Genomic DNA, 56,660 nt, shown 5'->3' with positions numbered 1-56,660 from the left:
CATAAAAAGAAAGAAAGAAATTGGTTCGTATCAAGGTATTAGGCATATGCGCGGTTTGCCGGTTCGTGGTCAACAGACAAAAACTAATAACAGAACACGAAGAGGCAACACCAGAAAGACGATGGGTTCGGGCAGAAAACCAACAGCGCAGAAGACATAAAATTAATTAATGTAGTCCTCCTTCGCTAAAGCTACGGAAGGACATCCTTCGCCACAAAAGGCTATTGGATTCCTTCAGTAAAAAAGATGGCTTGCCATCCGTAGCTCTGAGCGAAGCGAGGAGCGAAGGATGGGTAAAAAAAGAATTATAGAAAAAGAAGATAAAACAGGTGAGGCTTCTAGCGAAGCTAAAGTGGCTCCAGTACAGAGCCGTAAAGTTGGCGCTGTAGAAAAGGGTAGAGTTTATATTCAAGCTAGTTACAATAATACTTTAGTTAGTTTTACAGATGCCGGGGGAAATTTAATTGCTCAATCTTCGGCCGGTGCTTTGGGTTTTAAGGGTCCAAGAAAAGCTACACCATACGCTGCTAATAGAATAATCGAAACTTTGGGAGAAAAAATGAAAAAGGTTGGCTTAAAGGATGTGGTGGTTTTTGTTAAAGGCATTGGTTCGGGTAGGGAGTCCGCCGTTAGGGCTTTGGTGGGACAGGGCTTAAATGTTACTTCTATAAAAGACGTAACTCCGGTGCCACACAATGGTCCTAAACCGCCTAAACCGCGTAGAGTCTAGGATGTTAGTTTATTAGCTTTTTAGTTAAATCCTAAGAAGCTAGAAAGCTAAGAAGCTAGAAAGCTAAACATGTATCAATCAACTTGTAAAAAATGTAGACGCTTGGGCTATAAATTATGTGATTCCGCTAAATGCGGTATGGTTCGCAAACCTTATCCACCGGGACAGCACGGCAAAAATATTCGTCGCCGTCTTTCGGAATATGGTGTTCAGCAAGCCGAAAAACAAAAACTTAAGCTTATTTATGGCTTAAGAGAAAAACAATTTAGAAAATATTTTGATACAGCTTCTAAAAAAAGTGGCGTTACGCCTCAAATAATGATGGAACTTTTAGAACGCCGGCTAGACAACGTAGTTTTTAGATTGGGGTTGGCACCAACTAGGCGCGCTTCCAGACAGTTGGTTGGGCATGGCCATATTACAATAAATAGTAAGAAAGTTAGTTCACCATCTTATTCGGTTAGTCCCGGTGAATTAGTTGATATTAAAGAATCCAGCAAAGCCAAGAAAACTTTTTCTGAAACCAGAACCATTTTAAAGAAATTTAATCCACCCAGATGGTTAGAATTAGACAGAGAAAAGCTTTCCGGAAAAGTAATCAGCATACCCGATAAAGAATTTTTGGCTGGACTACCGGTAGAGGTTTCAAAAGTTTTGGAATATTATTCAAGATAAAATAATTAAATAATTCCGATCCAGCTTCGTCGAGCTAAACTAGACCAACCTGGACGGTTATAAATAAAAAGTATGCAAAAATTTTCACTGCCACAGTCACCAAAGATCGTAAAAAAAGAAGGAAATTTGGCGGTCATAGAAGTTGATTCGCTTTACCCTGGCTATGGCACTACTTTAGGTAATGCTTTGCGCAGGGTGCTTTTGTCTTCCATTCCAGGAGCTGCCATTACTACTGTAAAAATAACAGGGGTGGACCATGAATTTTCTACAATTCCCAATGTGATGGAAGATGTTATCCATATTCTTTTAAACTTAAAACAAGTAAGATTTAAGCTTTTTAAAGAAGAAGCTATAACAATAAAATTATCTGTTAAAGGCGAAAGGAAAGTTACGGCGGGAGACTTTCAAAAAGTTGGCGGTGAAGTGGAAATTGTAAATACCGAGGCTTACATAGCTACATTGACCGACAAAAAAGCTACCTTAGAAATCGAAGCCGAAATTACACCGGGCATAGGTTACGAGCCAATAGAACGACGCAAGAAAGATAAAATAGCCATCGGCAGTATTGCCCTTGATGCTATTTATACTCCGGTTAGAAGGGTTAAATTTAGTGCCGAGAATATGCGTGTAGGCGATAGAACTGATTTTAATAAATTAATTTTTGAAATTGAAACAGATGGCTCCATAAGGCCAGAAGAAGCTTTTAAGAAAGCTGTAGATATTTTGGATGAACATATTAAAATTTTGGGTGAGATAGAAATTACGGAAGAAGAGGTAACGAAGAAACCAGCTAAAAAGTCTAAGAAAGCAGAATAAGTCCGATTGGACTGATAGGTCTTATAAGATTTATGCGACACGTATCTAAGAAAGGTAGAAAATTTGGCAGGGTAAAGAAAGTAAGAAAGGCTTTGCTTAAAAGCCTGTGCTTAGCTTTAATTTTAAGAGGCAGAATAAAAACAACCGAAGCCAAAGCTAAAGAATTAGGCACAGTTATTTCTCCGTTTGTTACGAAAGCCAAAAAAGGTGGTTTGGCTAATATAAAACTTATTGCCAAGTTTTTGTCGGAACAGGCTGTTAATAAATTGGTTAAAGAAATTGGTCCAAAGTATAAAGATAGAAACGGTGGCTATACCAGAATAATCAAACTAGGAGAAGTTAGAAAAGATGGCGCTAGGATGTGCCTTATAGAATTCGTTTAACGCGACACCAATATACGAATGCACGCGAATACACGAATATGAATACAAATAAAGAATATAAATTTGATGCCAAAGGGGAAATACTCGGTCGGCTCGCGACTCAAGTGGCTGTGGTTTTGCGCGGCAAAGACAGTGCCGATTTTTCGCTTAATAGGCCAGATCTTAATCGCAAAGTAACTGTTTATAATACCGACAAGTTGAAATTTACTGGCAATAAATTAGAAGATAAAAAATATCATGTTTATTCTGGTTATCCCAGCGGCATAAGAACAAGAACCTTAGAGGAACAAATGGACAGAGATTCCAGAGAGGTTTTTAAAATGGCGGTTTATGGCATGTTGCCTAAAAATAGATTACGAAATAAGTTTATGGCTAACTTGAAGTTGTTAAAAGGAGGTTTAAAAGGCGAGTAAAATAATATGGCTACTAAAACTCAAATTAAAAAAAAGGAAGTGTTGTTACCAGTTCAAGAAGTAATTGCCGAAGAAAAAGAAGAGGCCACTGTTTTTAATACCGATAAAAAAGATTCTAAAAAATATTTTGAGGCAGTTGGGCGCAGGAAAAGATCTATCGCTAGAGTTAGAATTTTTACAACTAACCCTAAAGAATCCGCTGCGCAGGGTGGTTTTGTGGTTAATGGCAAAACATTAAAAGATTATTTTGGCAGCACGCCGGCTTTTGTAGAAATGGCTTTGGAATCTTTAAACCGTTTAAAAGCTGCCGATCATTTTAAGGTTTCGGTTAAAGTGAATGGTGGGGGCACAAATTCGCAGGCCGAGTCTATTCGTTTAGGTATTGCCCGAGCTCTGGTTAAATTTGATTTAAACTTTAGAAAGAAACTTAAAAAATCTGGAATGTTGCGCCGTGATCCACGCGAAAAAGAACGCCGCAAGTATGGTTTGAAAAAAGCAAGACGAGCTCCGCAATTCTCGAAGCGTTAATTTTCAGATACATCAAAAACAGCCACGTCAAACGTGGCTGTTTTTAGGTTGCCTTGACGTAAATTAAATATGCGTGTATACTCGTTCAGAGCAGATTTTTAACGGATTGTTCCTTAACTAAGGAGGGTTTAATTATGATGTTGCACCGAGTTCTTCCTAATGGCACTAAAATATGGTGCCCTGTGTTTCTCGCTCATGAGCGGGGAGTATGTTTTCACGAAGATCTGATAAGGTCAGAACTCAAAAAAGAAAAAGGCGGAGTTACTTTATTTTATGCAGTTTTTTCGCCTTGGTATTGGTCAAGTAAGTACTGGGTATCGGAGAAGAAATTAGGAGAAGAGCAATTTTCTTTTCCTTGTGTATGTAAGGGTTTAATACCAGAAAAGTGGACATATTTCAGAGTTATTGGAAAAGGGAGTGAGTTTTTGTTACCAGATTTCAGAATAGTAGAAGCATTTGCTGGTCCAGAAAGCGAGGTTGTTCGGAGGCACTACGACTATAATAGACTGCCTCATACCAAAATTCCGGAGATTTGATATATATTCCAGATCAAATTTTACAGAGTCCCACAGTAAAAAACTCAAAGAGCAACAGAGATGTTGCTCTTTTTAATTCCATATAGGAAACCCCGCACTCTGTGCGGGGAGGAGTTTAATTATTTATATTTATATTAGAGATTTATTATTAAAACTTCCCCTCAACAACTTTCACAGTAGAGTTTTCCAGAATATATAGCCTAGATTCTTTCGGTAGATAAACGGTTTTATTAATTTTATTTTCTGGCCAGGAGGCGATGTTTACATTGGAACGAGTGTCTATTTCGGCAGTTTTAAGAGACTCTACTTCGTTAAATAAAACATATTCGCCAAAGTGGTGCCAATAGATTTCATTATCGATATTTCCCGTATTCTCGTTATTTACATATATAACTTCTTGATTATTTGCCTTGCGGGGCTGTCCCTTGGTTGTTTCTTTTAACCAAATAACGCCTAAATTTTTTCCACCAAGATCTCTGTAAACCGCTTTATCACCTTCGGGTGAAAAATATATTGTGTTAGGGTTTTCAAATTTGGTTTCGCCCAAAGCCGAAATATTTTGCACAGCCGAATCCATTAGTAAAAGAATATTCGGGTTTTTAATGGCGATTATTTTATTTTCAAAAACGTCAAAATTTTCTATACCGCTAAAATTAAGATCGGTTACTGTTTCTTCTTTTATATCTAATAAAATTAGTTTGTCGTCTATTAAAGCGATTATGCCATTTTCACCAAACCATTTTAGTTTTGTGGCTGCAAATTTAGTAGGCAAGGGCGTGGGGCTGGGGTTTTTAAGCACAAGTTTTTTTTCGTATAAGGTAGTTAGATTGGTAAATGAATCATTAGAGGAATCGTAAATATACCAATTTTTAATAGCTTTGGCGGTTTCTCTCAAAATAATTAATTTTTGTGAATCTTTAGACCAGCCTTTATTATTTTCTAAAAAACTTACGCTTTTGTTTTTTAATTTATCGGGGAATTTTAATTCGGTTGAAGTGGCGTTTATATTGGTCAGGTCGCGCACCAAAACCTTAGCCGTATTTATTTTTACAGCAATATTTTTTTCGTTAACAGAAATTGTAAAGTCATTCAAACCTGATGTTTCTGGCCAAACTATTTGGTTTTGTAATTGTTTGGGGAAAAGTACTATATTTTCGGTATTTGTTACCAAGCCCGGAGTTACTTGAAATTCTTTTTCCCAAGTTTGAAAACTATCTTTAGAAACGCTGACTCTGTATTTTTTTGAAGGCAAAAGATTCTTTATTAAAGCCGATCCATTTTTATTGTAAACTTTGCCGTTATAGGTAATTTCTGTTTCTTTTGGGTAGACCGATTCAACATATATGGCGCCCGAAAGTACAAATTTGTTGCTGGAAAAATCCCAGCGGTAGCCCCGGGCATACATAAGCAAAACAGAGCCTGCGGCTAAGAATATAACCACGGCCATGCTAAGCAAAATTCGTCTGGTTTTTATAGTCATTTTAACGACTTTAAATTAGCATACTTTGATTAGTTTGAAAAATGGTTTTAGGATGTTAGTATAAAGTCGGCAGAAAATTATAAATACTAAGCACTAAATTCTAAACAAATCACAATGTTCAAAATTCCAAATTATAATTTAATATTTAGATATTGTTTCGAATTTAGATATTAGAATTTCGTAATTTATACTATTATGGCCATAAAAATAGGCATAGATTTAGGCACAGCCAATATTTTGGTATTTGTTCCGTCAAAAGGAGTGGTTATTAACGAGCCTTCAGTGGTAGCGGTTTCTTTAGATGAAAATAAAATTATGGCGGTGGGGCACGAAGCCAAAGAAATGATTGGCCGCACCCACGATAGTATTATGGCGGTGCGTCCGGTTAGAGATGGGGTTATAGCCGATTACCGCATAACCGAGGCGATGATTCGTCATTTTATTAAAAAAATAACAGGCAAGTTTAGTTTTTTTAGGCCAGAAGTTATGGTGGCGGTTCCGGCTGGTGTCACATCAACCGAAAGGCGCGCTGTTATAGAAGCTACCTTAAAAGCGGGCGCCAAAGCAGCTTACGTGGTTAAGGAACCGATTCTGGCCGCTTTAGGCGCTGGCATACCTATAAACGAGGCTTCGGGTAATATGATAATAGATATAGGCGGAGGCACTACGGAGGTGGCTGTAATATCTTTAGGCGGGATTGTGGCGTGGGCTTCGGCTCGGGTGGGTGGCAATGCCATAGATACAGCTATTCAAAATTATATTCATAAAGTACATAATTTAGCTGTGGGTGAGCGTACGGCCGAGCAGATTAAAATTGCTATTGGTTCGGCTGTGCCAAAAAAAGAAGAAGAAATATTAGAAATCCGCGGGCGCGATCTAGTGGCAGGCCTGCCTAAAACCATAGAACTTCATTCCAACGAAATTCCTAAAGCTATAAAAGATACATTGGCGGAAATTATAAAAACAGTAAAAATGGTTTTACAGGAAACTCCGCCCGAACTTTCGGCCGATATTATGGATAAAGGTATGATCATTTCCGGCGGTACAGCTTTATTGCGAAATTTAGATAGTTTAATAACTCAAGAAACGGGCGTGCCTTGTTATGTGGCGGATGATCCTATACTTTGTGTGGTTAAAGGTACGGGCATCGCTTTAGAAAACTTGGAATTATATAAAAGAGCGTTATTTGCAAAAAGATAGTTTTTGTTTTAGCAGAAACATTATCTCTCGCAGACGATGTGGAGCCTCTTTATTATATAAATAGTCTTCTCCACAATGCTGCTCAAGATAATATTTCTGCTGATGAATTTTATGTACTCGCGCCAATTAAAATATTTAGATTTAGTTTTAAAAAACAATACTATTCCCCACGCCTTGCTTTTGTATGGTTCTGATTTTGAATACCAAATAAATTTAGCCAAGAATTTTTTGGTTAAAATAAATAAAGCCGAAGATAAAAAACAAATAGAAAAAGAATTTCACCCCGATACTCTTTTTATAAGCAGGGAGGAAGGCAAGAAGGAAATAGGCATAGCTCAAATAAGAAAGCTTAAAGATTTTGCCTCGTTAACCTCTAGCCACTTTAAATATAAAGGCATCTTTATAAAAGAAGCCGAATATTTAAACGAAGAAGCTTGGAATGCGCTTTTAAAAACACTGGAAGAGCCAACGGGTAATACTATTTTTTTTATTCTGGCTAATAATATTAAAAATATACCAAAAACTATTATTTCTAGAGTAGTTAGCCTGCCTTTCTATAACGAGGATATTTTTAATAAAACCCGTAGCCCAAAAGATGATATAATTGTTAGCAAGCTTGGTAATGTTCAAAATCTTACTTTGGCAGAAAGAATTGATTTAGCCGAAGAAATAGCCAAAAAAGAAAATTTCTTTCCAGTGTTAGATATTTGGCTTATTAAATTAAGAGTTGAATTGTTAACTAACGCTAATAAAAAAGATAAAGCCGAATTTATAGAAAATCTGGCCCAGGCAAAAAGTCTTTTAATATCTACAAATGTTAACGCGCGGTTGGTTTTAGAGAATCTATTTTTTAAAATATAGTAAATGGCTGGTTTATTAAAATTTATAATTTTTATTGCCGTATTAGGCTCAATAGCTTTGTTTGTGGGGCAGGTTTATTTTGGCGAATTTTTAAACCCGCAAGGCGGTTTTTTTATTAGCGTGGATAGGGGCACTACCTGGAAAAAGATAGGTGCTTTGGCTACGGGCGGCAGTATAAACAGATTAAATATTTTAGAAATCAAATCTAACCCTAAAGATTCCAGAATTTTATACGCTGCCACTTTAGGCGCTGGAGTTTTAAAAAGTGTCGATGGCGGTGAGGTTTGGTATAAACTTGGAGATAAAAATAATATATTAGCTCCTCGGGCCAGTGTTTTTGCCTTAGCGGCCGATCCACGTTTTCCAAATTATAACAAAGACATTCCCGATAAATTTTATTTGGCGGTGTATCAAAATAAGTCGGGCAAGGTTTTAAAAACCGAAGATGGCGGACTTTCGTTTAAAGAAGTTTATTTGACTTCCCGCGCAAATTTCCCAGTTTTTGATGTGGCGGTGGATCCGCATAATCCCAATATTGTGTGGGTGGCCACGGGCGAGGGCAATTTATTAAAAAGCCAAGATGGCGGCGAAACTTGGAAGTTGCAACAAGAATTTGGCAAGGCCATAAATTATTTGCTTATTAACCCTAGTAGTTCTAGCCAAATGTTGGTTACCACTTTTTCTGGAAGCATATTTACCTCGCCAGATGGTGGCGCAAGTTGGACGGACGATACCGAAGGTCTAAGATCTTTTAAAAATGCTAAATTTATTGAAAAGGTTTTATATAATCCAGCCGATGGCGGAGTTTATTTAACTAGCAAGTTTGGTTTAATAAAGTCTTACGATTTTGGCATAAACTGGCAGGCGGCGGACATTGTTATTGCTAACGACATTTTGCCCGTAACCGATATAGCTTTTGGCGGCAGAAGTTCGCCGAATATTTTTGTTTCAGCTAGCAATTTTATTTATTCTAGCAAAGATGCCGGCAAATTTTGGCAGATACGAAAACTTGGCACTGCTAGGCAAATTAGGACTCTATGGGTTGATCCTAAAAACCCAGATAAAATAATTGCCGGAACCAGCGGTTCTGGCAAGAAATCTAACCAAAGTTCGCTTTTTATACTTCCAAAGTAAAAATCTATCGAAGAAATCTATCGAAGTTCCACTTCGATAGAAAAAAGCCTCTTAAAATGAGGTTTTTTGTATGGCTTTTTGCCCCGCCCTTGAGATTTCAAGAGCGGGGTTGACAAGCCATATTGGACTATGCTATGATAGAGACAGGCTAGAAAAGGATAGTACACTAACAAATACTCTTAACCCTTTAGAAGGGGAAAAAATGAGAAAGGTAATCATGTTTTTCGCGTCGATTCTGACGGCGGGTTTCAGCGTAATGGCGGTGCAGTTTGGTTTCCAGATCGGGAATGATATACGCATCGCCTTGGGGGCTTCATTCAATTCCCATCCAGACCCTGTGCCTATGGGGTTATGGATGATGGTGGGAGTGGGATCCGGTTTCGTTGGTCTGCTGACCGCCAAAGCCATGATGGGAAACAAGAAATAGGCTCTGTGAGCTGGTAACTTCGGCCGCCGCCTCTGGAGAAAACCAAGCGGCGTGTACGAAAGGAGGTGAGAGGAATGCGACGAAGTTGGTAACTTAAACCACACTACGAAAAGGTCTTTTGTCCCCGTTTTTGAACCGATTGAATCAAAAATGGAGAGCCATGGGGAAGCAGATCCTCACCGAGGCGTTCGACTTAATCGAACGCCTCTTTTTATTATCTCTCTGATCCAATTGTTCAACATTGAATGTTGAACAATTAATCTATATAGTAACCATCTAGTTTTTTAATTTTGTTTCGATTATTTTTGATGTAATTTAGATAATCATTTTTACCCCTAAACTGGTTTAGAATTATTTCCGGGTTTAGAAACTTATCCCATCGGTTTTTATTTACATAATCTGGCAGACTTGACCAAAAATATTCGTTTTCCAATTTTTTCCAATTATTTAGTTCTGTTAGATTATTGTGTATATAAGAAGATAAATGTTTGAGATATGTATTTTGAGTTATGTGAACCGTTTGAAATCTTCCACCAAATAAGTGTCCAGTGCGTTTATATTTAGTGTTGAAATATTTTGTATAACTGTTACCTAATCTTTGCCCAAAACTAGAAATTCCTCCATTTTTAATTTCTTTTAATATAAGGTGATAATGATTTGGCATCAGACAGAAACATATCAGTTCAACCTTTTTATTCAAAAGGATGTCGTCAAATGGTTCTTTGTTCAACATTGAATGTTGAACAAGTTTAACAATACGTTGCATATTATCAATATGACCCTTGCCTTGAAATATTAGTAAGAGGGTCATAAATCGCCACTTATCGTTATCGTTTAAAAATATGTTTCTTTTCTCTACACCACGATTATAGATATGATAATATTCGCCTTCGGCCAAAATTGTTTTTCTCATATATCAAAATTATAACATGTTCAACATTGAATGTTGAACATGTGGGGAATAAATCGAGAGGGTTTATAATCTAGACTTTTTTGTGTTATGCTGGTTTTATTGTTATGGAGACGCAAGATTTTAAAAATAAGCTAAAAGAAGCCACCACATTTTTGACGGGCGAACTATCAAAAATACGCAGTAACCGAGCCTCGCCGGCTTTGGTGGAAGATATTTTGGTTGATTATTTTGGCAATAAAACTCCAATAAAAGGTATGGCCAGCATAAGTTCGCTGGATGCCAGAACTTTGGTTGTAGAGCCTTGGGATAAAAGCGCTTTAGAACCGATAGCCAAAGCTATTACTAACGCTAATATTGGCGCTCAACCAATTGCCGACAGTAAAAGTATTAGAATAAGTTTGCCCCAGTTAACTCAAGAACGCAGGCAAGAACTTATAAAGCTTGTTTCTCAAAAATTGGAAGAAGCAAAAATAAGAACTCGTAGGTTGCGGGATGAGGCTGTAAAAAGCGCTCAGCAAGAAAAATCGGAAGATATTAAGTTTAGAAAAAAGGATGAAATAGAAAAGGCGATGAAAGAAAATAATCAGGCGTTGGAAGATTTAAAAAATAAAAAAGAAAAAGAGCTTATGAGTTAATTTCCAATTTCTAATACCTCCTTCGACAGGCTCAGGATCCCGAGCCCAATCGAGGGATAATTTCTAATCAAATCCCAATGTCTAATAACTAAATTCAAAATTAGGCATTTATAAATTAGTCATTGATTCGATATTAGTAATTGGATATTAGACATTTATGACTATCCTAGTATTTTTTATCGTATTATCTGCTTTGGTTTTGGTTCACGAATACGGTCATTACATAACCGCCAAAAAGGCCGGTGCCAAGGTGGAAGAATTTGGCTTTGGCTTTCCGCCAAAGGTTTTTTCTATAAAAAGAGGCGAGACGGTTTTTTCTTTTAATTTAATTCCGTTTGGTGGTTTTGTAAAAATATTTGGTGAATCGGGCGAACACAGAAACGAAGCCGGTAGTTTTTCTTCGCTTAAAATATCCAAAAGAGTTAAGATAGTTTGCGCTGGTGTTTTTATGAATTTAGTTTTGGCCTATGTGCTTTTAAGTTTTGGAAATTTAATGGGCCGGCCGATGGTTTTAGACGAAACCAATAGTGCCAAGGCCACAAATATTAAAATTCAAATTACGGCTCTGGCTGAAAATTCTCCCGCGTCAAACGCAGACATTAAAATGGGCGATGCTATTAGTGGCATAAAATTGTCAGATGGCACCTTAAAAACATTTTCCGAAATTTCGGAATTTAAATCTTTTGTAGAAGGCGAAGCTGGTCAAGAAATAAATTTAGTTTTATTAAGAGGCAAAGAAAATGTAGATATTAAAATAACCCCGCGTGTTAATCCTCCACAAAGTGAAGGCGCTTTGGGCGTGGCTCTGGCCAAAACAGGTTTAGTTAAATCGCCCTGGTATTTATTTTTATGGAGTGGTTTAAAAGATTTAGGTTTTATGGTTTGGGTGATTGGCTCGGCTTTGTTTTTGTTTTTTAAAACCTTACTTATTGAAGGCAGAGTTATGGGTGAAATTACTGGCCCCATTGGCATAGCTTCTTTGACGGGCGAAGCTTACAACATGGGCATGGTTTATTTATTAAATTTAGTAGCCATACTATCTGTTAATTTGGCCATACTAAATATTATGCCTTTTCCAGCGCTGGATGGCGGCAGATTAGTGTTTTTAATAGTAGAAAAAATTAAGGGTTCGCCCTTAAGCCAAAAATTTGAAAATACTGTAAATATAGGAGGGTTTCTTTTGTTGCTCGCGCTAATGTTTTTTGTAACTTGGAAAGATATAGTTAAATTTTTCTGATTTTAAAAAAAGAAGAAATATTCTTCTTTTTTTAAAAAATAGCATGAGTCATGCGATCGCATGGCTCATGCTAAATAAAATTCCGCACCTTTTTAATTAAAAAGGTGCGGGATCATTTTAGGAGTATAACTTATTCCGGAGTTTTGATTGAATCATTATGTTTGTTATCACGTCAGAACTCGGGGATCCTACCTCATTTGGCAAGAGTATATTTCCACCGATTACCGGCAGAACTATATCTATGCCGCCTATTTCCGAGCTGTGCACATGAGGCGCTTTTATTGTTACCTCACAAACATTCCAGATATTTCCAGTTTTACATAATTTACAGAAGATTTCCGATTCAACTGGCCAATTTTCGGGCAGAAGCTTAACTTTTAGGTCTTTGGTATGACTGCGTATCTTTTTTGGTCTTATATACTCTAATTCGATTCTAGTTATGGGCAACCATCCGTCCAGATTGCCTACAAACAGTCTGTCTAACTCAATCAAAAGCCGACACAACTCCAATGTCATTGAGCCTATTACATGCCTAGTGGTAAGCATAACCTCTCCTTTTTATAGGTTTAAAGAACTTTAATAAATTAACACCTAGATAGTTTTTTGTCAAAATAATTGTCAGACATTGAATGGGGTGTTAAAATCTATCAATACTTTTCGCGAATATGGCGAATTGAAAGCGAATATAGCTAATAAAAATTAATTCGCTATATTAGCGTCGATTAGCTATATTAGTGATAACTCTTATGCGTTACTCTCAATCGTTTATAAACACTCGCAGGGATGATCCAAAGGACGAAACAGCTACTAATGCTAGGTTGCTTTTGCGTGGGGGTTTTGTAGACAAGCTTATGGCGGGTTCATACACCTTTTTGCCTTTAGGTTGGCGGGTTTATCAAAAAATAGAACAAATCGTGCGTGAAGAAATGAATGCTATTGGCAGTGCCGAAGTTTTAATGCCATTACTTCATCCTCGCGATGTTTGGAATGAAACCGGCCGTTGGGCAGATCCAAATGTTAAACAGATAATGTATCAGTTTAAATCGGTAGACGAAAAAGAATATGGACTTTCTTTTACACACGAGGAAATATTTTTAGATGTAGTTAGGAAAAATTCTTTAAGCTATAAAAATTTACCGATTAAGCTTTATCACTTTTCTACCAAGTTTAGAAACGAGGCTCGGGCTAAGTCAGGCCTATTGCGCGGGCGGGAGTTTATGATGAAAGATTTATATAGTTTGCATACCACAGGGGAAGATCTAGACAAATTTTACTGGGAAGTTAAAGATGCTTATTTACGAGTGTTTAACAGGGTTGGATTAAAAGATGTTAAGGTGGTTGAAGCTTCGGGCGGTGTGTTTACTTCGGGTCATACACATGAATTTCAGTTAGTAAGCCCAGTAGGTGAAGATAATATTTATTTCTGCAATTCGCCGGCTGGCGAATGTGATTGGGCGCAAAACAAAGAAATTTATACTCACAAGATTGGGGATCCTTGTCCAAAATGCGGTGGACAAGTTGAAGAAGCTAGTTCCGTTGAAATTGGAAATATATTTAGATTTGGCACAGTTTATTCCGAAAAAATGGGGATTAATTTTAAAGATTCCGATGGTAAAGATAAACCGCCATACTTAGGCAGTTATGGTATAGGTATGAGCCGTTTAGTTGGAGTGCTGGCCGAAGTTTTTAACGATGAGGCTGGAATGAAGTGGCCAAAGAGCGTGGCTCCGTTTTTAATTCATTTAGTTTCATTGGGCGATACCAAGAAAGAAGCCGAGAAGCTGTATCAATCTTTAAAGACGTTTGACGTCTTATGGGATGATCGCGAAGAATCGGCCGGTGTAAAGTTGTCGGATGCTGATTTAATTGGTATTCCATATCGGATAATAGTTAGCGATAAAACTTTGGCGCAAGAAAGTGTGGAGGTCAAAAATCGCGCCAGCGAGAAAGTGGAGATGGTTAAACTAAAAGAGTTAGAAAAATTTCTAATCGAACTCCAAATCCTAAGCACTAAACTCTAAACAAATCTCAAATCACAATGCTCCAAATATATTCTGGAAAATTAGAATTTAGAAATTGTTTAGGATTTAGATATTGGAAATTAGAAATTCTGTGTTATGTATTTACTGAATAAATTTTTTGGTCATTTTGCTAAAGATATAGGTGTTGATCTGGGAACAGTCAACACCCTTATTTATGTTAAGGATCGTGGCATTGTGGTTAACGAACCTTCTTTAGTTGCGGTTAATAAAAAAACAGGGCAGGTTTTAGCTATTGGCCGAGAAGCCCAAAAAATGTTGGGCCGAACACCTAATCATATTGTAGCGATTAAACCTTTGGCTAATGGCGTTATTTCTGATTTTGAAGTGACCGAGCAGATGCTTAAGCATTTTTTCCAAAAAGTTCACGGTGAGTCTTTTTATATGGTGCCTCGGCCTCGGGTAGTTATTGGAATTCCATCGGGTGTAACCGAAGTAGAAAAAAGAGCGGTAGAAGAAGCGGCGCGCAATGCCGGCGCTAGAGAAGTTATGTTGATAGAAGAGCCTGTGGCGGCGGCTTTAGGCGCCAGATTGCCTGTTCAGGAAGCTTTGGGCAATATGATTGTAGATATCGGCGGTGGCACCACGGAGGTAGCGGTTATTTCTTTAGGTGGTTTAGTGGCGGGGCGAAGTTTAAGAATAGCGGGCGAAAAACTAAATGAAGATATTATTCAATTGGCGCGCGACGACCACAATTTACTTTTAGGACCTCGTTCGGCCGAAGAGGTAAAAATAGCAGTGGGTAGCGTTATAGATTTAAGTGAAAAACTTGAAACCACTATGCGCGGGCGCGATTTAATAACTGGCTTACCCAAGGAGGTTATTATAACTTCCAAAGACGTTAAAAAAGCTATATTACCATCCGTTAAAACTATTGTGGATATGGTTAGGGAAATTGTAGAAAAGACTCCGCCCGAACTTTTGGGTGATATTATGAAGCGGGGTATAGTTTTAGCGGGCGGCGGCAGTTTACTGCGCGGCATAGATGAATTAATAAACAAGGAAACAGGCATTGCGGTTAAAGTGGCCGATGATCCTTTAACCGCGGTGGCTCGTGGTACGGGTATAGTTTTAGAAGATACAGAAAAATATAGAGAACTTTTAGTCTCAAAGGACTACACTACTGCGCCGAAAGATTAATTATGTCTAGTTGGCAGAAAATTGTTATAACTCTTTTTACGGCGACCATCTTATTTTTTTTAGATAAAGCTGGTTTCTTTAGTTTTTCAGTAAACTTGCTAAACCGATTTGGCGTGGCGCCCATCACCAAATCAGTTTTTTATATAGGTGAAGAAAGCAGTTTTTTATTTAAAAATGTTTTTGGGGTAAGAAATTTAATAAAAGAAAATATTTTTTTAAAAAGTGAAAAGGATTTTTTCAGGGGAGAATATTTTAAAATTTTGCAGTTAAAAGAAGAAAATGATTTTTTGCGAAAAGCTTTAAGTTTGGGCCAGAAAGAATCTAAAAAAATAATCTTGGCCGATACCCTGTCTCTGGATCCGTTTCAAGCCGGAGATTCTTTATTAGTAAACAAAGGCGCTAAAGATGGTGTTAAGGTTGGCAACTCGGTTATTCTTTCGGGAAATATTTTGGTGGGGCGTGTTAAAGAAGCTCTGGCTAAAGAAAGTCGAATTATTTTAATAACATCGGCCCAAAGCAAGGTTACGGCTGTTTCGGAAGATGGTGGAGCCAAGGGTGTGATAACGGGTTCGGCCAGCGGAGCTCTCAATTTAGATTTAGTATTAAAAGAATCAGAATTAAGGAGCGGACAAGTTCTTTTGAGTTCCGGGCTTGATGGTTTTTTTGAAAGAGGTTTTTTAGTAGGAGAAGTTACCAAGGTCAGTAGCAGTGATTCTGCTCCTTTTAAAAAAGCTTTAGTGCGACCCTTTTTTAATACCAAGGATTTAAAACAGGTTTTTATAGTTATTTCCGAATAGTTGCTTATTTATATTTTTTCCTGCTAAGATTTCTAAATAATTAAAATATTTCATTAATATGGAACCACAACAAGAAACAAACAACACATCTCCTTTAAAAAGTTCTTTATCTATTCCCATATCTATTGTAGTAGCCGGTCTTTTGGTGGCTGGCGCGGTTTGGTTTAGGGGTACGGGTAATGTTGATACTACAGCCCAAATTGGCGCAAAACCGGTTAAAGTTGAATTAGGCAATTTGCCTGTATTGGGAGACGAAAAAGCCAAGATAACTATTATTGAATTTGCCGATTATCAGTGCCCTTTTTGCGGATTCTTTTTTAAGGATGTAGAACCCATATTACGCGAACAATATATAAAGAATGGCCAAGCCAAGATGCAATGGCGCGATTTCGCTTTTTTGGGTCCAGAATCTTTTTGGGCGGCTGAAGCGGCTAGATGCGCTAACGATCAAGGCAAGTTTTGGCAATATCACGACCTATTATTAAATAGGCAAAAAGGCGAAAACGAGGGCGCTTTTAGTAAAGAAAATTTAAAAAAATTTGCGAGCGAGTTAGGTTTTAACAGCGAGGAATTTGATTCTTGTTTGGATACTGGAAAATATACCCAAGCCGTTAAAGATGATACAGATTATGGTCGTTCAGTTGGTGTTTCTGGTACGCCAGCAACGTTTATAAATGGAGAGTTAGTTGTGGGGGTGGATAGATCAAACCCATTTGCTCAGTTTAAGGTTGCTATAGATAAATATTTAAAATAATTTAGTGAGCAGAAAAAGAATCACAATTTTAGTAATAGTTTTATTAACCGGCCTAGGTATTTTTTGGTTTATCAAATCACCTTCAGAAAAACCAGGCGAAGCTGTACCTATTCAACCTAACGAAGTTATAAAACCGGGCGAACCTTTACCGGGAATATATCTTACCAGCCCGCCTGTTTCTGGTTGGCATTATGCCGATAAAGCTAACTGGGGGGTTTATACCGAGGAATTGCCGGATCAAACTTTAATAGCTAACTTGGTGGCTGGCGGTGTTTGGATTTCTTATCACCCTGATGCCCCGCCAGAAATTATTGATAGTTTAAAAAATATTGTGGCCAAATACAAAACAGGTGTGGTTTTGACCCCAAGAACGAACAACGACAAGCTTATTGCTTTAACAGCTTGGGGTAGGTTAGATAAATTTGATTATTACGACGAAGCCAGAATTTTAAAGTTTATAAAAGTGTACAAATAATTTTGTTCTTTAAAACAAAAAGAAAGAAGGCAGGCCATGTCTCTATTGCTGGACATTTCTACTGTTACAAAAATATCTAGAGAATATACTGGCGTGATCATTATTAATTTTCCGGAGATGGATATAGTTAATAGGGTTTTTACTTTTATAGCAAATACTCCAGAAGATGCTCCGCCAGGAGCAGTTATTTTTAAAGACTCATTACCTCTTATTTTTTTTCAACTAAAAGAGAATGTCTTTGTTTGGGAATCTGAAGTTAATTATGGCGCACGCACCGATTTTATTTCTGGATTCTTTTTTGAAGCGATTAAGCTTGGTGTTATGAGTATAGTTGATTTTGTTAGACAGAATCAGACCCTACTTTTAGGTTATACGGCAAAGATAAATCTTCCAGTATCAAGATCTGTGATTTGGGAAGTAGAAAATCAATCAGAGGCTTTGCACGGAGTCATCTGCCTAGTTTGTGGTAAAGAAAAATGGTTAGAAAAAATATAAAATCCCGCTTGGCGTTTTTGCCTAAGCGGGATTTGTTTTTGGCTCCGCGGGTTGGATTCGAACCAACGACCTCCTAGTTATCAGCTAGGCACTCTAACCGGCCGGGGCTTGCGGCCCTTAAGTCAGCACTCTGAGTTACCGCGGAACACGATTGGTGGGCGTGACTGGATTTCCTGACACCAGCTTCAATCGGATTTCTCCAACTGTCCAGAGGAGTCCTTTCAGCCGCACGCCCATTAAATTTTGGTGCCGGGGAGCCGGGTTTGAACCGACACAGTCTGATCCACAGTCAGCCGCTCTGACCAATTGAGCTACCCCCGACACTTATTTATCATGAAGAACTTTATCATGAAGAACAGTAAAAATCAGTCTAAACCATAGCCAATCCTGTGTCAAACCCTAGGCCTAAAAAGGACCGCCCTTCCGATAAATACCCTAAGGAATTATAATTATTGAATGCAACGTAAATTCACTTTCTCTGTAGGGGAATATTATCATATCTACAATCGAGGTGTGGATAAGAGGACTATATTTGAATCTACAGGCGAATATAGACGTTTTTTGATGCTCCTTTATCTTTGTAATAACAATGACCGTGTAGATATCAATGAGCTTCTTTTGGAAGGGCGGTCCTTCCCAGATATTTTTGATGTAAATACTGGCGATGATATTACTGCTTTAGGCGCACATGTATTAATGCCGAATCATTTCCATTTACTTGCAAGAGAAACTGTAGAAGGTGGACTCTCTAAATTTATGGGAAAAGTATCCACCGGTTATTCCATGTATTTCAATAAAAGACATGATCGTAGCGGTTCTTTATTTCAGGGAAGGTTTCAAGCAAAACATATTGAAAGAGATGAATATCTGAAATATATTTTTGCCTATACACACTTAAATTCTATTAAGTTGATTGAACCTAACTGGAAAGAAACTGGTATTAAAAATAAATTAGCGGCCCAAAATTTTTTAAATGGTTATAATTATTCCAGTTATCTTGATTATGTAGGTGTTCAAAGATTAGAGCAAAAAATTATCAACAAAAAAGCTTTTCCAGATTATTTCGACGGTGTAAAGGACTTTGATGATTTTATTCTTGATTGGCTTTCCTATAAAGATTGCCAAAAATAGCAGGAAATCTATCGGAAGGACCGCCCTTCCTGAAAAACGTTGTTGTTATTTGGCTTTTTTGTATGTTATTATTTTCTAGTAATAGATTAAACCTAATGCCTGCTGAAAAAGAAAAGGAGGATATTAAAAATCTTAAAAAATCTCAAGTAAAAAAGCCAAAAAGAACAACTTCTTGGCTCCATTTAGAATCAAGCGTTAAAAGAAGCGTAGTGGGCGTTCTTTTGCTGGCTGTGGCTTTGGTAACTACCTTAGCTTTCTTTGGCTTGTCGGGATCTTTTTCCGAAGCCATTACAGCCGGTGCCGATTATATGTTTGGTTCCGGTAGTTTCTTTGTGCCTTTAACGATGTTTTTAATGTCGTTTTTTATTTTAACTTCCGACAAGAAAAAAATATTAGGTTCCACTATAATCGGGGGCAGTGTTCTAATTTTAAGTTTTTTGGGCTTGATGGAAATATTTTCGCAAAATCAGGCTGGCGGTAAAATGGGTTATTATTTTGGCTGGCCGTTTAGGCAGATGTTTGGTTTTTGGGGTTCTTTAATATTTTTTGTGGCGTTTTTCTTTTCGGCTATGTTGATTGTTTTTCGTTTGCCTTTGAAAGATCAAATAAAAGAAAAATTTGTTTTTAAGGCGGACGAAAATGGCGAAATGATTCCAGAAAAAAAATTAGTTTTAGAAAAAGGTTTAGTAACTAAAATTGCAACGTTAGCCAGCAAAGCTAAACTACCTCAAACCGCTAAAAAAGTTGAAGCGCCCAAACCGGCTGAAGACACTGTCACTATAAATTCTCCTCAAGGTACGTCAGTAATGGCCAAGTCAGATGAGGTTTCAAAAAAGAAACAAGAAAATATGGCGAGCGGATTTAGTGTGTTGCCACTTTCCGTTAACTATAAATTTCCACCATTAGATTTATTAGAAGACGAAGGCTCTATGCCGGTGACGGGCGACATTAAGGGCAATGCCATAATTATTCAGAAAACTTTAGAGAATTTTAATATTCCGGTAGAAATGTCGGAAGTTAATATTGGCCCTGCGGTAACCCAGTTTACTTTAAAACCAGCCACTGGAGTCAAACTGGCTAGCATATTAGCTTTGCAAAAAGATTTATCTTTAGCCCTAGGCGGAGAATCTTTAAGAATAGAAGCGCCGATTCCGGGAAAATCTTTAGTGGGCATAGAAATACCCAATCAAAAATCTATGGTGGTGCGTTTAAAAGCTTTGCTTCAGGGTTTTGAGGCTTCGGAGCATAAAAACTTTTTAAATATTGGTTTAGGCAAAGATGTTTCTGGCCGGTCGATGTGGTCGGCTTTAACCAGAATGCCTCATCTGCTTATTGCGGGCGCCACGGGTTCGGGTAAAAGCGTAGCCATAAATTCGTTAATTGTTAATTTGCTGTATCAACATTCGCCAGAAATTTTACGCTTTATAATGATTGATCCTAAAAGAGTTGAATTAACTTTGTATAATGGTATTCCGCATCTTTTAACCCCAGTTATAGTAGAGCCTAAAAAAGCGGTGTCGGCTTTAAAATGGGCGACTTCAGAAATGGAAAGAAGATATAGCCTGCTTTCCGAAAAAAAAGTTAGAGATATTGGCGGTTTTAATTCTCAAGTTGATGCTAAAAAAGGCGACGATTTAATGCCTTATTTGGTTATCATTATAGATGAACTGGCCGACTTAATGTCTACTTACGGGCGTGAAATAGAAGCTACAGTAGTGCGTTTAGCGCAGATGGCGCGGGCGGTGGGCATACATTTGGTTTTAGCCACACAGCGGCCCTCGGTAGAAGTTATTACGGGTTTAATTAAAGCTAACATTACCACGCGCATAGCTTTTGCGGTGGCTTCGCAAATAGATTCACGGACAATTATAGATTCGGCTGGCGCCGAAAAACTTTTAGGCATGGGCGATATGCTTTTTGTAACTTCTGATTCGCCCAAGCCCAAACGTATTCAAGGCACTTTTGTTTCGGAAAAAGAAGTTAAAAAAGTTGTTTCGTTTATAAGATCTAATCTACCCGAAGACGCGCCTGATGCTAATCCAGAAGAAGCGCTTGGTTTGGAAAAAGCTGTCTCAGATCATAGACCAATACTTACCGGTGTAAGTTTTGATAAAATGGATTCTAGTGACGAAGATGAACTTTTACTCCAAGCCAAAGAAGCTATTATGCAGGCTGGTAAAGCTTCGGCTTCTTTACTCCAGAGACGATTAAGAGTCGGCTACGCCCGCGCCGCAAGATTACTCGATATTCTAGAAGCTCAAGGCATGATTGGTCCCGGTGAAGGGGCTAAACCTAGAGAGGTTTTAGTAAAATCAGAAGTTCCACCAGAAGCTATAGATATACACACAGAAGAGGAAAACAAAGAAAATTTTTCCTAATAGTTTTTTAAAACCACTCTGAGTCTAATCGAAGAGTGGTTTTTTATTGTTAACAACCACCCCTCGATCGGGCAAAAAGTGTTAACAATATATTTGAAAAGTTTATAAGGTTTATCTTGATACTTAGTCTCTGTGATGCTAGTCTGATCTTATAGTTTCTCGATAATTTTTAATTTTTATATTTAAATTTTAATTTTGTAACGTGCCCATCGCTTATACCAAAGACAATCTTAAACTAAATGATTATCTTACAGAACGTAGGCTGTTTTTAAAAATTCGCTTTGGCGATTTAGTAGCCAGGACCGGTATTCCGGCCAAGCACTTAAAAAAAATTGAAAAAGGCGAGTGGTGCGATTTGCCTTCGGGAGTTTATGTAAAAGGTTTTTTAAAAAAATATGCTCAAGTGGTGGGTCTAGACGAAAACGAGCTAGCTTTGCGTTATGAAAACGAGTGGCAGCAAATTTGCTATGTTGATTTGCCTAAACCAAAAAATAAAATATTAAACCGCCTAAATTTCTTAAAACAAGTTTCTTTTAGATGGCTTGTTTTGGGTACTGTCGGTGTTTTTGTGCTATTTTATATTGGCTGGCAGTTTAAAGTTATTCTAGAAAAACCAGATTTAAATTTGAACTATCCTACTGAAAGCGATACTATTGTGGATAATCCCAAGCTAGAATTTAAGGGTAAGGTTTCGCGGGATTCGGTTTTAACAATAAATAATGAAACGATTTTTGCGGGTGAAGACGGCTCGTTCGTTAAAGAGATAGAGTTGCTCAATGGTATTAATACATTCGAAATAAAAGCAGTTAGCAGATTTGGAAAAGAAAATAAAGAAATTAAACGCGTAACTTATAATCCTTAAAAATAAAATTCGAAGCACGAAATCAGAAATTCGAAACCCGCCTCTGTTAAAACTACGGCGGGCAAGCAAATCCAAATAAGTGATATTGCTGTGCCCTACGAAGCTTTAGCGAAGTAGGGTTTCGGATTTCGATATTCGAATTTCGAAATTTAGTAAGTATGGCTAAAAAAATAACTCAAGAGGAAAATATTTCAGTAAAATCATCAATTAAAGGTTTGCAGGAAACAGTCAAAGAAATTAGAGAGCGTTTTGGCGAGGGTGCCATAATGGCTTTGGGCGACGCGCCTAAAGTAGATGTGGAAGCCATACCAACTGGTTCCATATCTTTAGATTTAGCATTAGGTGTAGGTGGCATACCCAAAGGCAGAATAGTAGAAATTTATGGCCCTGAAAGTTCTGGCAAAACAACTTTAACTTTGCACATAGTGGCCGAAGCCCAAAAGCGCGGCAGTTTAACAGCTTTCGTGGATGCGGAACATGCGCTTGATCCAGACTACGCCAAAAAAATTGGGGTTAATACAGATAACCTTTTGATTTCACAGCCGGATAATGGTGAGCAGGCTCTGGATATAGTAGAGGCTTTAGTAAAATCGGGCAGAGTAGGCGTGGTGGTGGTAGATTCGGTGGCGGCTTTAACGCCACAAGCCGAAATAGATGGCGAGATGGGCGATATGCAGATGGGTTTGCAAGCCAGGTTAATGTCTAAAGCACTACGCAAGCTTACGAACATTGCGGCTAAAAGCGGTACCACTGTTATATTTACAAACCAAATTCGTATGAAGCTTGGTGTTATGTTTGGCAACCCCGAAACCACGCCGGGCGGCAACGCTTTAAAGTTTTTTTCTTCTATAAGAATGGATATTCGCCGTATTGCTCAATTAAAAAGTAAAGAAGAAATTGTGGGCAACCGCGTGCGCGTGAAAGTAGTAAAAAATAAAGTGGCAGCGCCGTTTAGGCAGGCCGAATTTGACCTTATGTATAATCAAGGTATTGCTTCTTTAGCCGACATTTTGCATACCGGCGTTCGCTTGGGCGTTTTAGATAAATCTGGTTCGTGGTATCAATATGCTGGGCAAAAAATAGGGCAAGGCACCGAAGCCTCGGTAGCTTATTTAAAAGAAAATATTAAAATCTCGAGTGAAATAGTGGAAGAAATAAAAAAGAAGTCTATAGAAACTCAAATAGCCTAAAGCAAAAAAGCTCCGAGAATAATCAGGGCTTTTGACTATAGCTTGATTTTATTTTAAGATGCAGGCATTGTTTCCAAAGATAGTTCTTTAATAAAAGGAGGTTAATATGTCTCGTGGGGACGATCCAATTGAGGGTGTTTTTGATGGTAATTCTGATCTTCTTCATATATATTTTCGTGATATAGAAAACTCTGGAGGTCTTCCAGCGGAAAGGGAACAAGAACTTGCCAAGCTTATAAAGCTTGGAGATGAAGAGGCTTTAAACGAACTAATTAAGAATAATCTTCGTTTTGTGGTGGATGTGGCCAAGAAATATATTAACAAGGGTTTGCCTCTTAGCGATCTAATTCAAGCTGGTAATAGCGGTTTGATTACAGCTGCTCAAAGGTTTGACGGTAACAAAGGCTTTAAGTTTATTTCTTACGCAGTTTGGTGGATAAGGCAAGGAATTCTCCAAACTCTTGCGGAGCATGCGCGCATTGTTCGTTTGCCGTTAAATAAGATTGGTGAATTAGACAGATTAAATAAACTTGAAGCGAGTTTGGTTCAGGTATTAGGTCGGATTCCTAAAATAGAAGAAATTCTTTCGGAAAGCGAACTAAAAACTAAAGAAGATATAGATGACCTAAGAGAAATATCACAGAAACCCATTTCTCTAAATTACGAAGTAAATGATGATGGCAACATGACTTTTTTGGATAACCTGATAGATGATGACCCTTTGCCAGATGAAAGTATTGAAATTAAGGAGAGAAGCCATGCCATTCTTGTTGCTGTAAGAGAGTGTTTAAACGACAGAGAATATTATATAATAAAACGTTATCATGGTTTGGACGGCGCCGAGCCTCAAACTTTGGAAAAAATAGGCGAAAATATAAATCTGACAAGGGAAAGAATTCGGCAACTAAAAGAACGTGCTTTAGGTAAACTTCGATCTCATTTTGCTAGAAATAAATTAGAAGTTCTTTTTTAATCTCGTGTAAACAAATCCCGCACCTTTTTAACTAAAAAAGATGCGGGATTTTACTTATTAAGCTTACCTTTTATGTTGCGTAAACGGCAGTAAGCCGGCGATGCGAGCCCGCTTAATGGCATTAGCCACTCGGCGTTGGTGCTTAGAACAGTTGCCGGTACGAGTTCTAGAAGCGATTTTATATTGATGGGTTAAAAAACTTTTAAGCCCAGCCGCTTCTTTAAAATCCACAACGTCAATATCGTTGGTGCAAAAATAGCACTGTTTTTTTTCTACCTTTTGTTTTTTGGTATGTGGTTTATACATTTAGATTTTTAGAGTGTAGAAAGCAGATTATAGTCAGAGAAAATCTTTGACCCCCACATTCTCTACCTACCATCTTCTACTTTCCAGTATCCAGTTTAAAATGGTATATCCGAAATATCAACTTCTTCCGCATCCTGTTCTATTATAGGTATATTTTCTTCCCGCGCATTCTGCGAGGCGGCTTTTTGGTTTTGTCCTTGTGGTTTATTGGCTACGGGAGTATCTGGCCTATTAGATGTAAAACTTGCTCCGCTTGTTTCGCCAGCTGTTTTTGGCCCTAATTGAATGCCTTCGGCGACGATTTCGGTTCTATATTTTTTTGTGCCATCTGGCGCATCCCAACTGCGGTTTTGGATTCTGCCTTCCACCAAAACCATTTTGCCTTTGTTAAGATATTTAGCGCAGATGTCGGCCATTTTGCCAAATACAACAACATTATGAAATTGGGTGTCTTGTTGTTTTTGCCCGTTTTTATCATTCCAAACTCTATTGGTGGCTACCGCAAAACTGGCCACGCTTCCGCCCGATGGCAGAGAACGCACCTCGGGGTCTCGGGTTAAATTGCCCAGGACAAATATTTTGTTAAGATTCATTTTTAGCTTTTAGCTTTTAGCTTTTAGCTTTCTAGGAATTTTCTAGGAAGCTAACGATCTAATAAGCTAATCTTGCTATTTAAGTAATTCTTCTATTTTTTTATCAACTTCTTCTGTATTAATTTCTACCGGCGGTTCTTTTTGTACAACTATCGGAGCAGTTTCTAAAACAGGTAATTGTCTTCTTTCGGTTCTGTATGGGCGTGCTTCAAAAACAGGCAAGGGTTTTGTTTTCTTTAACATTTTTTCTGATTTAGCTAAAAGCAGGTAGCGCAAAATATTTTCGCTGTGGCGTAATTTAATTTCAATTTCTGGAGGAAAAACACTTTCTTCTGCGCCGGAAAGTTCCAGATCTACGGTATGACCTTGAATACAGTGCTTTATAGGGTACGGCAAATATTCTCCCAATTTTATTTTAGAAAATGTGATTCCAAAACCGCCTTTAGCCATGGCCTCGGTTGTTTCGGAAACAAATTTATTGAGACCATCTTCGTTTAAAGATGGTTTTAAAACAGTATATAGTTCGTATAGTTTCATTGACGAGAGTTTATCAGTTTTGTTGAGTATAGTCAATAAAAATGAGTGATTTCAACCCCACCCTTGAGATTTTAAGGGTGGCTCTTGACAAGAGTTATGATATAGACTATACTTATAAACATAATTGTTCTTAATATAGGCGGCGACGGCCTATGACGGTCGCGATTCAGGGGTTTTTCAATAAGGAGGTTTTTGCTATGAGTGCCAAGACGAACAAGATAGTTCGCCAGGCGGATGTTGCGAACGAGCGCAAGCAGTTCGTGCATATGCGCCAGACGGCCATCGGAAAAGAGGAGGTCATGGTCCTGAGAGACGAAGAGACTGGAGGGTACGGTGTTCTTTGTCCGGGAGATAAGATTTTGACTTTCCTCTACACTCAGGCGAAAGCCAGTGGAATGGTTCTCGCTCCCGGCCAGATCTTCCGCTACAAGGAAGGAAGTGGTGGTCACCAGCTCGAGTGCTGGATTACGTGCTACCTCGATCATAACGGCTGTGCGCGGTATAGCCGTGATGATGCCACGCAAAAAGCGCGGAGAGAGCGGATCCAAGACGAGAGCATGGAAATGGCGGGACTCAAGAGGCATGGTCTCGGCGACGACGCCATCAAGACGCTCAAGATGGCAACCCGCGTGGGGTTAATACTCCCCTCCGTCGTCTGGCTCGCGAATGCGCTCCAGATGCAGGGCGGAGGAAGTGTGGTGAGGAATCTTCTCACTTTCGTCTTCAAAGGCGCGGGGAAATTCGTGGAAGAGGACTTTCGCAGTGTTCTCGACCACATCGGTTTCGAGCCTCCGACCGAAACCGGTAGGGACTTCGTCTCCGTGTGTTTCGGAGTGAAAGCCCTGCTGGTGAACATCAACTTCGGTGGGATCGGGGTTGTCAAAGGCCTCGTCGACAGCAATACCACTGCCGAGGTGGTCGAAGACCTCGCTGAAGGCGAGATCGGGGTTGATGGTGATCCCGTCGGCAATGGCCATCTCGAAGCAGAAGAAGAGGCCGAGTTGGTCGGCACCAACTGAACAAGAAGTAAGTAGTACCTAGAGAGGTTTCTAAACAGGAGCCTCTCTTTTATTTATTCAACACTAAGTGTTGAATAAATACCCTGAACAGAGTCTGCGAGTTGAAAGGGATTATCATGTACCTCAATGTTAAACACTGGATGTTTAACATAAGAGAGTGCTTGATTAGCTATTTATGTCAAATTAGACTTCCTAATTCCCGATTTCTGATACATAATTCCAGCATGACCTCTCAAGTTGAAGACATAAAAAGTCGTTTAGATATTGCCGAAGTTATTCAGGGCTATTTAAAGTTGCAAAAAGCTGGTGCTAACTGGAAGGGCTCGTGTCCTTTTCATCACGAAAAGACACCTTCGTTTGTGGTAACGCCCGCTCGACAGATTTGGCATTGTTTTGGTTGCGGTGAAGGAGGAGACATTTTTTCTTTTGTGCAAAAAATGGAGGGTTTGGAATTTTACGATGTGTTAAAAATGCTGGCCGAGAAAGCCGGAGTTAAATTAATAAAACGCGATCAAGATGTGCAGTTAGGCTCGCAACGAAAAAGAATTTACGAAGTTTGCGAACTTGCTACAAAGTTTTTTGAACGCCAGTTATTATCTCGCCCAGGTTTAGGGGCAGTAGAATATTTAAAAGAAAGAGGAGTAACTAAAGAATCTTTAACTAACTTTAGAATTGGTTGGGCGCCTGATACTTGGCAATCGTTACATAATTTTTTAAGTTCCGAAGGTTATACCAACGATGAAATAGATAAATCGGGGCTGGCTGTAAAAAGCGAAACCACGCGTGAATATCACGATAGGTTTAGACACCGCATAATGTTTCCTATAGCCGATAGTCAAGGGCAGGTGATTGGCTTTACGGGCAGAATTTTCGAAAAAGTAAAAGGTAAGACTGTGCACGAAGATGCCGGAAAATATGTAAATACTCCAAGCACCATTTTATACGACAAATCGCAAGCGCTTTATGGTTTAGATAAATCTAGAACGTATATTAGAAACGAAGGTTGTATACTTCTCGAAGGCACAATGGATGTGCTTATGTCGCATCAGGCTGGTGTAAAAAATGTGGTGGCTACTTGTGGTACGGCTTTTGGCGGAAGCCACGCGCGCATAATAAAAAGATACACCGAAAAATTAATGTTGGCGTTTGATGCCGATGAAGCGGGGGATAGTGCTTTAAAAAAGGGCGTTAATATGGCGATAGCTTCGGGTTTAAATGTTTCGGTAGTTTCTATTCCTTCGGGCAAAGACACGGCCGATACTGTAAAGGAAAATCCAAAACTTTGGAGTGAATCGGTTTTAAAACCGGTGCCGTATTTAGCGCATATTATAAATAGATCTTTAAAAGATTTTTCTGGAACTTTGGAATCTAAGAAAAATGTTTTAGCCAATGTTTTGCCATTTATAAAAAGTATTATTTCGCCATTAGATAGGGATTATTGGTTGGAAGAACTTTCTCACAAGGCCGGTATAGCTAGAGACGTTTTAAATTTAGAGTTAAGACAGTTAGTTATTCAGGATTTTAATCAAAAACCGCAGGTTCCAAATATTGCTTTATCTAAAGCTATTATTTCTCCCAAAGATTTGCCGGGTTTACGTCAAGAAGAGTATCTGTTATCTTTAATACTAAGATATCCAGACTTAAAAGGCCGCCTTGGCAATGAGGAGCTAGAATTATTCTCCCAGCCAAATTTATTTTCGCTGGCCCAAAGTCTGCTGGCAAATAACGACGCTAAAATTCCGGACTCGGCTGATTCTCGCTTAATTGCTATGAGCGAGCTAATAGCCGATTTTAATATAGATCCGGCAGACGAATTTGCCAGAACTCTTGTTAGTTTAAAAAAACAAAGTTTGCAATCCAAGCTTAAAGTTATTCAAGCCGATATAAAAAAAGCTGAAGCCGATGGCGACAGCCAGGCTTTGAATCTTTTGCTTATAGAGTTTAGTGAACTTACTCAAAAATTATTAAATTTGTAGCTAACTTATGATGTCCGCCTTCGCTCCCTAGGAGCCCTGCCTGCCGGCAGGCAGGTTCGGCAGGTGTTCATATTTTTAGCTGAATTTGCATCCAAATTTAGAAAAATTTATGGCCCGCCTTCGCCCGCATTTATCAAGTAACGATAAAGAACCAAGCAAGGCTACTGCGGACACATATTTTTAACTATTCATTTAATTCATAGAAAAATATGGCAAAAAAAAATAAATCTAAAAAGTCCAAAAGAAAAGTCAAACCAAGAAAGATCTCTAAGAAACGAGTTAAGTTTAAAAAGCGCCGCTCAAAAACTAAAGTTAAGGTGCCAGTTGTGACCGAAGAAAAACTAGCCGATTTAGTTAGGCGTGGCAAAAGCCGGGGTTTTATTACCGAATCGGAAATTATTCAAACTTTTCCCAACATCGAGCAAGATATTTCTGGTTTGGAACATCTTTATCGCCACTTAGAATCTATAAACATAAAGATAATCAGTGCGCAAGAAAGGTTAAATTTGGTACCCGGCAAAGAAAAAACAAAAAAATCAGATTCTCATACAGGTTTAGGGCCATTATTTGATTCGGTTCAAATTTATTTACGCGAAATAGGCAGGGTTCCACTTTTACGCGGTCCAGAGGAAGTTGAACTTGCTAAAAGAATAGAAAAAGGCGATCAAGAAGCTAGGCAAAAATTAACCCAAGCGAATTTGCGCTTGGTGGTTTCGATTGCCAAAAAATACGTGGGTAGGAGTTCGCATTTAACCTTGCTTGATTTAATTCAAGAAGGAAATATTGGTTTAACTAAAGCCGTAGAAAAATTTGATTATACTAAGGGTTATAAATTTTCTACTTATGCTACATGGTGGATTCGCCAAGCAGTCACGAGAGCTCTGGCCGACCAAGCGCGCACTATTCGTATTCCGGTGCATATGGTGGAAACAATTTCTAAATATACTCAAGTTAAAAGAAGACTGCTTCAAGATTTGGGCCGTGAACCTTTAGCCGAAGAAATTGCTCAAGAAATGGATATGGACGTAACCAAAGTTAGGCATATTCAAAAAATTACGCAAGAAGCGGTTTCTTTGGAGTCGCCAGTGGGTGATAGCGATGAAGACAGCACTTTGGGCGAACTTATAGAAGACGAAAAAACTTTATTGCCTTCGCAAGTGGCAGCTCAACAGTTATTGCGCGATCAAATTAAATCTATAATAGACGATCTTTCGCCCCGCGAACAAAAAATATTACAAATGCGTTTTGGTTTGGAAGATGGGGCGACGCATACTTTAGAAGAAGTAGGCAAAGAATTTGGCGTAACTCGCGAACGCATACGTCAAATAGAAGCGAAAGCCTTAGACAAAATACGTGGCCACGAGAGGATTCATAAGTTGAGGGAGTATTAATTAAGAAACTAACTTTCTTAACTCGCAATATTCACAATCTTTTTCACCGCAGAGTTTGTTCCAAAATTTTAAGTTTAAAATTTCATTTGCGCATTTAGTGATAGTTTCTTTAAGTGCTTTTGTTTCTTCGTTAGAAATTTCAAAAACCTCTCTTTTAAAGGCAGGCTTGCCCCGAGCGGCTTGCCCCGAGCCTTGTCGAGCGGAGTCGAGGGGTTCAGTGAAGTCAATTGCACCAGCCAGCATATTATATTTTTTGTTGGGTAACATATCTAAAAGCAATTTGTAGAAAACAAGTTGTCTAAAATAATTACCATCGGCGTTTTTGGTGTTGCCTAAAATTTCGTTTCGGCTTTTGGCGGCTCCAGTTTTGTAATCTACTACTGTAACAGCTGGGCTATTTGGTTTTAGTTCTAAGCGATCTAGTTTTCCGCTTAGTTTTATTTCTTGCGCGCCTAAGTTAAAACTAACTCCTTTAATGTTGTATTCGTTTACTGTTTTTTCGGGCCAAGAATCTTTATAAAAATTATAATAGGCGGTTAAACTTTCTATTCCTTTTTTAAGCAAGGTTTCATGATCCTTCGGTATTAAAGGGTAATTTCGTAAATCTTCTATAAATTTTTCTATTATAAATTTAGAGCCTATTTTTTTATTTTTTTCTTTCTCATCAAAAAAAAGCTGTAAGGCCTTGTGCTTGGCGTTGCCATAAATTAAATAGTTGGCTTGGGCTTTGGGTATGCGAAGCAGATTGTTATAGAAAAAATTCCAGGGGCAGGTTAAATAATTATTTAGCGAGGTAGGCGAGAAGCCACGGCGCAAAAATATATCTACCACAAAAGTTTTTTCATTTGTTTTTGGTGCTTTGTTATTAGAAATTGAAGCTAGTACAATTTTTTTAATTTCTGGATTTTGCTCAATTATATGTTCTTCTTTTAAGGCGGGATCGATTTCGTTTATAAATTGGCTAGGCACTTGCTCTTTGCCGTCAAACGAAGAAGTGGAATAACTTATGTAAGCTTCTTTTTTGGCTCGAGTGATGGCCATATAAAACAATCTGCGCTCATCCTCGTTTTTTTCTATTTTATCAGCATCAAAGCTTGTTTTTATGGGGAGTTTTATATGGCTCATATTTCTTTTATTGCCCCAATGGCCATTGTAGGCGCCTATAATAAATACATAATCAAATTCTAGGCCTTTGGCTCGGTGAGCCGTCATTAAGCGAACATTTGCGGGTAATGTTTTTGTTTTAATTTGAATAGGCAAGTTATGTTCCCTTAAAATTTCTAAATGATTTAGATAGTTTGGTAAAGAAAAATTGTGGTTAGCAAAATTTATTTTTTTAACTTCGCTAAACAAAGCATGAAGTTTATTTAATCTTTCGTTGTAATTGGCCTCGGCCAGTATGTTTTTTAAAAAACCAGTATCGTTTATTACTTTTTCAAAAAATTTAACAAAAACATTATTACGGCTATATTTTTTAAGCTCACCTATTTTTTTAAATAGGTTAGACACATTAGGCGAACTATTAAAATCTTTTGATTCTATGGCTTTATAAGCTTCTAAGGGGTTTATATTTAAAAAATCTAGGTGTAAGGCTGGAGCTAAAAATTCTAAAGAAGGAAAGTTTTCTATGGCATCAAAAAGAATATTTAGTTTTTTAATATCCATATCTTCTAATATGTTTTCATCGGATTCTATGCCGTGTTTTATATTCTGTTTAGTTAAAAAGTCGGAAACAGAAAAAGCATCTTTATTTTCTCTATATAAGATTGCAATTTTGCTAGCTTCAACCTTTTGCCTTAGAAGTTCTTTTATTTTTTGAGTTATAAAAAGGTATTCTATTTCGGGTGTAGCGCAGGTTGCCACCTGCAGGACCGACCTTCTAGGAAGGTCGGTCCTGCCTTTTTGGGCTTGGAGTTTGGTTAAAGCCAAGACAGCTATATTTTTTTTTATTAAGCTATGTGAGGCATCCAATATTTTTTGGGTAGAGCGATAATTTTGTTTTAATTCTACTAATTTCGCTTTTTTAAACTTTTCTTTAAAATATAAAAAGTTTTCTAAACTAGCGCCTTGAAAACGGTAAATAGCTTGTTTTTCGTCGCCTACCACAAACAAGTTTGGGTTCTCATCATAATTGGTTAAAAGCTCTAAGGCTTTATTTTGGGCGCCGTTGGTGTCTTGGTGTTCGTCTACTAATATGTATTGGTATTTTTCTTGAAGGTCTAACAAAAAATCCTTATCTTTTTTGAGCGAATTTATGGTTTCCAAAATCATATCTTCAAAATCGTATAGCTTTCTTTTTGAAAGTTCGGCTTGATATTTTTTATATACCAAAGATAGTTCTTTTAAGCGTTCGGTATTTTTTTCCTCTTTGGGGTCTTCGAGATTTATTTTAGAAGTTATATTTTTAAATTCAACAGGACCAATACCTTCGCTTTTTAATTGGCGGATGTTTTTTAGTATTTCGGTAACGTAATAATACTTACTACCGAATGGCTTCAAATTCTTAAAACCATGCTCGTCTATAATCTTTCTAATAATTTGTATTTGATCTACTTGATTAGCATTGGTGGAGCCAATTATTTTTGGAAAGTTTTCTGGGTAATCTTGGATAAGCTTGTTACAAAAACCGTGAAAAGTATGGATATTAATGTAGTAGCTAGGCGTACCGATCAAACTGGTTAGACGACGCCTCATGTTGGCGGTAGCAGATTCAGTAAAAGTTAAAGCTAGAATATTTTCGGGGTTGGTGTCGGTTTTGTTTAAAATATTAGCAATCCGCAAAGTTAAAATTTGTGTTTTTCCCGTACCAGGGCCGGCTATAACCATAACCGGTCCCTCAATTGTCTCCACCGCTTGGCGTTGTTCGGGGTTTAAGGCGCCTAGTTCTTTTTTAAATCTAGAGAGATCCATATTGGTTACCATTTAATCATTTTTAGATGGTCGTTACAATCTATATATACGAAGTATTAAAAGATAAACTTAATTGTCCATAAAAAATGTGATAGCATTAAAAGTGGACAATGGCTTATACAATCACCAAAATTATTCTCAAAACCATATTTGGCAAATATTTTTTTGATCCGTTTTACATTCCAATGGTCAAGACCACTAGATCGGGTAGAGGTTTTAATTATAATATTAAGGTTAAAGGTGTTAGTTCCAGGAAAGTTTCAAAGGTGTTATGGCGGTTACGTCAAACCAAGGTTTTAGAATTTTTAGAGGAGGGTGATGATAAAGTCAAAATTATTCTTACCGAACAAGGCAAGAAAAAGATTTTAGAATATAGGTTTGATAGCCTGGTTATAAAAAAAGCTAAAAAATGGGATGGCGATTGGCATATTGTCGTTTTTGATATTCCAGAAAATAAAAAATCGGCTCGCAATGCTTTGGGAGAAAAAATGAAAAATTTGGGTTTAATACCTTTCCAGAAAAGTGTTTGGATTTATCCATACAATTGCCAAAACGAAGTTGATTTTATCGCTGAAGTTTTTGGAGTAGGTAAGTATGTTCATTATATTGTTACCAAAAGTATAACCAATGACAATTTTTTACGCAGTAGATTTGGTTTAAATTAGAAAATTAGAATAATAGTAAGTTGTCCATTTTTAATGTGATCGCCTGAAAAGTGGACAAGTAGTTGATCTGTCTGTTCTATGCGCACGTATTTGATATTTATATTTATTTATAGTATACTCTTGTCGTTCTTTAAATCATTCATTTTTTAAAAAAAGAAAGGGGTTTTGTATGAAAAAGGCTGTAGAATCAAAGAAGAGAGAATCTCTTCTTTCTTTGGAAAAGCCACCGCAGGTCATTGAGATGTATGTTGGGTTTGAAAAAGTTAAGTTGGGCAATGACCCAATATATTATACAGCTCACTTGGGACACTGGTTGAGGGAGTACGGAGTTACGAGTGCAGAAGAATCAAACAAATCATATAAAGATATTTCTTTGCCCAAGGAAGTAATAAGACTCTTGGGAGTATCAATAGCAGATATTTTTGGAAATTATGCGTTTTTATTTCCAGAAGTAAAAGTTGAAGATCTTGAAAGTATAGTCGAAGCTCTCAAGCAGGCTAGTTGTATTTTTTGGGATAGGCATGGAAAACATAGCGAAGATTTCCATGAAATGAGATTGGTAGAAAGTCTTGATAGTTACAGTTTACTTCGCGGCCGTCTTTTTGATTTATTAGATGGAGGAATGTCTTGCCCAAGGAAAAAAGAAGAAGTGGAAAAAATAGCAGAGTACTTTGTTCTTTTTTGTGAAGGCGATAGAAGTGTTTTAAAAGAACTTGCGATGCAGTATTTTTTTACAGGAAGTAGATTCGAAGATTATAGGCGTTCTACACCCTGTGATGACTGACTGATTTCAAGTCCTCAAAGTTATAAAAGCTCCCATTAAGGGAGCTTTTTCTTAAGATATCTTGCTGTGCTATTATAGATCTATTATGTCTAGTAAAACCATAATCGTTTTAGGCAGATCGGGGTCGGGTAAGGGCACGCAGGTTAAGCTTTTAAAAAAGCTTATAGAACCCTGTCTTTATATTTACGCCGGCGATCTTTTTCGTTTATTAGAAAAAGAAGAGACTTTAGCTGGTAAAAAAGTTAAAGAAGTTGTGGATTCTGGTGGTCTGCCCCCAGAGTGGATTGCCGCTTTTTTATGGCAGAAGGAACTAGTTTATAAATTAAAAGATGGAGAAAATATAATTTTTGACGGCTCACCTCGTCGTTTAGATGAAGCCAAAGAAATAGACGAAGTTTTAAGTTGGTTGGGTAGAGTAGATATTAAAGTTGTTTTAATAGATATTACAGAAGACGAAGCAGTAACAAGGCTTTTAAAACGCGGACGCAAAGATGATACCGAAGAATCAATTCGTCATCGTTTGGAATGGTTTAATACCGATGCAATGCCAGCTATAGAATATTACGAAAAATCGAATAGGTTGATTAAGGTTGATGGTATGGGTAGTATAGAGGAAATTCATTTGCGAATTAAACAGGTACTGGGGTTATAAAAAACATTATCCCTCGCAGACGATATAGAGCCTCTTTATTTTATAAAATAGTCTTCTCCATAATGCTGCTCGGGACAATGTTTTTTAAATTTTTTACCATTACCATGATACAAATCAAAACACCAGAAGAAATAGAAATCATGCGCCAAGGAGGAAAAATCCTGGCGCGTGTTTTACAAGAGCTTTCTTTAGAAGTAAAAGAAGGTGTTAGTTTAGGTTATTTGGATAATTTGGCCGAGAAGCTTATTTTGGGTTATGGAGCTAAATCTTCTTTTAAGGGTTACAAACCTGCTGGCGCTAAAAAAGCCTATCCGTCTGCTTTATGCGCTTCTTTAAATTATGAAGTTGTGCATGGCGTACCCGATGATAGGGTTTTAAAAAATGGAGATATTATTAGTTTAGACTTAGGAGTTTTTTATAACGGTTATCATACCGATAGCGCTGTAACTTTTGGCATGGGTGAAATTTCTGAAAAAGCTACACAACTTATATTGGTAACCGAAGGCGCTCTGGATTTAGCTATTAGTATGATAAAGCCCAATATTTATTGGGGTGATATCGCTTGGGAAATGCAACGCCATGTGGAAGCGGCCAAGTTTTCGGTGGTAAAAGATTTAACAGGGCATGGTGTAGGCAAAAATTTACAGGAAGATCCGTTTTTGCCTAACTATGGCAGTAAAGGCGATGAACCACTGTTAAAAGAAGGCATGGTTCTAGCAATTGAACCAATGGTAACAATTGGTAAATCTGCGGTAGAATTAGGCTTAGATGGTTTTGTTTATCAGACAAAAGACAAAAGTTTAGCTGCGCATTTTGAACACACAGTTGTTGTTACAAAAAAAGGTGCGGAAGTTTTAACAAAGTCGTAATGCCCCGTAATGCCTTTTGATATTGGAATTGGAATATTGATTTCTATTTTAGCCTCTCATATTTATGAGATTGATTTGTCGTTGAAGTTGACGATCATGAGCGTGTTGGCTAACCTAATTCCCGATTTAGATGTTTTTGTTGAACTCGCCAAAAGGGGCAGGATTGGTGGCAGAGTTCAAGGTCATCATCGCGAACTAACCCATTTTCCTTTAACTTTTACTCCTTTGGTTTGGGCAGTTTATTATTTCTTTGGTCAATTTTGGGCTTTTATTATCGGCCTTAATTTATTAGCCCATTTTTTGCATGATAGTGTTGGCATGGGTTGGGGCATAAAATGGTGGTGGCCGTTTTCTAACAGAGCTTATAAGTTTTTTTCCGACATCAACGGCAGTTTATTCGGTCATAGTTTTATGGTCTCATGGTCGCCTAACGAACTTAGAAATGTTGTCAGTAGATATGGCCATGATCATTGGTTTAGAAAATATTATCTTAAACTTCATCCTATAGCTATTTTTGAATTTATTGTTCTTGTGTTGGCACTGGTGGTTTTGATATATTTTATATAATTTTCCAATCGCATCACTCCTCGCAGACGATATGGAGCCTCTTTATTTATAATTTAGTCTTCTCCATAATGCTGCTCGGAATGATGCGATTGTATTTAGTTTATGATTTATTTAGGAATTGATTATGGTGAAAAAAGAATAGGTTTAGCCAAGGGGGATAGTTTATTAAAAATAGCGACACCTTTAAAAACTATTTTAAATAGCGAAGGCGTTTTAAACGAACTCGCCGATATTGTTAATACGGAAGCTGTAGAAAAAATAATTGTCGGAATTCCTGTAAGTTTTAACGGCGAAGTAAATGAGTTTGCCCAAAAAATTATTGAATTTTCCGAAGATCTAGAAGCCCGCACCGATGTTTCGGTGGAAACTATTAACGAAATATTTTCTTCTAAAATGGCTGCGGAAAATTCTACAAAAATAGACGAATCGTCCGCCGCGCTTATTTTACAGACCTATCTTGACCGCATAGCGTAATTCTGGTATTTTAGTTCAAGCTTTGTACCTTTAAAAAGGAGGTTATTTATGCAACTTTCCGATAGGCAGCATGCTTGTGTTGGGATTTTGATTTGGGGTCTTACCTCGTTTTGGTTCTTTCACCAATTTCAAAACGGATTAGTAAGCTGGCTTTCTTTACATTTTGGATCTATTTTTTCCTTGGCTTATATTTTTATCACAGACTACGTAAAGTATAAGGATTACTACACAGGAGAAATTTCGTTGCAAAAAATGTTAACTATGGCTAACTAAATCAAAAAGGAGGCAAAAATGGATAAAGTTTCTTTTAAGTGTGCGGTTTGTGGCAATAGAGATTATGAATCTATAGGTCATTCACAAGATCTTATAACTGATGACACTTTCAACAAGTCGCCACTTTACATATGTACAAAGTGCTCTATTGTTTTTACAAACCCGGCTAAGTTCACTTTGGTTGTTGGTACAATGCCTCTTTCAGATAAACAAGAAGAAGAAATGAAAGCATGCATAGCAGAAGATGTCCGTGAAGAGATCCAATTAAGTTTGTTAGTACAACAAACAGAAAAGCCAAGCGAACATGAAGATGAGCTAGCTGAGTTGACGCAAGAGCTTAAGCTCGAATTGGGTAAGATCGAATAGTGGTGTTATGGCTCCGTACAAAAAACGGAGCCGTTTTTTTATGTCCCGTTAGAAATCGCGCCCGCCACGGGCGGGCTGTTTCTAACGGGATTTGCTATAATTGAATCAAAACAATATGGATCCATATATATCTATAATAATTCCCTCTTATAACGAAGAAAAAAGAATCGCTAAAACCCTCCAAAGAGTCAAGGAATATTTATCTGCTCAAGATTATACATATGAAGTTTTGGTTGTGGTAGATGGCGCCAAAGATACCACGGCCGAGGTAGCTCAAAAATTGGCCAAAGATTGGCCCCAGTTAAAAGTAATCAGTAATAAGCAAAACCACGGCAAAGGTTTTGTGGTTAAGCAAGGCATGCTAGAAGCCAAGGGTGAGTACAGGGTTTTTACCGATGCCGATAATTCTACAGATATCAAGCATCTAGAAAAAATGATTTCCAAATTCAAAGAGGGCTTCCATGTTGTTATTGGCTCGCGTGATTATAAAGATGCCATCGGGGCTACGCAAGCCATACCGCAACCAGCCTTTAAGCGTTTGCTGGGCAATATGGGCAATATTTTTATTCAGGTGGTGGCTGTTTTTGGCATCTGGGATACGCAGAATGGCTTTAAGGGTTTTTCGGCTGAAGCTGCTAATAAAATATTTTCTAAGGCAACCATAAATCGTTGGGGTTTTGATGTAGAGGTGTTGGCTCTGGCTAGAAAATTCAAGTATAAAATTAGCATCATTCCTATTTATTGGGAAAACGATGCCGAGAGCCATGTAAAGTTATCAGGTTATTTAGGCGTGTTACGTGATACTATAAAAGTAAGATTAAATTTGTGGAGGGGAAAATATAATTAAGTGGTCGCAGAATCATTTCTCGCTCCTGCAAGGAGGAGCACTTACATCCTCCCTCTTTATAAATAAATTGAACCTCCTTGAAATCGCTCGAAACGATTCTGTTCTATTTAGTCAAAAATGGAGAATAAAAAAGAAACTTCAGAACTTCGCCAAGATCCGGTCAGTCGCGATTGGATAATAATTTCTTCTGGCAGATCCAAAAGGCCGGATTTTTTTGGGTTGAACAAAAATTTCCACGAAGAAACCCTAATTAATCTTTGTCCCTTCGAAGACCCCAAAGCTCACGGCAACGAAATTATAAAAAATTACTCTTCTGGCATAAAAGTTGTTAATAATAAGTTCCCCATAATAAAAGGCGAGGCTTGTAATTCAGAAAAAAGATATGGCCCATATTTAATAAAAGATTCGGCGGGGTATCACGAAGTTGTAATTTTTAAAGATCATAAAAAAAGTATAGCGGAATTAGATAACGAAAATGTTTGGCAAATTGTTTCGGCTTATCACGATAGATACAATAATCTTAAAAATAAAGAATGCGCTAATTATATTTTAATAATACATAATCACGGCCGTGAGGCTGGCGCCTCGGTGTCGCACCCGCATTCTCAAATATTGGCCATACCTTTTATACCATCGGATATTAGCCGAAGTTTATCGGGTTCGGCTATATATAAAATAGAAAGAAAACGCTGTGTCCATTGCGATATTATAGAATGGGAGCTTAAAGAACAGAAAAGAGTAATATTCGAAAACGATAATTTTGTGGTTCTAGTGCCTTACGTGCCAAGATTTTCTTACGAAATAAGAATTTTTCCTAAAAAACATCAAGTTTTTTTTGAAGAAGCAAATACTTTAGAATTAAAAGATTTGGCCGAAGCTTTAAAAGTTTCTTTAGCCAAAATTTTTCATGGTTTAAATAATCCCTCGTATAACTTTTTTATACATACTCCGCCCACCGATGCCGAACACGATTACAGTTTTTACCATTGGCATTTAGAAATAAACCCCAGAGTAGGTGTTTGGGGCGGTTTTGAATTAGGTACGGGTGGTGAAGTTATAAATACTGATCCCGACGAAGTGGCCGAGTATTTGAGAAGTATAAAAATTTAAGTGTTTATTGGCGTAAATATATCACCCCTCGCAGACGACATGGAGCCTCTTTATTTATATAAATAGTCTTCTCCATGATGCTACTCGGGATGATATATTTATTAATATATGAAGCTAATCGTAGGTAATTGGAAATTAAATCCAACCACTTTAAACGAAGCCATCACTTTGGCTGCTGGTTTGGTGCATTCAATGAAAGTGGAGGAATTTGAAAGGGTTGTTCTTTTGCCGCCATTTATTTTTTTAGAAGAATTGGTAAAACGTTTTAAGCACTTTAAATGGGGCGCCCAAGATGTTTTTTGGGAAAAAAGAGGGGCTTATACCGGCGAGGTTTCTTTGCCCATGCTAAAAGGCGTTGGAGTGGCATGGGTTTTGGTGGGTCATTCCGAGCGCCGTTTAATTTTTGGTGAAACCGACGAAGACATTAACAGAAAAATGAAAGCAGCTTTAGCAGCCGATTTTAATGTAATAGTTGCGGTGGGTGAACTTCAGAAAGATGATCGCTTGGATGAAGTTATAAAAAGTTTTAAAAAAAGTATTACAGGCGCCGACAAATCAAACTTAGAAAAATTAATTGTAGCTTACGAGCCCGTGTGGGCTATAAGTACCACACCCAACGCTAAGCCCGATAACCCAGCGCGCTCAAATCAAATAATAGGCGAACTCAAGCACGTGGCCTTTAAGATATTTGGCGAAGATTCTAAAAAGATAAAATTTTTATATGGCGGTTCTGTTAATGCCGAAAATGCAAGTAAGTTTTTAAGTGAACCATATATTGACGGTGCTTTGGTGGGAGGAACTTCTTTAAAAAGTAGTGAATTTTATGAAATAATAAAAAAATCATAACCAATGTTGCCTAGTTTAAAAAAAATAACCGATCTAAATGGAAAAAAAGTTATTTTAAGAGCCGACATTAATGTGCCTGTTGTTGACGGCGAAGTCGCAGTGGGGGCGGATTGGCGAATTCGCGCGATTTTGCCGACCCTAAATTATCTTTCGGACGCTGGAGCTAAAATAATATTGATTGCCCACTTGGGCCGACCCCAAGGACGAGACATGCATTTTAGCTTATACCCAGTTTTTTGCAGGTTAAAAGAGCTTTGGTCTAAGGACAAAATATTTTTTAGTACAGATGTTATTGGCCAAGAAACGGAAAATAAAATATCGCGCCTTAAAGCAGGCGAGGTTTTGTTGTTGGAAAATTTAAGGTTTCATCCCGAAGAAGAAGCTAACGAGGAAAATTTTTCTAAAAAATTGGCAAGTTACGGCGATATTTTTGTTAACGATGCCTTTGCGGATTCCCATCGCGCCCATGCTTCTATGGTGGGGCTGCCTAAATTTTTAAAATCTTACGCCGGTTTTCTTTTAGAGAAAGAAGTTTCTATGTTGGGTCTGGTTCGAGCTAAACCGCGCCAGCCTTTGGTTTTTATAATGGGCGGAGCTAAAGCCGATACAAAGTTAAAATTGATTAAGGAATTTTTAAATAAATCCGAAGCAATTTTGCTTGGCGGTATTTTAGCTAACACTATCCTTAACGCTAAAGGTTTAAGCGTGGGCAAATCTTTAGTAGAAGAAAAGTTATTAACCGAAGCCAAAAGAATTAGTTCTGTTTCCAATAATTTATTTTTACCAGCAGATGTTTGTGTTACAGAATCTTTAGCCAGAGCTAAGAATGTAGCTGTAAGAAAGATAAAAGATGTTAAACCCGAAGAATTTGTGGTTGATATTGGGCCAGAAACAATTTTTTCTTTTAAAGAAATAATTAAAACAGCTAAAATGATTGTTTGGAACGGTCCGGTAGGCTATATTGAACTGTCCGATTTTAGAAAGGGTTCGTTGGAAATAGCTAAAGCCGTAGCCGAAAACCAAGGCGAAAAAATAATAGGCGGGGGAGATTTAATTGGTTTTTTGGCTGAACAAAACTTAATTGAAAAAATGACGTATGTTTCTACTGGCGGTGGGGCAATGTTAGAATTTTTGGCGGGGGATGAACTGCCGGGTATAAAAGTGTTAGAATCACAGAATAAATAAAATTGGTATGAAATATAAATGGATTTTTAGTGATCAGGCCAGGCCTGATTTTTTAGCTAAGTTTTCGGAGTATCCGGCTATGGTCAGTCAAATGCTGTTTGAGCGCGGTTTGAATACGCTAGAAAAAATAGAAAGTTTTTTTAATCCAAAATATGATGGCGGTTTGCATGATCCTTTTTTGCTTAAAGATATGGATAAGGCTTGTGAGAGAATCAGGCGGGCAATAAATGGTAACCCTGCTTCGCACAAGGCTTCGCAGGGCAAGGAAAAAATAGTTATCTACGCTGATTACGATGTAGATGGCGTCTGTTCAGCCACGGTTTTAGGCGAATATTTTAAAGGCATAAATTATCCAGTAGAGGTGTATATGCCCGATCGGCAAAAAGAAGGGCACGGGGTTAATCAAACTGCTTTAGAATCAATAATTTCAAATGGGGCTAAGCTTATAATAACTTTAGATTGCGGTACCACCAATATTAAAGAAATAGAGTGGGCGAAAGAGAAAGGTGTGGATGTGATTGTGGTAGATCACCATCAAACCGTGGCAGGAAACCCAGCAACAGTGGCTTTTGTAAATCCTTATCAAGAAAGCGATACATATCCGTTTAAGGGTTTGTGTGGGGCGGGTTTAGTGTTCAAGCTCTATTGTGCTTTGATGTCAACTCAAGGTAGCCCTCCTACGCATAAAGCTTCGGAGGGTAAAGAAAAATGGCTTTTAGATTTAGTGGCTATGGCTACAGTGGCCGATATGGTGTCGCTTTTAGATGAAAATAGGGTTATGGTCAAATATGGTTTAATTGTTCTGGCTCAAACCAAAAGAATTGGCCTAAGAAAATTAATGGAGTCAGCCGGAGTTGAGGCTAAATATAACTTAGAAACCCTTACTACTAATTTAGATAGCTTTACTTTAGGTTTTACTTTAGGCCCGCGCCTTAACGCGGCCAGCCGTATGGCTCACGCTAATTTAGCCTACGAACTTTTAACTAGTAGCGACGAATCTAAAATAAATGAATTGGTTTTATCGCTCAACGATAATAACCGTAGGCGCCAGCAGATAGTAGAGAAAGTTTTAAAAGATGTCCGTTCGCGGATAGACGCTTATCCAGAATTACCCAGTTTTATTATGGAAGGTTCGGCCGATTGGTCGGTCAACCTTTTGGGTTTGGTGGCTTCTAAAATTGCTGAACGCTATCAACGGCCGGTAATTCTTTATCAAAGTGTTGACGAGACTAAAGCCAAGGGATCACTTCGTAGTATAGAGGGATTTAATTTAATAGACGCTTTAGGTTCGGTTAAAGATTTATTTATACAGTATGGCGGGCATCCTGCGGCCGGTGGTTGCACTTTTGAAGTTTCTAATGCAGAAAAAATAAAATTGGGTTTAAATAAATACGCTAAAAATGTTTTAACTTCAGAGTTATTGCAGAAAAAATTAAAAATTAGCGCAGAAATAAACTTGGGCGAAATTGATTGGGGTTTGATGGATTCACTTAAAAAGTTTGAACCGTTTGGCATGAATAATTTTAAGCCAAAATTTTTAAGTAAGAATATTGAAGTCAAAAAACTTGTTTTCTTAGGGAAGAATTCCGAGCATTTGAAAATTTTCGCCCATGATAAAAAAACAAGTAAAGAATTTCCAGTTTTATTTTTTAATCATCGCGTCAAACGCGACACAGCTGGGCTTGCTGAAGATTTTAAAATCGGCGACACTTTAGATATTGTTTATGAGTTGGATATTAACGAATGGAACGGTAATAAAGAGATACAATTAAAGCTTATTGATTACAACAAGCAGAATTAATTTTATGAAATCTAATAAAGTAATTGTTTATACAGATGGAGGTTCTAGGGGTAACCCCGGCCCATCGGCGGTGGGTGTGGTGGTTTGTGACGAATCTGGTAAAAGAATAAAAGAATATAATCAGGTTCTGGATGACTCTACCAATAACGAAGCAGAATATGAAGCTGTGATTTTCGCGCTTAAAAAACTAAAACAGCTTTTTGGTAAAAACGGCACAAAAAACTTAAATATAGAATTTAGAATGGATAGTCAGCTTATTGCTTTGCAATTAGGTGGGGAATATAAAGTTAACGAAGAAAGAATGCAAGCGCTTTTTATGAAAGTTTGGAATTTAAAGTTTGATTTCGGAAAACTATCTTTTAAATCTATTCCCCGCGAACAGAACAAACGCGCCGATGAATTGGTTAACGAGGCCTTAGATGGTAAGGGGAAAAACGCTAGCTTGTTATAATTGACTTTTATCTTTTTTAATATTATCATGTCTATTGTCAAGAAAGTGAGATAATCGCCCCGAGAGTAATCGAGGGGAGGAAAGTCCGAACACCTGCCAACTTTATTTATGAGCTTAGCGAATAAATATAAAGTTGAGCATCCACCATAGCTTTAGCGACGGTGGAGCCCTACTTCGCTCTAACAAGCTTCGCAGGGTGCTCAATTTAATAGCTTCGTAAACTCAGATTAAATTGGCAAAACAAGTGGTTGCGAAATGCAACCGGGAGCAGATCTAATGAAAATTAGGTTCAAGCCCAGGGAAAGTGTCCTTTATTGGATATAGGTTCATTGATGACAGCTGATTCCGTGAGCCTATGCAACAGAGACTATACTAAGCTCAATGCAAATTGAGTCTAAAGGTGAAAAGTGTCGCGTCAAACGCGATTCTATTTAGTAGCAATACTAGGTAGTTGTAAACCCCACTTGGTGCAAGACCGTGTCCTTAGTAATCTAAATTATTAAGGAAGAGTCGCCAGAGGTTGTTAGCAATAACAATCCCAGACAGATGATTATCTCCAATTTTTTCTGTGAGCGTAGCGAACAGATAAAAAATTGAGATCCGCCGTAGCTTTAGCAAAGGCGGACTACCCTACTTCGCCCTAACGGGCTTCGCAGGGTTCTCAATTTTGTAATTTCGCTATTGCTCAAACAAAATTGGAACAGAATTCGGCTTACGGCTTTCTTGACCCACGCAAAACGTGGCATAACAATACCCAGCTTTCTAGGCAAGCTGGGTATTGTTTTTATTAAGGCGTTACTGATAAACTTAAGACGTATTTCTTTTATTTTCCTTACTAAATGAGCTCGGATTTTGTTTTTATAGACCCTAATAAAATTCCTCCACGCCGATCGGTTAAACCAGCTAAGTCGGGCCGTTTTAAAGTTAAAAAATTATCGGCTAAAGTTTGGGAAAAAAATTACGAAGAAGATATTGAATTTCAGGATGAAGTTCCGGAATTTAACTTATTAGATGGTGTTTTGCCAGAAAATAATAATACGGTTCAAGCAGGCTACATAGATTCTTTAAGTCAGGCTATTTTTATGCCAGAAAGGGTTAGTTTTGGCGTGGTCAATAATTTTGTTGTGCCTCAACAGTTTATAAAACATGAAGCCAAAACAAGAGAAGATGTCCGCCAAGAGCTTTTAGCAGAGATAGAAAGTATTTATGCCAAAGATGAGGAACTTGCCAAAAGGATAAACGAATTATCTGCCACTTCGCGTGCAATGCCGATGCAGTTGGTTAGTGCCTCGTTACTAGATGAAGATATAGATGACAAGGGCAATTTAAAAATTCACATTGCTCCTAGACAAAATTTTTATAAAAATTTTGGCGAAAAAACCGCCGCCGAAAGCGGTGAGCCTGTTATTAAAAAAGAATTAGCCGAACGTTATAGAGCCGAAAGTGATTGGTTCCAAGTTAGTTTAACCGCGCCCTCTAGAGTTTCGGATCTTAAAAGATATTACGAAAATAAAAACAGGCGCAATTTTAATACTCAAGCCTTAAAATCGGAATTACCTAAAAAAGACAGTAGTTTTAATTTAAAATCTGCTATAGGATATACATCGGTATTTTTGGTTCCAATGGCGCTGGTTTATCTTTTTGTTTCTGGGCAATTTTCTGTTTCTAGTTTTGCTTCAGGTGGTGGAGATTTTGTAAAAACCGCTTTAGGCGGGGTTAACTCAAAATTATTAAGTACCTCTAGTTTTACGTTGGTTAATTCTAAAGAAAGCGAAATATTTCCCCAACTGACAGATTTCAATTCCCAAATCAAAGAAGCGGGTCTAGGCCGAGAGTTAAACGATAATATTGAGAATTTTTTACAAAAGAATGCAAACTTTTCATGGTTTAATATTTTTAAAAATAAGCCTATCGGTAACGTTTTTTCTATAATAGAAATAGAAAGTTTGGCCAAAGTTAAGAATGCTTTAAACACGCTAAGCGCTAACAACAAAAGTTTAGTTAGGTTAAGTGTAGAATTTTCTAATTACACTTCTATAATGTCTTTTTGGAACCAGGTTTTATTACCAGATAAAAATTATTTAATAGTAGTTTTAAATTCTGAGCGTTCTTGGCCGGGTGGGGGCGAGCCCAAAAATTATGTTGTTGTTAGTACCACCAAAGAAGGTTTAGAGACAGTATCGTCGGGTAAATTTTCCGAACTAGACGCCGCCTTCAGTTTAAAAGTGGTGCCGCCCGACCCAATCAAGATAACCAGTACTTCTTGGCTGCCCTCACAATCTTTTTGGTTTATGGACTTTAGGGAGTCAGCTAAAACAGTTACAAATTTTTTTGAAAATACATCGGGTAAAAGAATCGATGGTGTAATCGCGGTAAATGAAAATTTTTTAAAAGACTTAAGTTTTAAAGAAAGTTTAACCCTAGATACTTCTTTGCCTAGCTGGTTTTATGGTTTTTATGACGCCTTGGGCCGCAAGCCGGCTGGCCGCTGGGCATTTTTAGCTAGTATTTTAAACGAAGGTTTAAGTTCTCACGAAGTTCAATTTTATTTTAAAGATCCAGTTTTAGAAAAATTTGTGGAAGGTTCAGGCTGGTCAACTAAAACAGGTGATACTATTGGAAAAGACTCGTTAGGGGTTTCCTGGGCTAGCCTAAAGGGCGGGTCTTTGAATTTAGAATTGTCTGAATATCGCGCCCAAATATTTCAAGACGGTTCGGTTATGGCCAGGCTTAATTTAATGGTTCGTCAAAATATAGGGGATGAATCTTTAAATTATTTAAAGGTTTATTTGCCCAAGGGTTTCCAAGTTTTAAAAGCCGAAGGATTTTCGGCCAAAGAAAAAATTCCAGAATTTAGTTATGCTACTCAAGGTTTTTCTTCGGATAAAAGAATTGGTTTGTTTACAGCTTCTAAAATTGGCAATATAGATATTTTTGACGAAGGCGATAGCGGAATTATTGGCGGCTGGCTTCAATTAAAAAGAAATGAAAGGAAAACAATCAGTTTAGAATATATTTCTGCTGTAAAAATTTCGCGCGCCGAAGGCGCAAACAGTTATGCTTTAAAAATTATTCGACCAAGCCAAAAAGAAAATACGCCTTTTCGATATATAATTACCCCACAAGAAGGTGTAAAAATAACCTCGCTTGAACCTAACGGTTTTGTCAGCGAAAACATGGGCGAATACCAAGGCAATCTTTCGCAAGATTTAAATTTAATCTCATCGTTTTTGTTTAAAAAATAAGGTTTTAATAAAAATACCAAACAAATGACTTTATTGGTGTTTTTTATTTGTAATCTCTATTTATGTTAATATCTAAATACTCATACAAAATATGACTTTAAACGGATTTAACGGCTTTTTAGGCCAAAAAACTAAGGGAGTTTTGGTGGCGGCCAGCATACTGGCTTTAGCTGGTCTTTTGAGCCGTTTGCTAGGCTTTGCCAGAAACGCCCTGCTAGCCTATTATTTTGGCGCGGGCGATGTTTTGGATGCTTACTTTTTAGCTTTTAGACTACCCGATTTCTTTTTCAATCTTTTATTTTTTGGAGCTTTTACCGCGGGTTTTGTGCCGGTGTTTATAAAAATTAAAAATGAAAATTCAAAGCGCGCTTGGAAACTGGCGAGCGATATTTTAAGTATTACACTTTTAATTTTTGCTGTTTTTGGCGCTTTGTTTTTTTTAGCGGCGCCGTGGATTTTAAAATTAATTGCGCCGGGTTTTGAAGGCGAAAAATTAAATTTGGCTATAAAATTAAGCCGAGTAATGTTTTTGCAACCAATGTTTTTGGGTGTTTCGGTTGTGTTTTCGGGTATACTGCAATCCACTCACAGATTTTTAGCTTATGCTCTTGCCCCAATTTTTTATAACATCGGCATAATAATTGGCATTTTATTTTTTGCTCAAAAATTTGGGCCAATTGGTTTAGCTTGGGGCGTGGTTTTAGGCGCGGTGTTGCATATGTTGGTGCAGTATCCGGCGGCTAAGCATAGTGGCTTTAATTACCAGCCAGCCTTTTCTTTTAAAGAAAACTCTATAAAAGATATTTTTCATATAATTATTCCACGTTCTTTAAGTTTAATTTTAGCCCAGCTCAATTTAGTTATATTAGCCGGTGTGGCTTCATTTTTAGGTTCGGGGCGAGTTTCTATATTTAACTTTGCTAACGATTTAAATGGCTTAATTTTAGGTGTGGTAGCAGTGCCACTTGGCGTGGCGGTTTTTCCAGTTTTTTCTAGCGAAATATCTAAAAAAAGATTTAAAGAATTTTCGGCTATTTTTATAAGAACATTGCGCCAGCTTTTGTTTATAATAATGCCTTTAGCCGCTTTATTTTTTGTTTTGCGCGCTCAAATAGTCCGCTTAACTTTAGGTTATGGCAAGTTTGATTGGGTAGATACTGTTTTAACCATAGAAACTCTGGGTTTATTTTTAATAGGTTTAGTTTTTCAGGGAATCCTCGCTATTGTGCTTAGGGCATTTTTTGCTTTGGAAGATGCTAAAACAACTTTTTGGGTTTTGTTATTTGGCGTTTTAATAAGTGTGGCTCTAGCCTTATTTTTAGGGCCAGTTATGGATGTTTCGGCTCTGGCTTTGGCTATGAGCGTGGCTACTATATTTAATACGGTGGTTTTGTTTTTTATTTTAACTAAAAAAATAAAAGATATTTCTTTGAGAGTGCTGGTGCGTCCAGTTTCTATTTTTATATTCGGCGCTGTGGCGGCGGCTTTGGCTAGCCACTACACGCTTTATTTTATAGATAGATTTATAGATACGCATAAAGTTTTGCATTTAATTATTCAAGCAGGCTTAGCAGGCTTAGCGGGTTTAATAGCGTACGTTTTAATTTTGGGTTTTTCCGGCATAGAGGAGTATAAGTTTATTGTTGAAAAAATTAAATCTAGCAAAAAAATTATTTTGCCCAATCTAGACGAAGAAACACACCAGAGCTGAAATTTTCAATTTTCAATTCTCCCTACTTCGCTAAAGCTTCGCAGGGCAGGCAATTTTCAAAATGAGTACAACTCAAAATATTAGAAATTTTTCAATAATAGCCCACATAGACCATGGTAAGTCTACGCTAGCCGACAGGCTTTTAGAATTAACTAAAACTGTAGAGGCGCGCCAAATGCATTCACAGTATTTAGATATGATGGATTTGGAAAGAGAAAGAGGGATAACCATTAAAATGCAACCTGTCCGCATGCTCTATGAATCGCGGATAAACGCAGATGATGACGCCGATAAACGCGGATTAATTTATGAAGATCTTACTTATAAAATAAGAGGAGTAATTTTTAATGTTTATAATAAACTCGGTCATGCTTTTAAAGAAAGTGTTTATCAATCAGCATTAGTTGAGGAATTTACTAAGATTGGTTTATCCTTTGAAAAGGAGAAAATAATTGATATTCTCTACGAAAATAAAAAAGTAGGTGTATACAGACCTGACTTTGTTATAGAAAATAAAATAATAATAGAGACAAAAGCATTGCCGTTTATTGGTAAATTAGAAAGACAACAAATTTGGCAATATCTTAAAGGTTCTCAATATCGCTTGGCTCTATTAGTTAATTTTGGAGGCAAGGAACTTTATATAGATCGGATTGTTTTTGATTCTATCCGCGATAATCCGCATTTAGATCAGCGTAAATCAGCGTTTATCTTAAATCTGATAGACACGCCGGGGCACGTGGATTTTTCTTATGAAGTTTCTCGCTCGCTTGCTGCAGTAGAAGGCGTTATTTTACTGGTTGATGGTACTAAGGGTATTCAAGCGCAGACTTTGGCGCATCTGCACCAAGCTCAAAAACAAAACAAAATTATAATCACTGCGGTAAATAAAATAGATTTGCCCAATGCTCGGCCCGAAGAAATAGAAGCAGAATTAAAAAATCTTTTAGGCCAAGATGTGGAAATCTTTAAAATATCGGCGAAAGACGGCACTAACGTAGATAAGCTTTTAGATGCTGTTATAGAAAGGATTCCGTCACCGGAGAAGAAGGACCGCCCTTCCGGGAAGGGCGGTCCTTCCGAAGATTCGCCCGAGATATCTCGCGCGCTCATTTTTGATTCCACTTATGATTCTTATAAAGGAGTTTTGGCATATGTGCGTGTTTTTAACGGAAGTTTTAAGGCGGGGCAGAAAATAAAATTAATAGCTCAAAACAAAGAAGCGGAAATTATGGAAGTGGGGTATTTCAAACCCCAGCTTTCGGTTCAAAAAGAAATTAAAGAAGGAGAAATAGGTTTTATGGCGACAGGCTTAAAAGATCCATCTCTTATAAGAGTGGGAGATACGATGATTACAATCGCAGATCAACGCATAGATCAGCGTCAATCCGCGTCCTTGGCCATGCCAGGATATCAAGAACCGTCGCCAGTTGTTTTTGCTAGTTTGTTTCCAAAGGATGGTGCAGAATTTGCTAACTTAAAAGATGCTTTATTAAAACTTAAACTTTCGGATGCGGCTTTAACTTTTGAATTAGATTCACAAGAAGTTTTGGGCCGAGGTTTTAGATGTGGATTTTTGGGATCGCTTCATATGGAAATAGTTTTGGAAAGGCTAGAGCGTGAATATAATTTATCTTTAATAACAACTACGCCTTCGGTAAGTTACGAAATAATATTAAAGGATGGGACAACTCAGAATATTTTCTCGGCTGCCGATTTACCTACAGCCGACAGATATTTAGAAATCCGTGAACCTTGGGTTTTGTTAACCGTGCTTTCGCCTTCAAAATATATTGGAGGAATTTTAGAACTTTTAGCTCATCGCCGAGGTATTTCTAAACATACCGAATATATTTCGGAAGACAGGGTAGAAATTTTTTACGAAATACCACTAGCCGAAATTATTGTAGATTTTCACGATAAACTAAAAAGTGTTTCTTCGGGTTATGCTTCGTTAAGTTACGAATTTTTAGAATTAAAAAAAGGAGATTTAATCAAACTAGATATTTTGGTGGCCGGTGAACTTGTGGATGCCTTAAGCCGTATTGTGCCGCGTGGAGAGTCGCAAGAAGAGGGTAAAAGAATTGTAGAACGCTTAAAAGAACTTTTACCAAGACAGTGGTTCGAAGTAATGCTTCAAGCGGCTATTGGTGGAAAAATAATTGCCCGCGAAAATATTGCGGCTTTAAAGAAGGATGTAACCAGCCATATGTATGGAGGTGATATTACACGCAAAATGAAGCTTAGAGAAAAGCAAAAAAAGGGTAAAAAGAAAATGAAAGAAAGGGGCAGGGTAGATATTCCAAACTCTGTGTTTTTTGAACTTCTAAAAAGATAATTACTCTCGCTAATATAGCTAATTAAAACTAATATACGAATAAAAACAAAAGTCAGACCTCGGAGAAGTTTTTAAGGTTTATCAATCTCCGCATTTTCAAGCTCGAGCTTGAAAATGCGGAAAAAGGGGAGAAAATGGCTTAAATACTAGCTTTTTGTATAATATTGACGAATTTTTAGTGTTGGCACTTGACAGGGTTTGTGGGTATGCTATACTGGAAACATCATTGATCGTTAGTGGTTTCCTCCCCGAGGATCCCTAACTGATCATAGCTCTTTCACAGACGGCATAAAAAACCGTCAAAAACAAAGAAAGAAGGTGAATCATGAAGATTCGCGGAGCGCTGTTCGGGTTCAGCCTGGACTACTATTCCAAATTCGCCCTCATCTCCCTGGTCCGCCAGGTCACCAACGACCTCGCCGCCAACACCGCCGGCGTCGGCCACACTCGCCTAGTGTAGGCCGTCACCACGGTCCGAGCGTCTAACGCACTTCGGAAAATCCGAAGATGGCGAAAAATAAGATGCTCTTGTCGAACGCCCCCCTGTTTCATACGAAAGAAATGGGAGGTACAAATGCCGAGCAGGCGCTTTTATCTAGCAGACGCTAGATAGGTGAAGACTGCTACGAGCCCTACTGTTTTCCGGTCTATGATGAATTTGCCGCTCGGCTCGCAATTACAATGCCTCGGCAAATCGCTTAGATTGAAGCAAAACAGATAGGTTTCTCACAGATCTTCGCCGAGTGTCATCGTACCAAAAAGAATGGCGGAGGTGCTGCACTGATGCGCTATAGCCTAGTTGCCAGGACCGCGCGGCCCGCACTAGGATAGGTGCTATGCACCTCCGCCTCTTTTCTTTGTTAAGTAACAAAAGTGAGCAGTCAAAGGACAAACAACGTCCTTACTGCTCCCCCCGACACTACGGTGTCGGGGATTTTTTTATTTTGAATATCAACACCAGACACGCAGTCTTTACAAACACTTAATAATATATTACACTTTGCTCTTTGGCGTCGCAGTTCTTTAATCATATAAAAGGGGAGGAACAAAGTTGAGAGCTTCAGAAGAAATTATATATCGCCAAGCCTTAGAATCAGCTGGCCAAGTAACTCTTTTGGGCGCGCCCGAAAAGTTGGAAGAGTTAGCTTTTCCTTTTTGGCAAAAAGCAGTTCACGAGGTACTTATTTCGGTCGGATGCCAATGCGCTTATCACGGCAATTGCTTTCTTGATCTAAATCCGGAAAAACAGATCATATTGCATTCTGGTGGTGAGTTTAGCTTTGAGGGTTTCCTGCATATTCTTACGGAAACTCGAAATCTATTTCTAGCTGAAGCTACAATGGTTTCCGCCCGAGCCTAAGTATAAGTTCGCGCAAAAACAAAGCGTCACGGTCTAAAGATCGGGCGCTTTTATATTTGGAAAATAAAAATGTATGAGTTTATTGGGATTCTAAACTATTAGTTTCTTTTTCAAAAACTTTTATAATCGGGTCCATATTGCCGTCTAGAACTTTAGCTATTTGGCTCCAACTTTTTTTAATTCTATGGTCGGTGATTCTATCTTGGGGAAAGTTGTAAGTTCTAATTTTTTCCGATCTGTCGGCCGTACCTATTTGGGTTTTGCGTTCGCTTTGCATTTTTAAACCCTCGGTTTTTTCTCTTTCTTCTAAAACCTTGCTTCTTAAAATAGACATCGCGGCCTGTTTGTTGGCTTCTTGGCCGCGCTCGGTTTGAGCAGTTACCACGGTGCCGGTTGGAATATGAACTATCCTTACTGCAGTTTCACGCTTGTTTACGTTTTGGCCACCAGGGCCAGAGGAACGGAAAAATTCTATGCGTAAATCGCCAGAATTAATTTGTACATCTTTTTCGCTGGCTTTTTTAAGCACCGCTACCGAAACAGTGGAGGTGTGAACTCTGCCACTTTTTTCTGTTCTTGGAACACGCTGAACACGGTGTACGCCAGCTTCTTGTTTGTAAAAATCATATGCTCCTTGGCCAGATATTTCAAAAGAAATATCTTTTATGCCACCAATAGATGTTACAGAGGAATCCAAAACGGTTAGCGCTAAGCCTTTTTTAGCGGCATAATTTTTATACATTTTAAAAAGTTCGCCACTAAAAATAGCAGCTTCGTTGCCACCGGCGCCCGGCCTGATTTCGATAATTACGGAAGAGGATTCCATGAGTATTCGCCAATATACTAATCTATGCCAATATGGCTAATAGAAATTAATTCGTATATTAGTTTAGATTAGTTATATTAGCGAGAGTAGTTATTTCTTGCTAGTCTTTCGATCTTTTTTAACAGCAGGAACAATGGCTTTTTTAGAAAGTCTGGTTCTAAACTTTTCAACACGACCAGCCGAGTCTACTAAATTTTCTTTGCCGGTATAAAAAGGATGGCAAGAATTGCAAACTTCAACCTCGATATGTTCTTTGGTTGAGCCTACAGTATAGGTACTACCGCAAGCGCATTTTACCTTGGCGGTAGTAAAGTATTTAGGATGGATGTCTGTTTTCATACTAAGATAGGGTAGCAGATTGGCGGGGTTTTGACAACAGACGTTCTTTTTGTTAATGTTGTTTTGCTAACAATGATTACGGCTCAAGAACTAATGCAGGCTGGTGCTCATATTGGGCATAAGAAGTCTAAATGGAACCCTAAGATGGCTCCATTTGTTTTTGGCGTGCGTAATAGCTTACATATTATAGATGTTACTAAAACAGCTGAAAAGCTTGACGAAGCTATCAAATTTTTAATTGAAACTGTTAAAAGCGGTGGGACAATTTTGTTTGTAGGCGCTAGAATTCAAACCAAAGAAATGATTACCGAAATAGCTAAGGAATTAAATATGCCTTATGTTTCGGGCAGATGGATTGGCGGTTTATATACCAACTATAAAGTTATTAAAGAAAGATTAAAGTATTTTAGAGATTTAGAAGAAAAGATAAAAAATAACGATTTAGGTGGATATACCAAGAAAGAAAGATTAAATTTTGAACGCCATTTAGTAAAAATGGAAAAAGAAATGGGCGGAATCAAAAATTTACAAACCCTACCTCAAGTAATATTTATTACCGATGCTAATGCCGAAGAGGATGCAATTTTAGAGGCTAAAAAAATGGGTGCCAAGGTTGTGGGTATAGTTGATACCAGCGCCGACCCTTCTAAAATAGACTATCCCATACCAGCTAATAACGACTCTCTGTCGTCTTTAGGTTTGATACTTGGTACAATAAAACAGGAACTAAAAATTTTAACCAAGTAGCTGGTTAGCTTTCTAGGATGTTAGCTTGCTAGTTTCCTAAAAAGCTAAGAGCTAAAAAGCTAGTTATCATGATAGACAGTTCTCAAGTAAAAAAATTACGCGATGTTACTGGTGCCTCTATGATGGATTGTAAAAGAGCCTTAGAAAGCGCTGGGGGCGATATGGATAAAGCTCAAGGCTTTTTAAAAGAACAGGGCGTAAAAATTGCGGAAAAAAAATCTGCTAGAAACACTAGTGCAGGTTTAGTTGAACCATACATTCATACCGACGGCCAAAGCGGCGTTTTGGTGGAAGTTTTGTGTGAGACAGATTTTGTGGCGCGAAACCCAATTTTTAAAGAGTTGGCTCACGATATTGCTATGCAGATTATGGCGATGGATCCGCAAACAAACGAAGAACTTCTGGCTTCTCAATTCATCAAAAACCCAGAATTAACTGTGGCAGCCCATCTTCATTCTAAAATAGCTGTGATTGGAGAAAATATTAAAATTAGCCGGTTTTCTAGGTTTCAGATCTAGCTTTCTAGCTTTTTAGGATATTAGCTTTCTAGGAAGCTAAAAAACTAAGAAGCTAATTACTTTCATGTTTATTATATTGATTCCCTCACTATTAGCAATTACGGGTATAACCTTAGCGAGCCGAGTGGTTTATAAAAAAATACCCAAAGAGATTTCGGAGCTGGATAAGGCTACAGCTAACGTGGATTTTGGCCCAGCTTTTTATGAAAAAGCTTTGGACTCTTTTTCTTTGAAATCAAAACAGGTGGCCTTAAGCGCATTTACAAAATTAGTTTATAAACTTAAAATAACTTCTTTAAAAACAGACAATTTTTTCTCTAGATTGCTTAACGAAATCAAGCATCATAAAACAAATATACAAGAATCGTCTGTGGCCTCTACGATTCCAAAAGAAGAATCTAATATTTTGGCAGACAGAACTTTTAAAGTTCAACTAACTTCAATCGGCGATACAGAAGGCATTATAAGCATAAGAAAATCAGAGCCCCCTTTTGGTGTTAAAAAGGCAGAGCCCAAAATAGAACCTTTATCGGCTTTTGAAAAACAAGAAGAACAACTTATTAGCCAGCTTTCTTATAATGCTAAAGATGTTTCGGCTTATAAACGCTTAGGCTGGTTATATTTGGAAAATAATAAACCGATTGAGGCAAGGCAAGCTTTTAAAACAGCGGTTAAATTGGGTTCTAAAGATAAAATTATCGTAACTAAACTTTTAGAGATGGGTGGAGTGGTTCATAAAGAAGGCACTGGTTTACATAAGCCTATACAAGAAACAAAACCTGTTTTGGCCAGTGCGCCAATCCATGAGGTTAGAATGTCTAAACAAAAAACTAGAAAATTGAAGGTGAAGAAAATTTAGTTTGATAAGTCTCCAGAGCTTTGATACTATGTCAAGATGGGGGTTTGTTGTGCCTGGATAGCTCCCTCCTACGTTCCTCACAAGTTCGGAACTTCGGAAGGGCTAGCAGTGGTTAAACGCCTTTGCTCGCTCTTCCGTAGCTCCGATGTGGATCGGAGCGAAGAAGAGCCTGGATAGCTCAGTTGGCAGAGCACGTCATTGGTAATGACGAGGTCGCCGGTTCAATCCCGGCTCCAGGCTCAGTTATGGTTGTGAACGAATTTTAGATAATATGCGCGGCGGTGGTAGAGTGGTCAATTACAAGAGACTGTAAATCTCTCGGCTTTATGCCTACGCAGGTTCGAATCCTGCCCGCCGCACCAGAACAGAACTCAACGATTTTTTTGAAGCAGAAATGCGGGACGCGCGAAGCGCGTCCCAAGGATTCCCGCCGAATTCCCCCAACGAATTCAGAATTTTTGGCGCGCTTGCGCGCACTGTTTTTTCGCCAAGAAGCAGGTGCGAGCCAAAGATTTCTTTGGCACAGACCTTTTTCGCAAAAAGGTCTGAATCAGAAGCAATTTTGTCCAATGATTGTGCGTCTTTTAGCCAGTTTTGGAAAGGTGCGAGCCAATCATTCTGCTTGTGTGAAAGAGAGGTCATTTCTTCTTGGAGCGACTTCTTCTCCAACAACAATTTTGTTTTTTGTGAGGTATAGTCCACTTGGTCAATAACTTGGTCTAAATATCCAGTAAGAAGTCGCTCTAATTTTTGTGAAATGACCGATAATCTTGTTTCCTTCTCTTTCACACAAGCAGTCAAAGACGGGGCGGAATTTTTGTAGTCTTGCAAAGCAAGACGATTCAATTCCTCCGCCCAGTCTTTGGGCAAAGAAACTTTTTGAATTAAGGATG

The 56,660-nt window shown here is 38.0% G+C and carries 60 protein-coding genes and 4 tRNA genes (1 of these 64 running past the window's edge); 52 read left to right on the top strand and 12 right to left on the bottom strand.

What is annotated here, in order from left to right:
- From rpsM to Q8Q95_01365, 8 genes are all read left to right on the top strand, one after another.
- Positions 1–160, top strand: the 3' portion of a protein-coding gene (rpsM, locus tag Q8Q95_01400) for a 30S ribosomal protein S13 (GenBank protein ID MDP3764255.1). Its footprint begins 227 nt before the window's first position; only the last 160 of its 387 coding nucleotides appear in the window; the start codon falls outside the window, past its left edge; its stop codon occupies positions 158–160.
- Positions 161–289: 129 nt separating this feature from the next.
- Entirely contained in the window at positions 290–730 is a 441-nt protein-coding gene (rpsK, locus tag Q8Q95_01395) for a 30S ribosomal protein S11 (protein MDP3764254.1), read from the top strand.
- A 69-nt stretch (positions 731–799) separates the two neighbouring features.
- Positions 800–1,405: a 30S ribosomal protein S4 gene (rpsD, locus tag Q8Q95_01390; protein ID MDP3764253.1), complete on the top strand. Its 606-nt coding sequence runs from the start codon at positions 800–802 to the stop codon at positions 1,403–1,405.
- 72 nt (positions 1,406–1,477) lie between these two features.
- Positions 1,478–2,221 carry a DNA-directed RNA polymerase subunit alpha gene (gene rpoA, locus Q8Q95_01385; GenBank protein ID MDP3764252.1) on the top strand — a complete coding sequence of 248 codons (744 nt, stop codon included), beginning with the start codon at positions 1,478–1,480 and terminating at the stop codon, positions 2,219–2,221.
- Between the two features lie 32 nt (positions 2,222–2,253).
- Positions 2,254–2,604, top strand: coding sequence for a 50S ribosomal protein L17 (gene rplQ / locus Q8Q95_01380; protein ID MDP3764251.1), 351 nt, complete (start codon positions 2,254–2,256; stop codon positions 2,602–2,604).
- A 38-nt stretch (positions 2,605–2,642) separates the two neighbouring features.
- On the top strand, positions 2,643–3,017 hold the full coding sequence (rplM, locus tag Q8Q95_01375; protein MDP3764250.1) for a 50S ribosomal protein L13: 375 nt from the start codon (positions 2,643–2,645) through the stop codon (positions 3,015–3,017).
- Positions 3,018–3,023: 6 nt separating this feature from the next.
- Complete coding sequence (gene rpsI, locus Q8Q95_01370) at positions 3,024–3,545, top strand: 30S ribosomal protein S9 (protein MDP3764249.1); 522 nt, start codon at positions 3,024–3,026, stop codon at positions 3,543–3,545.
- 134 nt (positions 3,546–3,679) lie between these two features.
- Positions 3,680–4,081 (top strand): hypothetical protein, encoded by a 402-nt coding sequence (locus Q8Q95_01365; protein MDP3764248.1) that lies wholly within the window; start codon positions 3,680–3,682, stop codon positions 4,079–4,081.
- 148 nt (positions 4,082–4,229) lie between these two features.
- On the opposite strand, the gene Q8Q95_01360 is transcribed toward Q8Q95_01365, so the two are convergent.
- Entirely contained in the window at positions 4,230–5,561 is a 1,332-nt protein-coding gene (locus Q8Q95_01360) for a hypothetical protein (GenBank protein ID MDP3764247.1), read from the bottom strand.
- A 195-nt stretch (positions 5,562–5,756) separates the two neighbouring features.
- Here Q8Q95_01360 and Q8Q95_01355 point away from each other — a divergent pair, with 195 nt between their 5' ends.
- The 4 genes from Q8Q95_01355 to Q8Q95_01340 all read left to right on the top strand — a co-directional run bounded on the left by Q8Q95_01355 (position 5,757) and on the right by Q8Q95_01340 (position 9,183).
- Entirely contained in the window at positions 5,757–6,761 is a 1,005-nt protein-coding gene (locus tag Q8Q95_01355; GenBank protein MDP3764246.1) for a rod shape-determining protein, read from the top strand.
- A gap of 75 nt (positions 6,762–6,836) precedes the next feature.
- Positions 6,837–7,622 (top strand): hypothetical protein, encoded by a 786-nt coding sequence (locus Q8Q95_01350; protein ID MDP3764245.1) that lies wholly within the window; start codon positions 6,837–6,839, stop codon positions 7,620–7,622.
- A 3-nt stretch (positions 7,623–7,625) separates the two neighbouring features.
- Positions 7,626–8,756 (top strand): hypothetical protein, encoded by a 1,131-nt coding sequence (locus tag Q8Q95_01345; GenBank protein MDP3764244.1) that lies wholly within the window; start codon positions 7,626–7,628, stop codon positions 8,754–8,756.
- 202 nt (positions 8,757–8,958) lie between these two features.
- The gene (locus Q8Q95_01340) at positions 8,959–9,183 is read left to right on the top strand and encodes a hypothetical protein (protein MDP3764243.1); all 225 of its coding nucleotides are present in this window, start codon (positions 8,959–8,961) and stop codon (positions 9,181–9,183) included.
- A gap of 256 nt (positions 9,184–9,439) precedes the next feature.
- Here the strand turns inward: Q8Q95_01340 and Q8Q95_01335 are convergent, their stop codons facing one another.
- A complete protein-coding gene (locus tag Q8Q95_01335; protein ID MDP3764242.1) occupies positions 9,440–10,096 on the bottom strand; it encodes a transposase in 657 nt (218 codons plus the stop codon).
- Positions 10,097–10,200: 104 nt separating this feature from the next.
- On the opposite strand from Q8Q95_01335, the gene frr reads away from it, so the two are divergent.
- Positions 10,201–10,731 carry a ribosome recycling factor gene (gene frr, locus Q8Q95_01330; protein MDP3764241.1) on the top strand — a complete coding sequence of 177 codons (531 nt, stop codon included), beginning with the start codon at positions 10,201–10,203 and terminating at the stop codon, positions 10,729–10,731.
- Positions 10,732–10,888: 157 nt separating this feature from the next.
- On the top strand, positions 10,889–11,968 hold the full coding sequence (locus Q8Q95_01325) for a M50 family metallopeptidase (GenBank protein MDP3764240.1): 1,080 nt from the start codon (positions 10,889–10,891) through the stop codon (positions 11,966–11,968).
- Between the two features lie 117 nt (positions 11,969–12,085).
- Here Q8Q95_01325 and Q8Q95_01320 read toward each other — a convergent pair whose 3' ends face one another.
- Entirely contained in the window at positions 12,086–12,484 is a 399-nt protein-coding gene (locus Q8Q95_01320; GenBank protein ID MDP3764239.1) for a hypothetical protein, read from the bottom strand.
- 230 nt (positions 12,485–12,714) lie between these two features.
- Between Q8Q95_01320 and Q8Q95_01315 the strand changes: the two genes are divergently transcribed.
- From Q8Q95_01315 to Q8Q95_01290, 6 genes are all read left to right on the top strand, one after another.
- Entirely contained in the window at positions 12,715–13,989 is a 1,275-nt protein-coding gene (locus Q8Q95_01315) for an aminoacyl--tRNA ligase-related protein (GenBank protein ID MDP3764238.1), read from the top strand.
- Positions 13,990–14,085: 96 nt separating this feature from the next.
- Entirely contained in the window at positions 14,086–15,147 is a 1,062-nt protein-coding gene (locus Q8Q95_01310) for a rod shape-determining protein (protein ID MDP3764237.1), read from the top strand.
- Between the two features lie 2 nt (positions 15,148–15,149).
- Positions 15,150–15,944: a rod shape-determining protein MreC gene (gene mreC / locus Q8Q95_01305; protein ID MDP3764236.1), complete on the top strand. Its 795-nt coding sequence runs from the start codon at positions 15,150–15,152 to the stop codon at positions 15,942–15,944.
- A gap of 58 nt (positions 15,945–16,002) precedes the next feature.
- Positions 16,003–16,698: a DsbA family protein gene (locus Q8Q95_01300; GenBank protein MDP3764235.1), complete on the top strand. Its 696-nt coding sequence runs from the start codon at positions 16,003–16,005 to the stop codon at positions 16,696–16,698.
- 4 nt (positions 16,699–16,702) lie between these two features.
- Positions 16,703–17,173, top strand: a complete 471-nt coding sequence (locus tag Q8Q95_01295) for a DUF3105 domain-containing protein (protein ID MDP3764234.1) — start codon at positions 16,703–16,705, stop codon at positions 17,171–17,173.
- Between the two features lie 36 nt (positions 17,174–17,209).
- A complete protein-coding gene (locus Q8Q95_01290) occupies positions 17,210–17,668 on the top strand; it encodes a hypothetical protein (GenBank protein ID MDP3764233.1) in 459 nt (152 codons plus the stop codon).
- A gap of 39 nt (positions 17,669–17,707) precedes the next feature.
- Here Q8Q95_01290 and Q8Q95_01285 read toward each other — a convergent pair.
- Both Q8Q95_01285 and Q8Q95_01280 read right to left on the bottom strand, forming a co-directional pair.
- A tRNA-Ile gene (locus Q8Q95_01285) sits at positions 17,708–17,813 on the bottom strand.
- 99 nt (positions 17,814–17,912) lie between these two features.
- Positions 17,913–17,990, bottom strand: a tRNA-His gene (locus Q8Q95_01280).
- Between the two features lie 134 nt (positions 17,991–18,124).
- On the opposite strand from Q8Q95_01280, the gene Q8Q95_01275 reads away from it, so the two are divergent.
- The 5 genes from Q8Q95_01275 (at position 18,125) to Q8Q95_01255 (ending at position 24,202) form a co-directional block, all read left to right on the top strand.
- Complete coding sequence (locus tag Q8Q95_01275) at positions 18,125–18,799, top strand: transposase (GenBank protein MDP3764232.1); 675 nt, start codon at positions 18,125–18,127, stop codon at positions 18,797–18,799.
- Positions 18,800–18,894: 95 nt separating this feature from the next.
- A complete protein-coding gene (locus tag Q8Q95_01270; protein MDP3764231.1) occupies positions 18,895–21,177 on the top strand; it encodes a DNA translocase FtsK in 2,283 nt (760 codons plus the stop codon).
- Between the two features lie 202 nt (positions 21,178–21,379).
- The gene (locus Q8Q95_01265; protein MDP3764230.1) at positions 21,380–22,039 is read left to right on the top strand and encodes a helix-turn-helix domain-containing protein; all 660 of its coding nucleotides are present in this window, start codon (positions 21,380–21,382) and stop codon (positions 22,037–22,039) included.
- Between the two features lie 158 nt (positions 22,040–22,197).
- Positions 22,198–23,229 (top strand): recombinase RecA, encoded by a 1,032-nt coding sequence (recA, locus tag Q8Q95_01260; protein ID MDP3764229.1) that lies wholly within the window; start codon positions 22,198–22,200, stop codon positions 23,227–23,229.
- Between the two features lie 106 nt (positions 23,230–23,335).
- Positions 23,336–24,202, top strand: coding sequence for an RNA polymerase sigma factor RpoD/SigA (locus Q8Q95_01255; protein ID MDP3764228.1), 867 nt, complete (start codon positions 23,336–23,338; stop codon positions 24,200–24,202).
- Positions 24,203–24,265: 63 nt separating this feature from the next.
- Here Q8Q95_01255 and rpsR read toward each other — a convergent pair whose 3' ends face one another.
- The 3 genes from rpsR to Q8Q95_01240 form a co-directional block, all read right to left on the bottom strand.
- Positions 24,266–24,508 carry a 30S ribosomal protein S18 gene (gene rpsR / locus Q8Q95_01250; GenBank protein MDP3764227.1) on the bottom strand — a complete coding sequence of 81 codons (243 nt, stop codon included), beginning with the start codon at positions 24,506–24,508 and terminating at the stop codon, positions 24,266–24,268.
- Between the two features lie 95 nt (positions 24,509–24,603).
- Positions 24,604–25,101 carry a single-stranded DNA-binding protein gene (gene ssb, locus Q8Q95_01245; GenBank protein ID MDP3764226.1) on the bottom strand — a complete coding sequence of 166 codons (498 nt, stop codon included), beginning with the start codon at positions 25,099–25,101 and terminating at the stop codon, positions 24,604–24,606.
- Between the two features lie 75 nt (positions 25,102–25,176).
- Positions 25,177–25,638: a 30S ribosomal protein S6 gene (locus Q8Q95_01240; protein ID MDP3764225.1), complete on the bottom strand. Its 462-nt coding sequence runs from the start codon at positions 25,636–25,638 to the stop codon at positions 25,177–25,179.
- Positions 25,639–25,790: 152 nt separating this feature from the next.
- Between Q8Q95_01240 and Q8Q95_01235 the strand changes: the two genes are divergently transcribed.
- From Q8Q95_01235 to Q8Q95_01225, 3 genes are all read left to right on the top strand, one after another.
- Positions 25,791–26,657 carry a hypothetical protein gene (locus Q8Q95_01235; GenBank protein ID MDP3764224.1) on the top strand — a complete coding sequence of 289 codons (867 nt, stop codon included), beginning with the start codon at positions 25,791–25,793 and terminating at the stop codon, positions 26,655–26,657.
- A 224-nt stretch (positions 26,658–26,881) separates the two neighbouring features.
- On the top strand, positions 26,882–28,633 hold the full coding sequence (gene dnaG, locus Q8Q95_01230; protein ID MDP3764223.1) for a DNA primase: 1,752 nt from the start codon (positions 26,882–26,884) through the stop codon (positions 28,631–28,633).
- 209 nt (positions 28,634–28,842) lie between these two features.
- Positions 28,843–30,024, top strand: coding sequence for a sigma-70 family RNA polymerase sigma factor (locus Q8Q95_01225; GenBank protein MDP3764222.1), 1,182 nt, complete (start codon positions 28,843–28,845; stop codon positions 30,022–30,024).
- Here the strand turns inward: Q8Q95_01225 and Q8Q95_01220 are convergent, their stop codons facing one another.
- Positions 30,025–32,934 carry an ATP-dependent DNA helicase gene (locus tag Q8Q95_01220; GenBank protein MDP3764221.1) on the bottom strand — a complete coding sequence of 970 codons (2,910 nt, stop codon included), beginning with the start codon at positions 32,932–32,934 and terminating at the stop codon, positions 30,025–30,027.
- A 110-nt stretch (positions 32,935–33,044) separates the two neighbouring features.
- Here Q8Q95_01220 and Q8Q95_01215 point away from each other — a divergent pair, with 110 nt between their 5' ends.
- The 19 genes from Q8Q95_01215 to Q8Q95_01125 all read left to right on the top strand — a co-directional run bounded on the left by Q8Q95_01215 (position 33,045) and on the right by Q8Q95_01125 (position 52,478).
- The gene (locus tag Q8Q95_01215; protein ID MDP3764220.1) at positions 33,045–33,599 is read left to right on the top strand and encodes a hypothetical protein; all 555 of its coding nucleotides are present in this window, start codon (positions 33,045–33,047) and stop codon (positions 33,597–33,599) included.
- Positions 33,600–33,768: 169 nt separating this feature from the next.
- Positions 33,769–34,383: a hypothetical protein gene (locus Q8Q95_01210; GenBank protein MDP3764219.1), complete on the top strand. Its 615-nt coding sequence runs from the start codon at positions 33,769–33,771 to the stop codon at positions 34,381–34,383.
- Between the two features lie 85 nt (positions 34,384–34,468).
- Positions 34,469–35,035: a nucleoside monophosphate kinase gene (locus tag Q8Q95_01205; GenBank protein ID MDP3764218.1), complete on the top strand. Its 567-nt coding sequence runs from the start codon at positions 34,469–34,471 to the stop codon at positions 35,033–35,035.
- A 62-nt stretch (positions 35,036–35,097) separates the two neighbouring features.
- Complete coding sequence (map, locus tag Q8Q95_01200) at positions 35,098–35,904, top strand: type I methionyl aminopeptidase (GenBank protein MDP3764217.1); 807 nt, start codon at positions 35,098–35,100, stop codon at positions 35,902–35,904.
- A 9-nt stretch (positions 35,905–35,913) separates the two neighbouring features.
- A complete protein-coding gene (locus Q8Q95_01195; protein ID MDP3764216.1) occupies positions 35,914–36,471 on the top strand; it encodes a metal-dependent hydrolase in 558 nt (185 codons plus the stop codon).
- 102 nt (positions 36,472–36,573) lie between these two features.
- Positions 36,574–36,945, top strand: coding sequence for a Holliday junction resolvase RuvX (gene ruvX / locus Q8Q95_01190; protein MDP3764215.1), 372 nt, complete (start codon positions 36,574–36,576; stop codon positions 36,943–36,945).
- 48 nt (positions 36,946–36,993) lie between these two features.
- Entirely contained in the window at positions 36,994–37,218 is a 225-nt protein-coding gene (locus Q8Q95_01185) for a hypothetical protein (GenBank protein MDP3764214.1), read from the top strand.
- Between the two features lie 18 nt (positions 37,219–37,236).
- On the top strand, positions 37,237–37,584 hold the full coding sequence (locus Q8Q95_01180; protein ID MDP3764213.1) for a hypothetical protein: 348 nt from the start codon (positions 37,237–37,239) through the stop codon (positions 37,582–37,584).
- Between the two features lie 115 nt (positions 37,585–37,699).
- Positions 37,700–38,431: a glycosyltransferase family 2 protein gene (locus Q8Q95_01175; GenBank protein MDP3764212.1), complete on the top strand. Its 732-nt coding sequence runs from the start codon at positions 37,700–37,702 to the stop codon at positions 38,429–38,431.
- Between the two features lie 117 nt (positions 38,432–38,548).
- On the top strand, positions 38,549–39,541 hold the full coding sequence (galT, locus tag Q8Q95_01170) for a galactose-1-phosphate uridylyltransferase (protein MDP3764211.1): 993 nt from the start codon (positions 38,549–38,551) through the stop codon (positions 39,539–39,541).
- Positions 39,542–39,649: 108 nt separating this feature from the next.
- A complete protein-coding gene (gene tpiA, locus Q8Q95_01165) occupies positions 39,650–40,387 on the top strand; it encodes a triose-phosphate isomerase (protein ID MDP3764210.1) in 738 nt (245 codons plus the stop codon).
- 3 nt (positions 40,388–40,390) lie between these two features.
- A complete protein-coding gene (locus Q8Q95_01160) occupies positions 40,391–41,572 on the top strand; it encodes a phosphoglycerate kinase (GenBank protein MDP3764209.1) in 1,182 nt (393 codons plus the stop codon).
- A 7-nt stretch (positions 41,573–41,579) separates the two neighbouring features.
- Positions 41,580–43,373: a single-stranded-DNA-specific exonuclease RecJ gene (gene recJ, locus Q8Q95_01155; GenBank protein ID MDP3764208.1), complete on the top strand. Its 1,794-nt coding sequence runs from the start codon at positions 41,580–41,582 to the stop codon at positions 43,371–43,373.
- A 4-nt stretch (positions 43,374–43,377) separates the two neighbouring features.
- The gene (locus tag Q8Q95_01150) at positions 43,378–43,824 is read left to right on the top strand and encodes a ribonuclease HI family protein (protein MDP3764207.1); all 447 of its coding nucleotides are present in this window, start codon (positions 43,378–43,380) and stop codon (positions 43,822–43,824) included.
- Positions 43,825–44,663: 839 nt separating this feature from the next.
- The gene (locus Q8Q95_01145) at positions 44,664–47,069 is read left to right on the top strand and encodes a DUF4012 domain-containing protein (protein ID MDP3764206.1); all 2,406 of its coding nucleotides are present in this window, start codon (positions 44,664–44,666) and stop codon (positions 47,067–47,069) included.
- Between the two features lie 91 nt (positions 47,070–47,160).
- Complete coding sequence (murJ, locus tag Q8Q95_01140) at positions 47,161–48,780, top strand: murein biosynthesis integral membrane protein MurJ (protein ID MDP3764205.1); 1,620 nt, start codon at positions 47,161–47,163, stop codon at positions 48,778–48,780.
- 61 nt (positions 48,781–48,841) lie between these two features.
- Positions 48,842–51,118 (top strand): translation elongation factor 4, encoded by a 2,277-nt coding sequence (gene lepA / locus Q8Q95_01135; protein MDP3764204.1) that lies wholly within the window; start codon positions 48,842–48,844, stop codon positions 51,116–51,118.
- A gap of 325 nt (positions 51,119–51,443) precedes the next feature.
- The gene (locus Q8Q95_01130) at positions 51,444–51,578 is read left to right on the top strand and encodes a hypothetical protein (GenBank protein MDP3764203.1); all 135 of its coding nucleotides are present in this window, start codon (positions 51,444–51,446) and stop codon (positions 51,576–51,578) included.
- Positions 51,579–52,169: 591 nt separating this feature from the next.
- The gene (locus Q8Q95_01125; protein MDP3764202.1) at positions 52,170–52,478 is read left to right on the top strand and encodes a hypothetical protein; all 309 of its coding nucleotides are present in this window, start codon (positions 52,170–52,172) and stop codon (positions 52,476–52,478) included.
- 79 nt (positions 52,479–52,557) lie between these two features.
- Here Q8Q95_01125 and Q8Q95_01120 read toward each other — a convergent pair whose 3' ends face one another.
- Both Q8Q95_01120 and rpmE read right to left on the bottom strand, forming a co-directional pair.
- Entirely contained in the window at positions 52,558–53,304 is a 747-nt protein-coding gene (locus Q8Q95_01120) for a PCRF domain-containing protein (protein MDP3764201.1), read from the bottom strand.
- Between the two features lie 90 nt (positions 53,305–53,394).
- Positions 53,395–53,643 carry a 50S ribosomal protein L31 gene (rpmE, locus tag Q8Q95_01115; protein ID MDP3764200.1) on the bottom strand — a complete coding sequence of 83 codons (249 nt, stop codon included), beginning with the start codon at positions 53,641–53,643 and terminating at the stop codon, positions 53,395–53,397.
- Positions 53,644–53,673: 30 nt separating this feature from the next.
- Between rpmE and rpsB the strand changes: the two genes are divergently transcribed.
- From rpsB to Q8Q95_01090, 5 genes are all read left to right on the top strand, one after another.
- Positions 53,674–54,390 (top strand): 30S ribosomal protein S2, encoded by a 717-nt coding sequence (rpsB, locus tag Q8Q95_01110; GenBank protein MDP3764199.1) that lies wholly within the window; start codon positions 53,674–53,676, stop codon positions 54,388–54,390.
- 68 nt (positions 54,391–54,458) lie between these two features.
- Positions 54,459–54,908: a translation elongation factor Ts gene (gene tsf / locus Q8Q95_01105; protein ID MDP3764198.1), complete on the top strand. Its 450-nt coding sequence runs from the start codon at positions 54,459–54,461 to the stop codon at positions 54,906–54,908.
- A 64-nt stretch (positions 54,909–54,972) separates the two neighbouring features.
- Positions 54,973–55,767 (top strand): tetratricopeptide repeat protein, encoded by a 795-nt coding sequence (locus tag Q8Q95_01100; protein ID MDP3764197.1) that lies wholly within the window; start codon positions 54,973–54,975, stop codon positions 55,765–55,767.
- 167 nt (positions 55,768–55,934) lie between these two features.
- Positions 55,935–56,007, top strand: a tRNA-Thr gene (locus Q8Q95_01095).
- 35 nt (positions 56,008–56,042) lie between these two features.
- Positions 56,043–56,129, top strand: a tRNA-Tyr gene (locus Q8Q95_01090).
- On the opposite strand, the gene Q8Q95_01085 is transcribed toward Q8Q95_01090, so the two are convergent.
- Positions 56,098–56,660, bottom strand: a 563-nt coding sequence (locus Q8Q95_01085; protein MDP3764196.1) for a hypothetical protein, incomplete at its 5' end; no start/stop codon positions are given. The genes Q8Q95_01090 and Q8Q95_01085 overlap by 32 nt on opposite strands.

Source organism: bacterium, assembly GCA_030697795.1.
Taxonomy (GTDB): Bacteria; Patescibacteriota; Minisyncoccia; order JACQLN01; family JACQLN01; genus JACQLN01.
Note: the sequence above shows the minus strand (reverse complement) of the source record. Positions and strands in the feature narration are given on the sequence as shown.

Excerpts from the sequence above, each read along its gene's own strand:
- Q8Q95_01215 (MDP3764220.1), top strand. The coding sequence starts at position 33,045 with ATGGCTTATACAATCACCAAAATTATTCTCAAAACCATATTTGGCAAA.
- Q8Q95_01210 (MDP3764219.1), top strand. The coding sequence starts at position 33,769 with ATGAAAAAGGCTGTAGAATCAAAGAAGAGAGAATCTCTTCTTTCTTTG.
- Q8Q95_01240 (MDP3764225.1), bottom strand. The coding sequence starts at position 25,638 with ATGAAACTATACGAACTATATACTGTTTTAAAACCATCTTTAAACGAA.
- dnaG (MDP3764223.1), top strand. The coding sequence starts at position 26,882 with ATGACCTCTCAAGTTGAAGACATAAAAAGTCGTTTAGATATTGCCGAA.
- mreC (MDP3764236.1), top strand. The coding sequence starts at position 15,150 with ATGTCTAGTTGGCAGAAAATTGTTATAACTCTTTTTACGGCGACCATC.
- rplM (MDP3764250.1), top strand. The coding sequence starts at position 2,643 with ATGAATACAAATAAAGAATATAAATTTGATGCCAAAGGGGAAATACTC.
- Q8Q95_01300 (MDP3764235.1), top strand. The coding sequence starts at position 16,003 with ATGGAACCACAACAAGAAACAAACAACACATCTCCTTTAAAAAGTTCT.
- frr (MDP3764241.1), top strand. The coding sequence starts at position 10,201 with ATGGAGACGCAAGATTTTAAAAATAAGCTAAAAGAAGCCACCACATTT.
- recJ (MDP3764208.1), top strand. The coding sequence starts at position 41,580 with ATGAAATATAAATGGATTTTTAGTGATCAGGCCAGGCCTGATTTTTTA.
- Q8Q95_01100 (MDP3764197.1), top strand. The coding sequence starts at position 54,973 with ATGTTTATTATATTGATTCCCTCACTATTAGCAATTACGGGTATAACC.
- murJ (MDP3764205.1), top strand. The coding sequence starts at position 47,161 with ATGACTTTAAACGGATTTAACGGCTTTTTAGGCCAAAAAACTAAGGGA.
- rpsI (MDP3764249.1), top strand. The coding sequence starts at position 3,024 with ATGGCTACTAAAACTCAAATTAAAAAAAAGGAAGTGTTGTTACCAGTT.
- Q8Q95_01195 (MDP3764216.1), top strand. The coding sequence starts at position 35,914 with ATGCCTTTTGATATTGGAATTGGAATATTGATTTCTATTTTAGCCTCT.
- Q8Q95_01120 (MDP3764201.1), bottom strand. The coding sequence starts at position 53,304 with ATGGAATCCTCTTCCGTAATTATCGAAATCAGGCCGGGCGCCGGTGGC.
- Q8Q95_01315 (MDP3764238.1), top strand. The coding sequence starts at position 12,715 with ATGCGTTACTCTCAATCGTTTATAAACACTCGCAGGGATGATCCAAAG.
- Q8Q95_01350 (MDP3764245.1), top strand. The coding sequence starts at position 6,837 with ATGCTGCTCAAGATAATATTTCTGCTGATGAATTTTATGTACTCGCGC.
- tsf (MDP3764198.1), top strand. The coding sequence starts at position 54,459 with ATGATAGACAGTTCTCAAGTAAAAAAATTACGCGATGTTACTGGTGCC.
- rpsD (MDP3764253.1), top strand. The coding sequence starts at position 800 with ATGTATCAATCAACTTGTAAAAAATGTAGACGCTTGGGCTATAAATTA.
- ssb (MDP3764226.1), bottom strand. The coding sequence starts at position 25,101 with ATGAATCTTAACAAAATATTTGTCCTGGGCAATTTAACCCGAGACCCC.
- Q8Q95_01275 (MDP3764232.1), top strand. The coding sequence starts at position 18,125 with ATGCAACGTAAATTCACTTTCTCTGTAGGGGAATATTATCATATCTAC.
- Q8Q95_01345 (MDP3764244.1), top strand. The coding sequence starts at position 7,626 with ATGGCTGGTTTATTAAAATTTATAATTTTTATTGCCGTATTAGGCTCA.
- rpmE (MDP3764200.1), bottom strand. The coding sequence starts at position 53,643 with ATGAAAACAGACATCCATCCTAAATACTTTACTACCGCCAAGGTAAAA.
- Q8Q95_01365 (MDP3764248.1), top strand. The coding sequence starts at position 3,680 with ATGATGTTGCACCGAGTTCTTCCTAATGGCACTAAAATATGGTGCCCT.
- Q8Q95_01290 (MDP3764233.1), top strand. The coding sequence starts at position 17,210 with ATGTCTCTATTGCTGGACATTTCTACTGTTACAAAAATATCTAGAGAA.
- Q8Q95_01310 (MDP3764237.1), top strand. The coding sequence starts at position 14,086 with ATGTATTTACTGAATAAATTTTTTGGTCATTTTGCTAAAGATATAGGT.
- recA (MDP3764229.1), top strand. The coding sequence starts at position 22,198 with ATGGCTAAAAAAATAACTCAAGAGGAAAATATTTCAGTAAAATCATCA.
- Q8Q95_01355 (MDP3764246.1), top strand. The coding sequence starts at position 5,757 with ATGGCCATAAAAATAGGCATAGATTTAGGCACAGCCAATATTTTGGTA.
- Q8Q95_01340 (MDP3764243.1), top strand. The coding sequence starts at position 8,959 with ATGAGAAAGGTAATCATGTTTTTCGCGTCGATTCTGACGGCGGGTTTC.
- Q8Q95_01160 (MDP3764209.1), top strand. The coding sequence starts at position 40,391 with ATGTTGCCTAGTTTAAAAAAAATAACCGATCTAAATGGAAAAAAAGTT.
- Q8Q95_01360 (MDP3764247.1), bottom strand. The coding sequence starts at position 5,561 with ATGACTATAAAAACCAGACGAATTTTGCTTAGCATGGCCGTGGTTATA.
- ruvX (MDP3764215.1), top strand. The coding sequence starts at position 36,574 with ATGATTTATTTAGGAATTGATTATGGTGAAAAAAGAATAGGTTTAGCC.
- Q8Q95_01145 (MDP3764206.1), top strand. The coding sequence starts at position 44,664 with ATGAGCTCGGATTTTGTTTTTATAGACCCTAATAAAATTCCTCCACGC.
- lepA (MDP3764204.1), top strand. The coding sequence starts at position 48,842 with ATGAGTACAACTCAAAATATTAGAAATTTTTCAATAATAGCCCACATA.
- Q8Q95_01150 (MDP3764207.1), top strand. The coding sequence starts at position 43,378 with ATGAAATCTAATAAAGTAATTGTTTATACAGATGGAGGTTCTAGGGGT.
- Q8Q95_01130 (MDP3764203.1), top strand. The coding sequence starts at position 51,444 with ATGAAGATTCGCGGAGCGCTGTTCGGGTTCAGCCTGGACTACTATTCC.
- Q8Q95_01225 (MDP3764222.1), top strand. The coding sequence starts at position 28,843 with ATGGCAAAAAAAAATAAATCTAAAAAGTCCAAAAGAAAAGTCAAACCA.
- Q8Q95_01220 (MDP3764221.1), bottom strand. The coding sequence starts at position 32,934 with ATGGATCTCTCTAGATTTAAAAAAGAACTAGGCGCCTTAAACCCCGAA.
- Q8Q95_01255 (MDP3764228.1), top strand. The coding sequence starts at position 23,336 with ATGTCTCGTGGGGACGATCCAATTGAGGGTGTTTTTGATGGTAATTCT.
- rpsK (MDP3764254.1), top strand. The coding sequence starts at position 290 with ATGGGTAAAAAAAGAATTATAGAAAAAGAAGATAAAACAGGTGAGGCT.
- rplQ (MDP3764251.1), top strand. The coding sequence starts at position 2,254 with ATGCGACACGTATCTAAGAAAGGTAGAAAATTTGGCAGGGTAAAGAAA.
- Q8Q95_01175 (MDP3764212.1), top strand. The coding sequence starts at position 37,700 with ATGGATCCATATATATCTATAATAATTCCCTCTTATAACGAAGAAAAA.
- Q8Q95_01185 (MDP3764214.1), top strand. The coding sequence starts at position 36,994 with ATGCAACTTTCCGATAGGCAGCATGCTTGTGTTGGGATTTTGATTTGG.
- rpoA (MDP3764252.1), top strand. The coding sequence starts at position 1,478 with ATGCAAAAATTTTCACTGCCACAGTCACCAAAGATCGTAAAAAAAGAA.
- Q8Q95_01320 (MDP3764239.1), bottom strand. The coding sequence starts at position 12,484 with ATGACATTGGAGTTGTGTCGGCTTTTGATTGAGTTAGACAGACTGTTT.
- Q8Q95_01180 (MDP3764213.1), top strand. The coding sequence starts at position 37,237 with ATGGATAAAGTTTCTTTTAAGTGTGCGGTTTGTGGCAATAGAGATTAT.
- Q8Q95_01335 (MDP3764242.1), bottom strand. The coding sequence starts at position 10,096 with ATGAGAAAAACAATTTTGGCCGAAGGCGAATATTATCATATCTATAAT.
- Q8Q95_01205 (MDP3764218.1), top strand. The coding sequence starts at position 34,469 with ATGTCTAGTAAAACCATAATCGTTTTAGGCAGATCGGGGTCGGGTAAG.
- galT (MDP3764211.1), top strand. The coding sequence starts at position 38,549 with ATGGAGAATAAAAAAGAAACTTCAGAACTTCGCCAAGATCCGGTCAGT.
- Q8Q95_01235 (MDP3764224.1), top strand. The coding sequence starts at position 25,791 with ATGACGGTCGCGATTCAGGGGTTTTTCAATAAGGAGGTTTTTGCTATG.
- rpsR (MDP3764227.1), bottom strand. The coding sequence starts at position 24,508 with ATGTATAAACCACATACCAAAAAACAAAAGGTAGAAAAAAAACAGTGC.
- Q8Q95_01270 (MDP3764231.1), top strand. The coding sequence starts at position 18,895 with ATGCCTGCTGAAAAAGAAAAGGAGGATATTAAAAATCTTAAAAAATCT.
- map (MDP3764217.1), top strand. The coding sequence starts at position 35,098 with ATGCTGCTCGGGACAATGTTTTTTAAATTTTTTACCATTACCATGATA.
- tpiA (MDP3764210.1), top strand. The coding sequence starts at position 39,650 with ATGAAGCTAATCGTAGGTAATTGGAAATTAAATCCAACCACTTTAAAC.
- Q8Q95_01325 (MDP3764240.1), top strand. The coding sequence starts at position 10,889 with ATGACTATCCTAGTATTTTTTATCGTATTATCTGCTTTGGTTTTGGTT.